The sequence below is a fragment of the Neoakkermansia glycaniphila genome (assembly GCF_001683795.1).
Lineage (GTDB): Bacteria > Verrucomicrobiota > Verrucomicrobiia > Verrucomicrobiales > Akkermansiaceae > Akkermansia > Akkermansia glycaniphila.
On sequence record NZ_LIGX01000017.1, the window covers coordinates 1 to 57,671 of the forward strand.

Here is a 57,671-nt window from a genome sequence, read left to right on the forward strand (position 1 = left end):
GCATCCTCCCTCCCGCCGATGCGCAAACCCTCATCGCGGCCGCCAGCCCGGCGCCCTGCACCCTCGCCGCCACACTCCCCGAAGCCCTCCGGCTCGCCGAACAACGCCTTGCCGAAGGCTACGGCCCCATCCTCATCTGCGGCTCCTTCTTCCTCCTCGGCGAAGCCCGCGCCCACCTCACCGGCGCAGCCTACCGCCCCACCGCCCAATAGAAAGCCCGTGGACGGCGAACCGCCCACGGGTGAAGCAACAACATCCACCGAAAATTGAATCAGGGCGACTTCTTGCCGCGCTTCGCCCCTGCCTTCTGGAGCAGCTCGATCACAGCCGTAATCCTGCGCACCTGATCCTCCCTCGCAGGGAAAAATATCTTAGGATCAAGCGTCGACTTCTGCACCTCGTAGGCATAATCCAGCGGAGTCACCCCCTGCGCATCCACATAATTCACATTCGCCTTATTCCGAATCAACTCCTGCGTCGCACCCACATTGCGGTACTCGATCGCCGCATACAATGCCGTCCTCCTGGCCTCATCCCGATCCTCCTTCTTTCCGGTCGAAACCTCGTCCGGATCGTTCGGCTGATCCACCGGCACCCCGCATTTGATCAACGCAGAGATCGCTTCAGGCGAACCGGAAATCGCAAACCAGTGCAACATCGTCCGCCCTGTCGTACAGCGCATCATCGGATCGGCACCGCGATCCACCAAAAACTTCAGCTTCTTGCTTGCCATTGCAATCCTCTTCTTATCGGAAACCCCCATATCCACAACCGCACCTCGAGGCGCAGAATCTCGTACAGCCTTCCTCTCCGCCTCGGTACCATGCGGAAAATACATCCGGATATTCTTCATATAATTCCGCCAATTGCCGTTAGGATCGGCTCCATGCGCCAGGAGAAAATCACACATCTTGAGATCATTTTGCTCCAAAGCGATTCCGAGGGCGGATTCATACAGCTCTTTCTGCGGAGTCACAGCATTCATATATGCTCCTTCCTGCACCAACCGCACCACCTCCTTCATATCAACCTTGGCATGAGTGCCATCCAGACGACCTCCCCGTCCATAGGATTGACGCAAAAAACGCACCAATTCCAACCCTTTCGCCTGTGCCACCTCGGGAGACACTTGCTTGGCCTGCACCGTCGGCTTCAACTGCACCTTCTTCACCGTCAACGCGCCCAGCCTCTTCCATGCAGGAACATACCCGTTCGCCCCGGCATTGGCATACCAAAGCTTGGCCTTGGTCAGATTTTTGGCGACACCGTCGCCATTGGCATAACACTCGGCCAACTTGAACTGGTCTTCTGCCGTCCGGTCTTTCTCTTGATTTCTTGCGAAAAGAACGCGAAAATCACCTTCAGCAGCAGACACAAAACCTGTCACAGCAAGCAAAACGCACAATACACCTGTCTTCAACAAAGCGATATTCATAGGATTGGAGGGGGAGGGGACAACCGCAGCAGCTTCATCGGCAAAACCGGAATCAACCACGCGAATGCCCATTTACATTGCCTCAACCGATAACAACCGTCAAGGCAAAAATGACAAAACGCAATTATTCGACAGGAACCACCTCACCCCAGCCACCGGACAAAAAATCCGCATCGCCAGCCTCCTCCTCTTCCACTGCCCCCAAATACAAAAGAATCGTACGCGCCCGCTGCTGAATCATCCAGCTCGTCACAGCATCCACCGCCATCCCGGTAGCCGAGCCGGAAAAATATCCGATCGGCTCAACCGCCTCCTGCACAGCCAGCAAATAATCCTCCCAAGCCCTCTGCGACACGGCAAACAACTGATTCAACCGAACGGCATCCTCCTTGGAAAATTGGCTCCCTTCCACAACATCGAACACGCGAAACTGCTGGGCTTCCTCAACCATGCGAACATAAAAATCCATCTTCACACGCCAAAACTCAGACACCAGAGCCGATGCCACCCTCTGCTCCGGCAAACACCCGCCATCCTTCACCACCTTCATGCGACGCATCAACGGATCCGCCTCCTCCCAATAATCGGGCAACACAGGCAACTCTCCGACACACCACGCACTATGCCGCGCCAACTGGTACCAACACTTGGCAAACTGCATCGTCAGCATCCCCTTTCGGGCAACCGTGCGAGCGCGACTCTCCGGAGAATCGGGCCCCAGAAAAAAACGAAACATAGCCAGCTCGGCATCCCGGTAAACCAGCCAGCAACGCTCTACCTCGCCCACACGCCCGCGCATCGCGGCATAAACATCTCGCTCCCATCCCTCCTTACCGCCCGATGCCTCGGACCATTCCAGCTTTCGCTCGAACTCTGCCATCACACCTTCCACCCGATACCTCTCCCAAAACTCCCGCCACTCCTCCGCACACCTCCCGAACTCCTCCACATCACCCTCCTCACGAAACCTTTGAAGACGGCGCTCCATCGCCAACATCTCCTCCCACAGACTTCGGTCGCGCTCCCTTTCCTGAAACTTCGCAACCGGAACAAACTCCGCCTGTCCTTGCCGAACCGCAACGCGGGCATCACCATGCACGCACACGGCAGCCGAACTGCCGATCAAGGCAAGACACACACACGACAGCATAGCTTTCAAAAAACGAACACTCATCATCTTTAGGGAGGGGGGAGTATGGTTGAAACACGGCCAATCCATGCATACTGCATCGAACAAAAACGATGCGCCCTTAATCTAGGATAAACCATCACACACAGCAAGATAAAAAAAGCACACGCGCATTCGGCTTCTTCTTCCTGAAATACGCAACACGCCTCGCGAAAGAAACATCCCTCCCATAACGTATAAAATAGAAACACGTACCGTAAAAACAGGCCAAATGAACCGCTTTCTTATCCTCCTATCGCTCGCCGCGCACATGGCGGCTGCCGAACCGCAAAACGCCACACCCATCACACCAACCGGAATCCCCGCAACTGCGGGAAAAATAGCCCTCCTGCCCTACCCCTCCCACGTCGAATGGCAACCAAACACCTGCACATTTTCCACCCTGCTCTTTGAAACCGGCCAGCTTGCCAGCGGGGAACGCGCGGACGACCTTGCCGCAGAATTCAAAGACATCGCTTCCACCACAGGACTCACCCTCACAACCGCCCGCCCATCGCCTCAAACACTCACGATCGTACTGCGCACGGCTCCGGCATCGAAAATCCCGCAGGAAAGCTACACCCTCACCGTCACACCGGACCACCGAGTCGAAATCTCCTCCTCCGGCTTCGCCGGACACTTCAACGCCCTTCAGACACTTCGGCAACTCATTCTCCCTCATCACGGCGCAGCCGTAATCCCGTGCTGCCGCATCGAAGACTCGCCAGCCTTCGGCCTCCGGGGCTTCATGCTCGATGTAGGCCGCTACTACCTCTCGCCGGACTTCATCAAAACACTCGTTCGCAACCTCTCACGCTACAAAATCAACACCCTGCACCTCCACCTCACGGACGACCCGGCCTGGCGCATCCAAATCGACAAATACCCGCAACTCACCGACGCCAAAAACCACTGGCCCACCCGGCGGCCCGGGCAACACTACACCAGGGACGAACTGCGCGACCTCGTCGACTACTGCGCCCGGCTCAACGTCCAAATCATCCCGGAAATCGACATGCCCGGCCACAGCAAAACCTTCACCAAAGCCATGGGAACCCCCATGCAGAGCGAGCGCGGACTCTCCATCGTCAAAGACATCATCGACGAAACCGCGCCTCTCTTCCCCGCCCCATGGTTCCACATAGGCTCCGACGAAGTACGCGTCACCATGCAGGAATTCATCCCCGAAGCCGTCAAAACCGTCCGGAACCATGGAAAAACCCCAATCGTCTGGTACCCCGGCCATCCGGCGGATTCGGAAACCGTCTCCATGTGCTGGGGTGAAAACGAAGCCGGAGCCGATCTTCCCGCCTCAGGCCGATACATCGACAGCAACGGATTCTACCTCGACTGGATGGACAGCCAGTCCGGCGTCTACCAGATCTGGTTCCAGCAGCCGTGCGGTGTCCCGAAAGGCAACAGCCGGGCTCTCGGCTCCATCATGGCAGTCTGGTGCGACGCAGCCTTGAGCGGCGACAACCGCATCATCGAACAATACCCCTTCTACCCCTGTGCCCTCACCTTTGCCGAACGCATCTGGAAAGGCAGTGATGCCAAACGGCGCGACCTCATGGCCAACCTGCCTCAGAAAGGCACCCCTGAATGGAAAACATTCTCCGACTTCGAAAACCGCCTCATCATCCACCGCGACCGCGCCTTCGCCGGGCAACCCTTCGCCTACGTCAAACAAGCCGACATGGAATGGAGACTCATCGGCCCCTTTGACCACAAAGGCCGCAACGACACCTCCTTCGAACCCGAACAAACCGTCAAGGACGAATACGTACAGGGCAACCGCACTCTGCGATGGAAACAACAGCCCGCCATCGGCGGAGCCATCCACATCCGCCACCTCTACGCCATGTTCAACATGCACAACCACCGCTACCGCCTCGACCACTGGCCCACGCTCATGTCGAAAGACGTCGGCAAAGAACCGGGCACATGCTACGCGCAAACGCACATCTACAGCCCCAAGGCTCAGAACGTCCACCTCATGTTCGGACTCAACGGCATGTGGGGCCACACCGGCGGATACCGCACCTCGCGCGCACCGGAACAGGGAAGCTGGGACTTCAGCGGCGGCGACATCTGGCTCAACGGCCAACGCATCGCCCCGCCCCGCTGGCCCTTCCAAAGCCTGCCGTGGACCGGCTGGGGCAAAGGCCGCATCGAAGAAGCCCCTCTCACACAGGAAGGCTACTTCTTCCGCCCTCCCGTACCCATTCATCTGAAACAGGGCTGGAACACCATCCTCATTCGCAGCGTCTTCGGACACTGGAAAGGCGACAACGGAGAACGCAAATGGATGTACTGCTGCATGCCCGTCCTGTGGGACGGCATCCACTACACCGAAGTACCCGGCCTTCGCTACAGCGCCGCACCTCCTCAACAAACGCAAACTTCATCCGCCCGCTGACAGGCACCCCCCCCCTCCCGGCCGGGAGAGGCATCCGCCTCTCCGTCAACCGCGCTCACGCGATTTCTTCCCGCGCACCCTCGGCTCATGGGCCAGCACTGCATCGGCATCGGCCGTATCCGCCACGGAACCCCTGCTGCAACCGCGCACGCAACGCCCGCACAGCACGCAACGCGACACATCGATACGCCCCCGGTCGATGCAATTCATAGGGCAGCACTTCTCGCACTTGCGGCACTGCAGGCAGGTACCCGGATCGATCACCCTCTTGCGCCACGCAAAACGCGAAGCCAGCCCCAGCAAAGCCCCATACGGGCAAAGCCATCGGCAAAACGGACGGCTCACCACCAGGCAAAATACCAGAAAACAGCCAGAAACCACCCACATCACCGGCGATGCCGCCATACGGAAAAACGCCACAAACGGATCATAACGGCAAACCGGCAAAGACTGCGAATCGAACGCACACCAAAGCACATACAGCAGCACCAGCCACGTACCCATCGAAAAAGCCTTCTCCAACCGGGGACCGACACGCGACCGCACACGCCGCGCATTCCAGCCCGCGGCATCCTGAACCGCTCCCAGCGGACACAACCCGGCGCAGAACACGCGACCCATCACAAAAGCCGCCACCAGCGGCAGCACAAACCACACCACCGCCAGCACACTCAGCAAAACAGCCGGATGGAACAGAGAAACAGCCACATTCCCTACGCTTCCCACAGGGCAAAGACACCCCATACGGAAAAAGCCGAACCAGCCGACCGCCGCGAGCTGCACCGCCCACAGCCACCGTCCGCGCCCTGCTGGCCGCCAAACCAGCCATGCCGACACAAGCAACAGCAGGACAAACAGCGAAACATCCGCCCATGCCATCCAATCAGGCATACCCGACGACTCGGGATACACCGGATAGGCATACTCCCCAATATCCTTGATCACCAACTCCTCAACTGCCATAACTCACATCTCCAGAATCAAACTCTCCAAACCATCGCCTTCCCGCCATCGGCACTCCTGCCCTTGCAGGAACGGGCGATCGAACACTCATTGCACCCGGCACACCGATCATCCCGGACAACCAGATACAACGTATTGTTCCCATGCTCCCGGCACCGCTTCACACAAGCGCCGCAGCCCGTACACAACTCCTCATTCACGGCATACTCGTACCGGTACTCATCCACGCCAAGGGACTCATCGAACACATGCACCGTCCGCCGCTGCAAAGCGCCCGTCTTGCACACCAGATTATTATCCCCCGTATTGACCGGGCTGAACGGATCGTCATCGCGAACCTCATACCCGTAGCAATACTTGCACATGCCGCAATCTTCATACCGATTGCGGCACACCACGGCGGACTTCTCATGCACGCAATGAGTCTCGCAATGGCCGCACGCACTGCAGGCATCATTATCGATCACCCACTTGCCCTCCCGCGTGCGCGACTGCTCCAGCAAACGCCACGTCACCCCTCCCAGCACAGCCGCACCCGCAGCACGGGCCGCCATACCGAGAAACCTCCTCCGCTTCAACTGCTCATCCATAACGAAAACCTCTGGAATAACGGAACCCCGATAAACTCAGCGCCCCGGCTCCCTCCCGGCCGCACCCGGCAAAGCCTCGGGAGCCACAACCCCCTTGCTCATCATATCGGCAGGCACATGTGAACCCTTCATCTCAAGCATGGACTTCGCCAACTTCTCGCGCAAAGGCGCATCCAGCTTTCCGGAAGCCGCAAAAGTAATAAACGGGAAAACGCCAGTCCTGCCTACCGCACGCACATCGCCCGGAGCAGCCACCACCACCATGCACCCGTACTGGGCCGCATAGCTGCTGATCACGGCGGCATCCGCACGCCCTTCCAGCAACTCCACAATCGCGCTCTTGCAGGAATGCTGTTCAGACGGAACCACATCCCCCTCGGCGATCCCGGCCTTGGCCAGAGCCGCCTTCGGAGCAGCATCCTTCTCCACGGCCAAAAGAGGCCCGAACACCACCCGCTTCCCCTTCAAATCCGCCACCGACTTCACCGGACTATCCTTCAACACTACGAACTCGCCCCAAAGCCCCTCCTCCTGCCCGGCAGGCATCTGCAAATCGGCCAACCGCACAAACTCCTTCCCGGCAGCGCGGGAAGCGCCATCCAGCACCGTCGCCTTTGCAACCACCATATCGAAATCCGCCTTCTTCAAGGCATCCGCCAACTCGGCATCCTCCATGAAATAAACCAACTCCAGCTTCACCCCGCAATCCTTCTCCACCTTCGCCTTCCAGCCCTCATATTCACGCTTGGCGGCATCGCCTACGCAACTGCATGCGCAATTCTTCGCCAGCGGATCGCTAACCCCCACCTTCAGCACGCCATCCGCCGCCAGCGACACGCCGACGGCAGCTGCGCACAGAACCGCCTCTCCGCACTTGCGGACAAAACCTTTCACATTCATCGACACAAAACAGGTTAAACGCTCACTTCGACGGCCCCAGCACGATCACACACTTCTTCCCTTCATGCGCGGCATAAATATTCCCCTTGGAATCGACCGCCACATCCAGCTGCCCGCATCCCTTCGCAATATCGTTCACATCCACGCACATCTCCAGCACCTTCTCGTCGCCCGTATAAATCTTCACACGCGGCACATCCTTCTCGGAAGTCACGAAACGGCCCTTACCCAGCGAAGCGATCGACACCGGATTGCAGCAACCCGTAAACTGCTCCGCACTGCGCCCCTCCTTGCCCCAGGTACCGATACGGTTACCGTCGCGGTCGAACACGCTCACACGATGCCCGCCCAGCTCCGCCACCGACACATAACCCTGCTCATCCACGCAGAAATCGAGAATACCGCAGCACGTCGAAAGCCCGCGACGCGCACCCGGCGCACGGCCGATCACATTCACCAGTTTCCCCTCCTTATAACGGCCGATACTCCCGGAACCCGACGTCCCGACAAACACCTCGTCACCGAACGTAGCCAACCCCGTCACCGGAGCCTTCTTCGACTCAAGCTCAAGAGAACCGAGCTTCTTCCCCTGCATATCGTACTGCACCACGGAAGGCGGCTCGGAATACGAAGAATTCGCCACCCACACCGTATCATTCGCGCCGGGCGCCACAGCTCCGGCATTAAACTCGACATTGAACCGGGCAGACTCCTTCCCCTCGCCGTCGAACACCACCACCAGCTTATCGCCGGCGGCAAACACACGATCCTTCGCATCCACACACACGCCGCCGATATGCGACTTGAACGTACCGTCCCCCAGAGAACGCACAAGCGCGTACTTCTCCACATCCGTCGCAGCCTTCGGCACCACATGCCCCTTCACCGGAGCGCCGCTGAACTTCGCATCGGAAGCACGCACCACGGGAGCCGCAGCCTTCGCCTTCGCTACCTCCTGAGCCACAAAATCCCTATCCGCCTGCGACAACGAATCAAGAGACAGATTGAACTCTCGGCCATTGGCCAGACGCACCGTCACAGCCTCGTCCGTTGCAGACACGAAATCCGCCTCAAGCGCACGGCCATCCTTATTCGTCCACGAACGTGCATCAGCCATGGAAGCCCACGCCAGAACAGACACTCCGACCAAAGAAATAAACATCTTCATAAAACAATAATAATCAGGGTTTGGGTTAAAAACAGCCTTGCAAACGGCAAAAGCGTAACTATCAATTAACACGAACAGCCATGACCGGACAAGCAAAAAAAGCGGACAGACGAAAATAGATGATCGAATCTGTGACAACACCACACACCGCTCGCTCACTTCCGCCGCCACGGCACATCGGCATCCAACACCACTGGCACCGAAACCCGGAACGCCTGCTGCTCCTCCCAAACGACACGCGGCCCTTCAGCCCTCTCTGGCATCACGTAATAATAACACTCCGACCACGTACCCGCCTTGGAGGACTCCATCAACTCATAGCCCATCAACAGCGCGGCCTCCCTGCCCGACTCCGCATCGACCAAACGTACATTCCGGACAACCCTTGCTTTGTCGGCAGCCTGATGCGTAAACGTCACCGAAAAAAACGCATCGCCATCCTTCAGCACATAATCGGGAAGAAAACTCGCCGTAAGAAAAAAACCTCCATCCTCGCCTCCCGGCTCGAAACAACTCTGCCAATCTCCGGATGCAACCGGATCACCGATCCAACTCCCCGCCCACGCCTGAAACTCCTCCTCATTCGCGAAAACAAACCTCTCGCACATCGGCAGCCCGCCATTCTTACCCTCCGGAACCGAAAAATCATGCCCCCATTCCGGCATAATCTCACATGAAAGAAAAACCTGAGGCGCCACCCACAGCCGAACCTCACCCTGCAACTTCCCGCTTTTCCACATCCCGGCCGGAGCCGACACCTCACCTTCGATCACAAGCTCGGGCACAGCGACTCCCGAGGCAGGCACCCGCTTCCGAGTCCAATCAGCATACACATTCTCTTCGGAATCAATAACGCTTTTCAACCGATGCCCCAAAAGAACATGACCGCCACGATCGGCAAACGCCTTCTCCGATACGACATAGCCCTCAGCATCCCGGATCAGCCACTCCGGTTGCAATCGGACGATCGACGGACTATTCCAGCACTCGCTTCCTCCATCCCACACGAGGAAAGAAGTCTCCGGCAGCCAAAAACCCTTCGGAGCGCCAATTCTGAACACACCTTTCCATAACCGCGTACCTGCCACCTCTACACTCTCTCGCACCTCACACACCTGTACCGGACAAGAGTGACTAACATATTCAGACAACTCCAACAAACGGGGCTGCATCGACCACACCCCAGCAGACAACAAAAGAAACAGCAGCATATCACCTTCATATATAGCAACACACCGCCCCCGTCAAGCACCAAACAACACATCGGCAGGCACACGGAAATGGTCGGGACGACAGGATTCGAACCTGCGACATCCTGCTCCCAAAGCAGGCGCTCTACCAGGCTGAGCTACATCCCGCAAAAGACCTGATCGGTATAAAAAAATGGTGGCTCGGGACGGGTTCGAACCGCCGACACGCGGATTTTCAATCCGCTGCTCTACCAACTGAGCTACCGAGCCACATCAAACTCCCAATAGCCATGGAAGCTTTGTGCGGGGGGATTCTACATAGGCCCATACGCGAAGGCAAGCCAAAAATGGAAAAAATGCGATTTTTTTACCGTGACGTACTTTGAACTTCGTCCCGAACCCACTCCATGCCATACTGGAAACGCATGAAGTCCACTTTCCTCCTCGCAATCGCCTTCGTGTCGATCCCGCTTCAGGCCATGGCTGAAACGACCCGTCCGGACGACTCCTATTACAGCGACTACGCAGACGACGGCACCATGTACGCACCCTATTCCGGTATCGACAGCTCAATCGATACCAGCTACATGCAGCCGCCCAGCGATCCGAACACATTCTCGGGCAAATCCACGTCGGCGGCCAAACCCTACCTCATCCCCAATAAATTCTATTTCGAATACCTTGGTTCCATGAACCTGAAAGACGGCAACGGACACCTCTCCGTCACCAACGCCGTCATCACCCTGCCCTTCGTCGATCCCACCCAGACGGGCTTCGGAAGCTGGCGCTTCGACGCCAAGGCCGCCGTACGCCTCACATGGCTCAACAGCAAAGGTGACCAAGTACTCGACGAATCGGAACTCTACACCATCCTGGCCAACTTCTCCGCAGCACGCCAGATCGGCGGCTCCGGACAACTCATCATCGGCGTTGCCCCGGAAATCTCGACGGACTTCGACGTATGGACCTTCCGCGACGTCTACATCAGCGGATATGCTGCCTACGCCACCAGAGTCAACGACAGCTTCTCCTTCGCTGCCGGCCTTGCCTACATCCCGCAATATGTCGACCGATTCGTCGTACCCTTCTTCCGCTTCAACTGGCAGGCAACACCCGCATGGGAAGTCTCCCTCTCGGACGCGCGCTTCTCCGTCACCAACACCGCCAGCAGCCGCTTCCACTGGGGGCCGTTCCTGCAATGGGGCGGCAAAACATGGACCGTAAACCGCCACCGCAGCACCCAGCGCCTCCGCTGGACCTCCTACTCCCTCGGCATGGGAAGCAGCATCGACCTGACTCCCAACCACGAAACCAAAGTCCTCCTGACGACGGACCTCGGCTTCACCTTCGGCAATGAAGCCCGCTTCAAAACCAAGGACAACAAGCACACCCTCGAAAAATACAAATACGGCGAAGGCCTCTACCTCCGCGTCGGGATCGACGTGCAATTTTAACATATCGCCGGACAAATGCGACATTGACAAGCGGTCGGGCAACCATCAGACTGCTTGGCATGACTCATCCATTCATACCCGCCTCCTTGGTCGCATGCATTGCTCCCGCTCTCGCGGCCGACGCATGGCTCACCGACATTGATGCAGGAAAAAAACAGGCTGCGGCGGAAAACAAAGCCGTACTCATCGAATTCACCGGCTCGGACTGGTGCCAGCCCTGTATGAAACTGCGCAAAAACGTAACCGGAACCAAAGAATTCGAAACCTACGCCGGCAAAAACTACGTCCTCGTCGAAATCGACTTGGCACGATATAAAAAAGACCGACCAGAGCTTTACAAAAAAAACCGCGAAATCTACAACTCGTACAATCAGAGAAGCGTCCCCTGCATCTTCATCATGGATCCTTCGGGCAACATCACTGCCCGTCTCGGCGGCAGCCCCAACAACGAAGCCATGAAAAACACCCTGGAAACCGCATTCAGACAAAACCGCGAATTCCACACCTCCCTTGCTGCCGCAGAAAAACTGACGGGCAATGCCCGCATCCAAGCTCTGGCCAAACTCTACACCGCCGTCCCCGAAAATAACCGCCACAATTACAAACCCCTGTTCAACCGCCTGCTCGAACTGGACAAAAACGACATCTCGGGCCTTGTCGCCGCAGAACACAGGCAAAAGGAACAAGCCGCCCTCAGCAACAAAATACAGGCCGACCTCATGTCCACCAAGGAACCGGCCGCCCTCATCAAAAAAATCGACGGATACCTCGCTCAGCCGAACATGCCGCCGGAACTCCATGCGCTCCTCTTCGAAAGAAAATTCCATGCGGCCCTTGCACTGGCCCAAACTGAACAGGACATCGACAACGCCCTCTCCATCGCCGACGACATGGCCAAAAGCGACCCCAAACATGCACAAAACATCCTTCGCATGAAAGAAGCTATGCAGAAAGACAAAGCCGGAATACTCCGGAGAATCAAACAGCAAAAACCTCAATAAAAGCCATCTTCCGCTGAATGGCCTGCTCGGATCCATGCCATCCGGGAACCTTCACAACACCGCCAAGGATGAAAAAGCCTTCGCCAAAACAATCGGCCTCATCGCAAAACCAGACACCGGAACTGCCACACCCATCCCCGGTCTGAAAACAGGAAATCGGGCTACCACGGCATTCTCCTGCACCAACGCGTGAGGGTTCGCAACCGCACGCGTTTTTTCGCACCCACAACGAAACCCTCCCCGGAAAGACATACTGTCCATCAAAAACGGCATTTTTACCCACAAAACAATTGACAGATCGTCCGGAATAACACAAATTACTGTTTCTATGACACAATACACAACCCTGATTGCCCTGGCAGCCTGCATCGCTCCGGCCTTTGCGGCCGACGTCTGGCTCACCGACCTCGACGAAGCCAAGAAAAAGGCCACTGCCGAGAACAAAGCCGTTCTTGTCGAATTCTCCGGCTCCGACTGGTGCTCCTACAGCCGGAACCTTCGCAAGAAAATCATGACCAAGCCCGAATTCCTCAAATACGCAGCAGACAAATTCGTACTGGTCAACATCGACTTCCCGCGCAAAACAAAACTCCCTGAGGCACAGGCCAAGAAAAACCAGGCATGGAGCCAAGAGTACAATGTCGACAGCTTCCCGACCGTCATCGTACTGGACTCCGACGGCGCAGCCTACGGCGGATTCTCGGGCGGCCTGCCCGACTTCGCCGCCGTCAAGGCCCCGCTCGACGAAGCCTTCCGGAACATGAAAAACTCCAAGGCGGCCGTCGCCATCGCCAACAAGCTCTCCGGTGACGACAAAATCCTCATTCTTCAGCAAATCTACAACGCCGTACCGGAAGAATACCGCGATTCGCACACCGCCCTCCTGAAAAACATCACCGAGCTCGACAAAAAGGACATCACAGGCCTCGTCTCCAAAACAAACAGGGAAAACGAACTGAAAGCCCTCAAACAGCGCATTCAGAACGAAATCGACCCCGAAAAACCAGCTGCGGAAACCCTGCCGAAAATCGATGCCATCCTCGCCGAACCCAAACTCCCGCAGGAAGGCCGCCTGGCCCTGCTGCAGCTCAAACTTCAGCTCATGCTGCAGGAGGCTTCCAACGAAGAGGAAATCGACCGTGCCCTCGGCGTCATCAACGACATTCTCAAAGTTCGCCCCGAATTGTCAGCGCAGCTTCAGCAACTGAAGAAAAACATTCAGGACAACAAAGACGAACTGCTGGAAAGCAACAAAACCCGCAAAGCCGCCCAGCCGAAGGCCAACTGAACCTTCATCTCTCCTCTTCCCCTGCACCGCATGCACCCTTCGTGCATGCGGTTTTTTCATGAAAAAGAACGGCACCGTTCAACAAACCGCTCTCTACCAAAAGAATGAATGCCCGAAAATAACGTTGACATCATCCGATGCATCGCCCAAGATTCAGGAACTATGACATCATACATCCCTGTACTCGCAATCGCAGCATGCATCACTCCGGCCTTCGCCGCGGAAGGCTGGCTCACCGACCTCGATACCGGTAAAAAACAGGCAGCAGCCGAAAACAAGGCCGTCCTCGTCGAATTCACCGGCTCCGACTGGTGCCCTCCCTGCAAGGCTCTTCGTAAAAACGTCCTCATGACGCCCGCCTTCAACGAATACGCCACCAAAAACTTCGTCCTCGTCGAACTCGACTTCCCCAACTCGAAACCCCAGACCCCGGAAGAAAAACAGAAAAATGACGCATGGGCGAAACAGTACAATATCGACGGCTTCCCGACCATCCTTGTCATGGATCCGCAAGGTAATGCCTACGGTGGATTTGTCGGAGGACGTCCGGATCTCGCCGCTGTCCAGCAGCCGCTCGACGAAGCGCTCCAAACCATGAAAACGGTCAAGGGCAACCTTGCCGCCGCAGAAAAACTGACGGGAGACGACAAAATCCTGGCTCTGGCCAAAGTCTACCAGTCCATTCCGGAAGAATACCGCAGCAGCCATGCCGCCCTGCTGAAGCAAATCATGGACCTTGACAAAAACGACATCTCCGGCATCGTCGCTTCCGAAAAGAAAGCCGCTGCCGACAAAGCTCTGTCCGACAAAATCCAGCAGACATTGGCAGCATGCAAAACCCCGCAGGAAGCCATCGCCGCCACGGAAACATTCCTTGCACAAAAAGACCTGCCCAAGGAAATCCAACTGAACCTCCTTCAGGCCAAACTGAAGGCACTCCTCACGGCATCCAAAAACGACGACGACTTCAACAAAGCACTTGCGTTCCTCGATGAAATCGCCAAAATCGACACCGAACACGCACAGGACATCGCCAAATTCAAGGAAACCCTCTCCAAAAACAAAGACGCCATCATCAAACGCAACACGAGCCAGCCGGGCACACCCCAGCAATAACGGCTTGCACACCCTTAAAACCAGCGCATGCGGGCACTGCCTGCATGCGCTTTTTCACCCCACCCGCCATGCGGATTCCCCTGCCGGCGGCCAAACTCCCCATGCAAACCCGTACTCCGGAACAGCAGAACGCCGCGATCGCCCTCCTCGAAGCACTCTCTACCCTGTCTCCCGAACATTCGGCATGGTACGCCCAATGGAAACCGGACATCCTCAGACACAAAGAACACATGCAGGGACAACAAAACCGGCACGCACCGGGTAGCGGCATATAAAAGCCCCGGCAGCGCAGCAGCTCACGCCCCCATCCGGGCGAAAAACGCCTTGGCAGCCTCGCAATCGCGGCCGATCTGCGCCTTCAGAGCATCGAAACTCTCGAACTTACGTTCACCGCGCAAAAAATGCAGCAGGTCAACCGAGAGACGCTTCCCGTACAAATCCCCTGCATCGCCGAACAAATGGCACTCCAGCAAAAGCGGAGGATGCTCCTCCGCCATCGTCGGCCTCCGGCCCAGATTGGCCACCCCGTCGAACACCCTTCCATCCACCTCAGTACGGATGCAAAACACACCGAACGGAGGCAAGGCCCCATTGCGCACCTTGATATTCGCCGTCGGGAACCCCCATGTGCGCCCAATCTGGCGCCCATGCACCACCTTGCCCTCAATCGCATAGGGATGCCCCAGCAAAAACCTTGCCTGCTCCATATCGCCCTCCGCCAGCACCTCGCGAATCAGTGTACTGCTGATCGGCCGATCTCCGATGCCCGAAGGCACCATCGAGGCGAACGAAACGCCGAACCCCATCCTCTTCCCCTGTTCCCGGAGAAAATCGATATTGCCCGTGCGCCCCGCACCGAACTGCCAATTCTCGCCCACGGAAATACCCGCAATCGGGCACGCCAGCGACAAACGCCTTAAAAACTCCTCGGCCGGAAGAGCTGCAAACTCCGGTGTAAACGGCAACACCAACAGCACATCCGGCTTCAACCGCTCAATCAGCCGCGCCTTCTGCTCAGCATCCGCCACAATCAGCGGCGGAGCCTTATCCGGCCGCAGCACCGCCGCCGGATGCTCCTCGAACGTCAACACCCCGCACAGCGCCTCGGGAAACCTGCGGGCTGCGAGAATCACACTCTCATGACCGCGATGCACGCCGTCGAAAAAACCCATCGCCCAGTAAACGGGTTCCCGGATCTCCCGCAACTCCTCGAACGAATGCAGAATCTTCATCTCAAAGAACGCCTCGCATCGCGGCAATCTGTTCGATCGACAACAGCCCCTTCACCACCTCCTCGCGCGGCGCGGACTTCAAAAACTCCACAGGCATGGCTCCATCCACAGAAAAATGACCCGACCGCACCCGGCGCAAAGCCGTCAAATGCGCACCGCAACCCAACACCTGACCGATATCATGCGCATAAGTACGCACGTAAAAACCCTTCGAACAATGCACCGTAAAATCCACCTCGGGCAGCTCCACGCGGCGCACCTCGTAATCCAGCACCTTCACCGGACGCGGCTCGCGCTCCACCACCTGCCCCTTGCGCGCCAGCTTGTACAGCGGCACGCCATTCTTCTTAATCGCGGAAACCATCGGCGGAACTTGCTCGAACGCTCCCGCGAACCGCGTGAACGCCTCGCGCACCGCCTCCGGCGTCACGCCGTCCGTCGGCCGCGTCGCAACCACATCGCCCTCGGCATCCTGACTATCCGTCTCCACACCGAGCAGCATCGTCGCCTCGTACACCTTATCCTCGCACATCAGCAGATCCTGAAGCTTCGTCGCCTTGCCGACCACCAGCATCAGCAGCCCCGTCGCCATCGGATCCAGCGTACCGCAATGCCCGATCTTTTTCGTATTGAGCGCACGCCGGGCGATCGCCACCACATCGTGCGACGTCATATCCTGCGCCTTGTCGATCAACAACACCCCGCTGATGGAAGAATCCTGTACCTTCATAGAACGGCAGCAGCTTACCCCAAAGCCTTGCGGCACGCAACACGAATCGCCTGCAAGACGCATTCCCTCGCCTCGGCCAACGGCCGGCGAATACGGATACCGGCTGCCAAAGCATGGCCGCCGCCGTGGAACTCCTCGGCAATCTTCGCCACATTCACACGCGCATCCTTCGACCGCATGGACACCCGGATCACCCCCGGCTCCATCTCCTCGAAAATCGCAGCCACCTTCACCCCGCGGATCACGCGGATCGAATCCACCAGATCGGCCACATCGTCCGGCGATGCATTGAGCCGCCCCTTCGTCTCCAAATCGAGAGAAAACCAGCACAAACGACCATCCTCCTCTAGCACCATGCCGTTCAGCACCTCGCGAGTCACCATCAGGCTTTTCCATGAAACCTCCTGATACAACATGCGGTTCATCTCCATCACATTCACACCCTTCGACAACAGATCGCCTGCCATCCGCATCACCTCCGGAGTCGTCTTCTCGTACTGGAACGACCCCGTATCCGTACTGATCGCCGCATACAGCGCATTGGCGATCACCGGAGTAATCGGCACCTCCAGAAGGCGAATCAGCTTGTACAGAATACAGCCCGTCGCCGCCTCGTCCGGCAGCACGCAATTCACCGCGCCGAAGCACTCATTGCTCCCGTGGTGGTCGATATTCACCACCAGCGGAGCATTTGCCAGCGACACGACACTGCGGTCGCCCAAGCGCTTCCATGCCCCGTTGTCCACGGAAATCACCACCTCCGCATCCACCGGGCCCCGCGGAGTACGCCCGATCTCATCGCTCCCCTGCAGAAAGGCATACCTCTCCGGCACAGGATCCTCATTCAGCATACGCACTTGCTTACCCATGGCCTGCAAGGCATGGCCGAGAGCGATCGTCGAACCGATCGCATCGCCGTCCGGCCGGAAATGGGCAATCACCACGAACCGCTCATGCGAACGAATCACATCGGCGACGGAAACCAGAGCTTCGGGAATATCTATCATCATATCAAAAATAAGGAGCCGCGCTTCACCAACGAGAGAAGCACGGCTCCTGAACAGGATCGAATCAACGATGGCCGATTACTTCTTGCCCTTCGTCTCGAGAATCACGGGAGCGTCTCCCGGATTGTCGCCGATATCGGTGAAGTGCGGCATCGGCTTGAGAGGCGGCATCGGCTGGGACTGACAGCAGCAGGAGCTGATGACGGAAGCCGCAGCGAGGGCAAACATGGTGAGAGCGATGGTTTTCATGGGAAAATCTTGCAAAATTGAGTTCGGAAACCATTCAACCAAAAGAACGCCTCCCCGTCAATCACATTTTCCCATCCACATGAAAAAATGGAAAAAAGACATAAAAAAATGCAACGCAAATCGACACTGCTGCGTCTCAAATTCAAAGATACCGCATCTCGGTATCCCACACAAACAACAAACATCCATTATCTGAATATCATGAAAATCGTATCTTCCGTGATCGCCATGGCCTGCATGTGTTCCTTCGGAGCTTTTGCCCAGGACGCCGCCCCGGCCGCTGCCGATGCCAAACCCGCCTGCAAATGCGGTGAAGCCTGCAAATGCGCCAAGGACGGCAAAGACTGCAAGTGCGACAAGAAAGCCGACAAGAAAAAGGGAAAGAAAGGCAAGAAATGCTGCGGTTCCTGCGATAAGGTCGCTCCGGCCGAGCCCGCAGCGCCCGCTGCTCCTGCACCGGCTGCCGAATAAGCAATCCCGGATACCCCATACCATGAACGGCGCGGAGAACATCCGCGCCGTTTTTCGTACCCGGGCAAAGGCCTGTTACTCCACATCCAGCATCATACCGTCGTAGGCCAGCACCACTCCTCCCGGCAGGCGCGCGCTCGTCTCCGCATAATCCACATCGTGCCCCATATGCGTCAGCACTCCCAGCTTCGGCTCCAGCTCGCGCATCAGCTCCAGCGACTCTCCCACTGAAGAATGGGTCGGATGCTCCGCAAACCGCAAACCGTCCAGAACCAACACATCCAGATCGCGCAGCATCTCCTTCGAATCCGGAGGAATCGACTTCACATCGCAGGCATAGCCGATCCTCACGCCACCATGCTCGAACACATAGCCGAACGTCTCGGCATCCGCATGCTCCACGCGGAAAGGCACGGCGGCAACATCCCCCACGCAGAACGGCAGCCCGCCATGCACATGCGGCTCAGGCCGGATATACCCCTTGAACGCCCTCGACTCGTTGAAAGCCCACGGAAACATACGCTCCAGAGACTCCATCGTCTCCGGCCCCGCGTAAAACGGCAGCCTCCACGACACATCGTGCTTCCAGCAAAACGCGCGCAAATCGTCGAACCCCGTCACATGGTCCAAATGAGCATGCGTATACACCACCGCATCCACCGCCGTCAACCCGTACCGAAGGGCCTGCTGCCGCAAATCGGGGCAGGAATCCACCAGCAGCGTCGTCCTCTCCGTACGCAGCAGCACCGATGAACGCAGACGCGCATTGCGGGAATCGCCCGAACGGCATACGGGGCAGGAACAGCCGATCACGGGCACTCCCGTCGACGTACCCGTACCCAGAAAAAGAAGAGACAGCGGAGAAGACATGAATTGCGTTACGCCCGGAATTATGGCATAAACAGGCCAACACGAGAAGCCTCAATGCTGACCTTACTCAAAATCCACAACCTCGCCCTCGTCGACGAACTCCTCTGGGAACCGCACCACGGCTACCTCAGCATCACGGGCGAAACCGGCGCCGGAAAATCCGTCATCATGGGCGGAATCTCCCTCGCCCTCGGCGAAAGGGGTGACAAAAGCATGATCCGCAGCGGCGAAGAACAATGCTCCATCGAAGCCGTCTTCCAACTCGGGGACACGGCGCGCATCGACCGCCAGCTCGAAGAAAGCGGCATCAACACCTGCGAAGACGGCACCCTCGTCATCCGCCGCATCATGACTGCCACAGGCAACCGCCAGTACATCAACGCCTGCCCCGCCACCCTCAAACTCCTCCGGGAAATCGGCATGGGCCTCGTAGACATGCACCACCCGGACGACCACCGCTCCCTCACCTCGCAGGAACGCCAGCTCAGCCTCCTCGATGCCTACGCCGAAAACCACGCAGCCCGCGAAACATACCGCTCGGCATGGCTCGCATGGTCCGAAGCCCGCCGCGCCGTCCGCACCCTCGAAGAAGCCGAACGCACCAACGAACGCGAACTCGACTACCTGCGCCACCAAATCGAGGAAATCGAAGAAGCCGGACTCTCGGAAAACGAAGCAACCGAACTCGAAGCCCGCTGGCAGCGCACCCATAACGCCGCCCGCCTGCACGATACCGCCATCCCCATGGCCCGCCTCCTCGAAGGGGACGACAACTCCCTCATCCCCCAGCTCCGCCAGCTCATACGGCACGCTCGCGACCTCGTCCGCCTCGACCCCTCCGCCGATGCATGGACCTCCCCTCTCGAAGGCATCGCCGCCGAACTCGAAGAATGTACGAACAGCCTCCGCGACTACACCGAACGGCTCGACCTCGACCCCGAAACCATGGCGAACCTCTCCGAACGCATCAACAAACTCGACACCCTCAAACGCAAATACGGCAGCGACTACTCCGCCATCGAAGCCCACCTCCAAACCTGCCGCGCACGGCTCGACGAAATCGACAACCGGGACGAACGCCTCGAAGAACTCCGGCGGCAGGAACAGCTCTGCCGCGAAAAACTCGCCTCTGCCGCAGGCAAACTCACCGCCACCCGCCGCGAAGCGGCTCCGCGCCTCGCCAAAGACATCGTCCGCCACGCCCGCGAACTCGGCTTCAAACAGGCACGGTTCGACATCTCCCTCATCCCTCTGAACGAACCCGGAGTGCACGGCGCGGAAGAAACGGAATTCCTCTTCGGCCCCAACCCGGGCGAACCCCTCAAAGCCCTCCGCCTCATCGCCTCCTCCGGCGAACTGGCGCGCGTCATGCTCGCCCTCAAAAGCGCCCTCGCCCGGCAGGACGACACCCCCCTCCTCATCTTCGATGAAATCGACGCCAACGTCGGCGGAGAAATCGCCCGCGCCGTCGGCCTCAAAATGCGGCAGCTCGGCAGCGACCACCAGGTCATCTCCATCACCCACTTCCCGCAGGTCGCCGCCCTCGCCGCCCACCATTACCTCATCGAGAAAAAAGTCTCCTCCGGCCGCACCGTCTCCAGCCTCCGGGAAGTTGCGGAAGAAGAACGCATCGACGAACTCGTCCGCATGCTCGGCGGCGGCGGAAATACCGCTCGCGCACACGCGCGCGAACTGCTCGCCTGAACAGACCCTCCGCAAAGCGCGTTTCCGGCTTGTGTCTGATAGAGCCTATTTTTCATCAAACACAAGATATGGTATAGTTTTTTGAAAACCTGTGAAAAATGTGGTACCATCACATTTTCCTCTTGCCGTCTTCGACCGGCTCGTGTACAATCTCCACAACGGAATTGACAAATATGAAATTCGCTATTGCCAAACAAGTCCTGCTCGACGGGCTGAACCAGGTCGTGAACGTGGTCGCCAGCCGCCCCTCCATGCCCATCCTGTCCAACGTCCTGATTGAAGCGGACAATGGCGAACTGCGCATGACCGCCACCAACATGGAACTCACCATCGTAGGCAAAGTACCGGCCAACATCGACCGCGCCGGCGCCATCACCCTGCCTGCCAAAAAGCTCCAAAGCATCATCCGCGAAATGCGCGACGGCGAAGTCTCCATCGACGTCGTCAAAACCGTCGCCACCATCAAATGCAACCGGGCCCAATTCAAACTCAACGGCCTTGATGCCGAGGAATTCCCCTCCCTGCCCGAATTCCGCGAAACCCGCGAATTCAAAGTCCCGCAGGCCATGCTCTCCAAAGGCTTCAAATGCACGGAATTCGCCATCTCCTCGGACAACACCCGCTTCGTACTGAACGGCATCTACACCTGCTTCCGTGACGGCAAGCTCACCCTCGTCGCCACCGACGGCCGCCGCCTCGCCCTCTTCGAAAACGAACTCGAATTCCCCGAATCCCAGCAGGTGGACATCATCCTTCCCAGCCGTGCCGTGCAGGAAATTCACCGCCTCCTCGGCGATGCCGGAGACGTCAAAGTCTCCATCACCCACAACCAAGCCGCCTTCGAAATGGGAGACACACTCCTCGTCACCAAAATCATCGACGGCAACTACCCGAACTACCGCCAGGTCATCCCCTCGCACTACAGCGAACGCATCGAACTGCCGACAGAAGAAATCCTCGAAATCGTACGCCGCGTCTCCCTCCTCTCCTCGGAAAAGACCAACACCGTACGCTTCAGCTTCTCCCCGGACAAAATGGAAGTCCTCTCCTCCGCCGCCGAACTCGGCGAAGCCCGCGAAGAAATGCCCATCGACTACAAAGGCAAAGACCTCCTCATCACCTTCAACGCCGACTTCATCATCGCCCCGTTGAAAGCCATCAGCGAAGACACCATCGTTCTGGACCTCATCGACCAGTCCAGCCCCGGCGTCATCCGCGTAGCGGACGAATTCCTCTACGTCCTGATGCCGATGCACAACTGATCGAACGCCGGGAACAACGCCCGGTGCCACCGGCCGGGCAGGGCTTACCACCCTGCCCTTTTCGTATTCTGACTCTCTCTCGCCGACACCGAAATGCGCATCCTCCTGTCATCCTACTCCATGGGAGCCGGACGCGGCAGCGAAGCGGGCGTCGGCTGGAACGTCGCCTCCGGCCTCGCCAGGCGCGGCCACGAAGTAGCCGTCCTCACCACCGAGGAATTCGGAGAAAGCAACAAACAGGCCATCCGGGAGCAACAGCTTGGCATCGAACTCCTCGAATGGTCGTGCGGCCTGCAAAACTTCCACCTGCGCGAATCCTACCACGCGTGGCAGAACCTCATCCGCCCGAAAGTGCGCGAACTCCTCGCCCGGCGGCAGTTCGACATCCTTCACCACGTCACCTTCAACCAGTACCGTGGCATCACCTTCGCCTACGAAGCGGGCCTCCCCTACCTCATCGGCCCCATCGGCGGGGCGGAAACCGTCCCCCTCCCCCTCCTCGGCGAACTGCGAGGCAAACCCCTCCTGAAAGAAATCGCCCGCTACATCGGCGCGGACGCCATCCCCTCCGGCTGGCGCAGATACCGGGGGCAAAACAACGGCATCGTCCTCGCCTCCAACGAGCCCACCGCCCGCCGACTCCGCACATGGGGCCTCATGCCCAACGTCGAAATCTGCCCCACCATCGCCATCCACGCGCATGAAATCGTAGAACAGCCGAAGCGGCTCCCGGACACGCCCCCCTACTTCACCTTCGACGGCGGTGCGCGCCCCGAAAAAGGCGCCTGCCTCCTCTTCCGCGCCCTCTCCCTCCTCTGGCAGCAGGGCCTCCGCATCCCCGTACGCATCGCAGGCGTCAAAGAACCGGACAAACCCGGCCTCCTCGCCGCAGCACGCACTGCGGGACTACCTGATGAAGCCGTCGACCTCATGCCCTTCATCCCCCGGCATGAACTCCTCGGCATCATGCAACAGTCCGCCGCCTTCGTCTCCGCAGGCTTCCGCGACAGCGGCGGCATGGCCATCCTCGAAGCAGTCGCCCTCGGCATCCCCGTCGTCTGCTACGACATCCCCAGCCAGCAATGGCTCCCCGCCGAATTTGCCGACAAAATTCCCGTCCGCTCCGGCCATCTGGAACAGGACATGGCCGCCGCCCTCCTACGTGCCGCCGACTCTCCGGCACGCACCGCCGAATGGCACAAGGAACGCTCTGCCTTCCTGCGCCGCCACATGACCTGGGACATCCGCCTCGACCAAATCGAAACCTATTACACCCGCATCCTGAACCGAACCTCGCAACCATGAAAAAAGTACTCATCGTCGGAGCCGGACTCGCCGGCAGCGTCCTCGCCCGCTCGCTGGCGGAAAAAGGCATCGCATCCCGCGTCATCGACCAGCGCGACCACGTCGCAGGCATGTGCCACTCCTCCCGCGATGAAGAAACGGGCGTCATGGTCCACCGCTTCGGCCCCCACATCTTCCACACCAGCAACGAACGCGTCTGGGAATTCGTCAACCGCTTCGACACCTTCTGCCCCTGGGTCAACCGCGTCAAGGCCACCAACAGCCGCGGCGTCTTCTCCATGCCCATCAACCTGCACACCATCAACCAGCTCTTCGGCAAACAAATGAACCCCGCCGAAGCTCTGGCATACATCCAAACCCTGCAGGACGCCACCATCACCGACCCGCAAAACGCCGAAGAACAACTCCTCCGCTTCGTCGGCCGCGACATCTACGAAACCTTCTTCAAAGGCTACACCACCAAGCAATGGGGCGTCTCCCCTCGCGAACTCTCCGCCAACATCGTCAAACGCATCCCCATCCGCTTCAACTACGACGACAACTACTACTTCTCCAAATACCAGGGCTTCCCCATGGCCGGATACACCGAACTCGTGCGTCGCTTCCTCGACCACGACCTCATCGACCTCCAAACCGGAACCGCCTATGACAAAGCCATGGACGCCGAACACGAACACACCTTCTACTCCGGCCCCCTCGACGAATACTTCGGCTACAGCGAAGGCGATCTCAGCTACCGCACCGTCGACTTCACCTACACCCGGGGCGAAGGCGACCTCCAGGGCAACGGCTGCATGAACTACACAGACGGCGATGTACCCTACACCCGCGCCCACGAACACAAATACTTCTCCCCGTGGGAAACCCACGAAAAAAGCATCCTGCTGCACGAATACAGCCGCGAAGCCAGACGGCAAGACAACCGCTTCTACCCCAAACGCATGCCTGCAGACATGCTCATCCTCGACCGTTACATGCCCCTCGTCGAACAAACCGAACGCACCTCCTTCATCGGCCGCCTCGGCTGCTACCGCTACCTCGACATGCACGACGTCATCCGCATCTCCCTCGAATACGCCGACCACTGGGCGGACTGGAAACAGGGCAAAGAACCCGTCCTCAACAAAATGGCCGTCTCCCCGCTGAACTGACACCCGCATGGATGCCGCACCCGCCAGCTTCTGGAACCTGATCGATGCCGTCTGCATCATCAACCTCGACCACCGCACCGACCGATGGGAAACCATCGGCTCGCGCCTGAAAACCATCGTCCCCGAACAAAAAATACACCGCATCAGCGCCGTATGGGGCAAAAAACTGCCCGGCTACCGGGAACACCGCCTCTTCCACGGAATCACCGAAGAAGAAGCCCTCTTCTGGGCCGGCCGGGCCGGATGCGTCCTCTCGCACCGCAAAGTCCTCGCACTCGTCGGGCAAAACGGCTGGAACAACACCCTCATCCTTGAAGACGACGCCGAACTCCTCGACAACCTCGACGGAACCATCGGCTACCTCCTCGCCCGCACCATCCTGAACACCCCCCGCTGGGACCTCTTCTACCTCGGCTGCACCCCGTACAGCGACCGCGCCGTCCTCATCGATCGCGAAAAAACATCGCAGGACACCGTCAACATCGCCCGCATCGTCGGCCCCCTCTGCACCCACGCCTACCTCGTCAACGACCGCTCAGCCGAAGACTACGTCAACCGCCTGCCGGACGAAAACGGCATCTGGGCATGGCTCGCATGGCACAACAGCCTCGACTCCTGGATCGCCAACGAATACGGCAACCGCACCGCCGCCACCATCCTCGGCTGCTACCCGAACCTCGTCATCCAGGGACAAAGCTACTCCGACATCGAACACATCGACATCACCCACAACCAGGGCGGCCTCGGAGGCACCCCGCATCCCGTCCAATACATCGGCGAAGAACAATTCGTCCGCATGCTTCACACCCCCAAATACCTCCTCAAACGGCAGCTTAAAATCGCCGCCCACTATGCCCTCGGAGCCTACTACCACATGGCCGGATACCGAAAATTCTCCGTCTCCATCGAAAACGCAGGCTACTGGGGAGCCATCAAGGCCGCATGGCAAGTCCTCCGCCAGCGCGGAAAATAAAAAACCGCCGGATACGGAACCCGGCGGCAGAAAGAAACAAACGGGAGAACCCGTCAAAAATTCCACTTCACCTGCACATTGCCCAGCAGCGTATAGCCGCGTTGCGTGCGGTACTGGTTCGACTTATAAATCGCACCGAAGAAATAATCCACATCCTTGTGGCGCACACCCACACCGGCATACACCTCGCCCTGCCACGGAATCTTGCTCACATGCGTATCCACATGGTGGAACACCGTACCGTCAATAAACAGATCGTGAACCACATACTGCCCGTAGAAACCGACAATGCCGTAGTAACTGTTCGCCTCACGATCATAAGTACGGTCAAGGAACGGACTCACACCGTAATTCGCACCGTTGATCGTATAATCGTTCATGCTCGGCGGCAAATTGTAGCCGAACCGGAAAATAAAACCGATACCGGCGCGAACCGACACCGTACCCGCTTCGGCGCGGCCGTACATCAAACCGTCCGTCTGGAACCCGGTCGAACTCCGGCTCTCAAGACTGCGAAGCCTCCGATCCTGCCTCACGGACAACTGCATCGTCACCTCGCTCGGAAGCTGGTAGCCCCAGCCGTCCCATGAATCCATCGTACCCACCTTGTGAATCAGCCATTGGCACTCGCGGGCGATCGAAGGCTTGCCCGTCGTCCCGAGCTGGAACTCGAACGTCGTCGAATTCTCCTCGCCCGTTATAATATAGCCCACGCCTGCCGCCAGATACCCCGCGTAGGGATGCTGGCCGACCAGCGGATAATTCGCATGCTGCTGGGGAGTGAAAATCAGCTGCGTCAGGCTGATCCCGTACTTGCGGTTCTCCGAAATATCGCCCACGTAATCGAGGCGCGTCCCATTCGTATAATCCTTATCGTGGCCGAAAAACACATCGTTCTCCAGCATAATGCGGAAAGAAGACTTATCGATCCCTGTTGCGGCTCCTCCCGTCACGGCGTCCGACATGGGCTTCGCAACGGATGGAAACTGGTCGCCCGCATGGGCTGCAGCAGCGAGCGCAGCCATGCACGTCCCAACAAACAATTGAATGCGCATTGCACAAGAATGCTACCGGAACCCATCCCGTACAAGACGGAAATACGTCATCCCACACCGCCTCCTGCCCGAAAAACGGGACAACCCCAAAACGGAACTTTCCTTGCCACACCGAATCCGCTATCATTCACCGCATGATATCACGGCTCTACTCAGCTACCGTTTACGGAGTCGAAGGCATCGAAATCGAAGTCGAGGTCGACAACCGGGGTGGCGACACCATCCGGCAATACATCGTCGGCCTGCCCGACATCGCCGTCAAGGAAAGCCTCCAGCGCGTCGGCTCCGCCATTGCCAACAGCGGCCTCCCGGAAGCCCCCGGAGCCACCACCGTCAACCTCGCGCCTGCCGACCTCCGCAAACAGGGGCCCGGCTTCGACCTCCCCATCGCCCTCGGCACCGTCCTCGCCGCCATGGGCAACTCCGGCACGCATGCACCGATGCCCGACCCCGGCGACCTCGAAACATGGAGCATCATCGGCGAACTCGCCCTCGACGGCACCGTACGCGCCGTCCGCGGCATCCTGCCTCAGGCCATCGCCGCCCGCGAACAAGGCCGGAAAAACCTCATGGTGCCGTGGGACAATGCCGAAGAAGCCTCCGTCGTCCAGGGCATCGGCATCTACCCCGTCCGCAGCCTCCGCGATGCATGGAACCACCTCATGCACCGCGAAACCATCGCACCCTACCGCAGGCTCGACACCCGGCCACCTGCCGAACACTCCATCGACTTCGACGAAATCAAAGGCCAGCCCTACGCCCGCCGCGCCCTCGAAATCGCCGCCGCCGGAGGCCACAACATCCTCATGAGCGGCAGCCCCGGCTCCGGCAAAACCATGCTCGCCCGCCGCCTGCCCACCATCCTGCCTCCTCTCTCCGAACGCGAAGCCCTCGAAGCCAGCAAAATCCACTCCGTCTGCGGCCTCCTCCCCCGCCACGCCGGACTCCTCACCCAGCGCCCCTTCCGCTCCCCGCACCACACCATCTCCGATGCCGGGCTCATGGGCGGCGGAGCCAACATCAGCCCCGGGGAAATCTCCCTCGCCCACCACGGCGTCCTCTTCCTCGACGAACTCCCCGAATACCGCCGCCAAACGCTCGAAACCCTCCGGCAACCACTCGAAGCAGGCACCGTCACCATCTCCCGTGCCTCCGGCACCATGGACTATCCCTGCCGCTTCATGCTTGTCGCCGCCATGAACCCCTGCCCCTGCGGCTACCAGGGCGATCCGCGCCACGCCTGCAAATGCCCGCATGCCGCCATCGTCCGCTACCGCAACAAAATCTCCGGCCCCCTCCTCGACCGCTTCGACCTCCTCCTTGAAGTACCGCCCGTCGACCCCGCCGCCCTCATCGACAAACCCGCAGGAGAACCCTCCGCCGCCATCCGCGCCCGCGTCATCGCCGCCCGCGAACGGCAGGAACACCGCTACCGGGGAACCGGCATCTCCTGCAATGCCGAACTCCACGGCAAAACCCTCCAGACCAACTGCCGCCTCGATGCACCCTCCCGCCAAACCCTCCTCGATGCCGTCAGCCAGCTCGCCCTCTCCGCCCGCGCCTTCGACCGCATCCTCAAAGTAGCCCGCACCATCGCCGACCTCGCAGGCAGCGACAGCATCGCGCAGGAACACATCTACGAAGCCGTCCAGTACCGCAGCTACGAAACCCAGCTCCGCCAATAGACCCGCCGCACGCACTTCGCGCTTCACAACGCCGCCGCAAAAGCCTACAATCCCCGCCATGCAACCGAGCGAACAGCCCGACAAAGTCAACTGGGCCCCCTTCTGGAAACTCGTCCTCGTCCAATCCCAGAACTCCTTCAATGAAAAAGGAGTCCAATTCATCCTCATCCCGCTCGGCGTCTGGATGGCGGAAAAAGGCATCGGCGGCGGCGACCTCCAGTACATCCTCAGTGCACTCATCCTCATACCCTTCATCCTCTTCTCCCCACTCGCGGGCTGGGTCTCCGACCGCTACTGCAAAACCCTCGTCATCCGCAGCATGGCCGCCCTCCAGATCCTCGTCCTCGGCGGCATGGCCCTCAGCCTCTACCTCGAACACCTCACCCTCGCCCTCTGCTGGTTCTCCGTCTTCACCATCCAGGCCACCTTCTTCAGCCCCTCCAAAAAAGGCCTCGTCAAAGACATCGTCGGCACGCAAAAAATAGGCTTCGCCAGCGGCATCCTTGAAATCACCTCCCTCCTCGCCCTGCTCATCGGCCAAATCGGCGTCTTCGTCTGGTTCCGCAGCATCCTCGACGAAACCGGAGACGGCTGGCACGCCGCCGCCTTCCCCACCTTCGTCTTCTTCCTCTGCACCATCCCCGTCGCCCTCATGACCCTCACCCTGCCGAAATACAAACCGCATCAGGTCGCCTCCTTCAGCAAAAAACTCCTCTACTCCCACTTCGGCCAGCTCGGTATCCTGTGGAAACACAAAACCCTCCGCTACAGCGAACTCGGCGTCGGCTACTTCTGGTTCATCGGCGGCACCGTCCTCCTCATGACCATCCAGATGGCCCAGCAGGCAAGCACCAATGCGAAAGACTTCAGCGGCACGGGCGCCGTCCTCATGGCATGGCTCAGCGGCGGCTCCGTCCTTGGCGGCATCCTCGCCTCCGTCATCTGCAACGGCCGCATCAAAATGTGGGTCGCCACCGTCGGCGGCATCGGCATGACCCTCGGCTGTGCGGGCCTCGCCCTCACCACCTACGACACCCCCCTCTTCTACGCTCTCCTCTTCCTCACGGGCTTCACCGCCTCCGGCTTCCTCGTCCCCCTCAACGCCCGCCTGCAGGACAGTGCCGAAGACAGCCAGCGCGGCGACGTCATCGCCGCCGGAAACCTCATCGACTGCCTCTTCGGCCTCATCGCCGTAGGCTTCCAGCTCCTCATGGCTCAACTCATCGGAGTCCATGAACAATTCATCGTCATGGCGCTCCTCAGCGCCCTCGTCACCGTCGTCATCATCAAAACCAAAAACCAGTAAGCCACCGCCATGAAAAAAATCAAAGCCACAGAAATCACCCAGAACGCCATCTCCCTCATCGGCGCCCAATGGATGCTCGTCACCGCGGGCACGCCGGACGCCTACAACACCATGACCGCCAACTGGGGCGGCATCGGCTTCCTGTGGAACAAACCCGTCGCCTACATCTTCATCCGCCCGAACCGCCACACCTACCAATACATCGAACAGCAGGAAAAACTCACCCTCTCATTCATGGGAGAAACCTATCGGCAGGCCCTCAAAATCTGCGGCACGCAATCCGGCCGCGACATCGACAAAATGAAAGAAGCCGGACTCTCCCCGTGGATCACCGAAAACGGCAACATCGCCATCGCCGATGCCGACCTCGTCATCGAATGCCGCAAACTCTACAGCGACATGATCCGCCCGGAAAACTTCCTCGACAGCGCGCCGATCGACACATGGTACGGCGAAGACGACCCCATGCACCGGCTCTACATCGTCGAAATCACCGGCGTATGGGCCAGAAACTGACCGCCAGGCCACCCGCCATCATGAAAACACTCATTGGCATCCTCCTCGCCGCAGGAATAGTCCTCGGCGGCGAACCGCAAACATACAACAACCCCGCGCCGCATCCCGTCGTCCGGATTGAAAACACCGCGCCTGCAACCGCAGCCCCGAAAAACATCATCCTCATGATCGGGGACGGCATGAGCCTCCAGCACGTCCAGGCCGCATGGCTCGCCAACGGAGGCACACTCAACATCATGCAATGCCCCGTCGTCGGCCTCTCGCGCACCGCCTCCGCCAGCCACACCATCACCGACTCGGCAGCAGGCGGCACCGCCCTGGCCTCCGGAACCAAAGCCATCAACAAACAGCTCGGCCTCGACCCCCAAGGCAACAAACTCGACTCCCTCGCCGACTGGGCCAAACAACGGGGCATGGGCACCGGCATCGTCACCACGAAAACCGTCACCGACGCCACCCCCGCCGCCTTCTACGCGCACAACCCCAACCGCGCCGATGAAGACGCCATCGCCCTCGACCTCGCCACCGGCAACATCGACGTCATCTTCGGCGGAGGAGCCAAACACTTCACCCAGCGCAAAGACGGCCGCAACCTCCTTGAACAAATCTCCAAACAGGGCCGCACCATCAAACTCGCCACACCCGGCCACTACGGCACCCCTGCGGAACGCGGCGACATCCTCCGGCAAACATCCCTCGAAGCCGTCAGCCGCCTCCGGCAGAACCCCAACGGGTACTTCCTCATGATCGAAGGAGCCAAAATCGACCTCGCTTCCCACGCCAACAACCTCCCGGAAACAATCGCGGAAATGCTCGACTTCGACCGCACCGCCGGAGCCATCCTCGCAGAAGCCGCCCAAAACGGCGACACCCTCGTCATCATCACCGCCGACCATGAATGCGGCGGCCTCAGCATCCTCGACGGCGACCCCGCATCGCGCACCGTCACGGCTACCTTCGCCACCGGCAACCACAGCGGCATCGCCGTCCCCGTCTATGCCTTCGGCCCCGGCAGCACAAACTTCACGGGCACGTACGAAAACACCGCCATCCCGGCCAAAATCAAACAGGCAGCAGCCGCCAGCCGATGAACAACACCATCTCCATCCGCACCGCCACCGTTGAGGATGCGGCACACACCCTCGCCATCTACACCCCCTACGTCACGGACACGGACATCACCTTTGACACCGAAATCCCCTCCCTCGACGAATGGATCGGCCGCATGAGGAACACCCTCGCACGCCACCCCTACCTCATCGCCTTCGTCGAAGGCCGGGCCGCCGGATACGCCTACGCCTCACCCTTCCGCCACAAAGCCGCCTACGACTGGAGCGTCGAAACCACCATCTACCTCTCCTCGGAACACCGGGCGCAAGGCATCGGCAGACAACTGCATGACGCCCTCGAACAGCTCCTCCGCGCGCAGGGAGTCACCAACCTCAACGCCTGCATCACCTACCCCAACCCCGCCAGCATCGCCTTCCACCAGCGCATGGGATACGCGCAAAACGCATACTTCACCCGCTGCGGCTACAAACTCGGCCGCTGGCTTGACGTCGTCTGGATGGAAAAACACATCGCGCCGCACACCGTACCGCCGCCCGTCTTCATCCCCTACGCCCAACTGCCTCCCGCCGCCCGCCTGTAACGGCAGACGGACAACCCCGGCGGCCCCGCCTGCCGCGACCAAACAAACGCCACAGAGCCTCACGGCCCTGCGGCGAAAAAAACGGCTCACCCCAACCTTACTTGGCAGCGACGGGCGCCTCCTCATTCAAACGGCGCAGCACCGGAATCGCGCCGCGCTTCACCGCCGCATTGGCCGACTTCACCGCCTCCTGAGAAATATACACCTTATAGGGAGCCTTATTGATCGACAACGTCGTAATACCGTCCGGAGTCTTCTCGTCCAGCAATTTGGCCGCATCGTGCAAATCCTTCACCGGCTTACCGTTGATCGCATCCACCACGCAGAACCTGTAACGATCGTACCCCAGCGTCGCAGGAGTCGGAATCACCAGCGAAAGCACCACCAGCCTGCGGCGGCCTTCCTTCATATAGCGCTCCTTCTCCTGATCGATCTTCAGGAAGGGAATCGGCATCATATTGCCGCCCGCCCTCTGCAGCGCGCTCAAATAGGGCCGCGTACACTCCTGAAACACCAGACCGCCATGAATGATATACTCCGGAGCCGTACCCGACTCCTCATCCGGCAAAAGATCCTTATCGATCGCATCGCGATTCAGCGGCACATCCACCGCCACCGGATGCCCATCACGGCGCAGCCCCATCTTCATCGACTCGCCCACATTGCCTCGGCCGCGGAACACCGCGCTCCAGCTCAGCGGACCCAGCCTCGGATGATTCACCAAACCGCGTGCATCCACGGCAAGACCGTCCACACTCTCGATCACATCGCCCTCCTTGATCCCGGCCTGCTCGGCGGCGGAACCCTTCTGCACCTTCGACACATACACGCCGCCGCCCTTCTCGTCCAGCTTCAGATAACGGCGGAACACGGGATCGATCAAATTCACGGACTGAATGCCATGCACCGCAATACCCGGATAACCCTTCGCCGGCTGAGCGAGGAAACGGGAAATCACCTCCTCATCCAAAGCTGTCAGCAACTGCGAACCGGCCGTATAGCCCGTCGCAATACCCGCCAGGCGGCGATCCACCACCACGGGCATACCGCCCTTGGCGTCGGAAAGATTCTGTGCCATCTTGATATTCACCTGCGGCAGCCCTGCGCCCGAAGCGGCAGCGCTCTCCGCACGGCCCGAATTCACCAGCGCAAGACCGCTGCGCGTATAACTCCACACATCCACTGGCTCATTCAGGGAAAGCGGCTTGCCCAGCGGCAGAGCCACGCGGGAATCCCAGAAATCCTTATCGGACTCGTTCATCAGCGTCAGCAAAGCCAAATTCGCATCATAATCCACCTTCTCCACCTTCGCCGTCACCGAACGCGACGTATCGGGAAGCACCAGCTCGATCAGCGTCGCATCCTTCAGAGAACCCGCCACTGTCAGCACCTTGCCATCGCCCAGATAAACCCCGCAGGACGACGAAGTCGAAGCATCGGACTTATTCCAGGGCATCACCTGATTATACGACTGCTGCGTCACTGAAACGCTCAGCAGAGAATCCAGCGGCGAAGGCATCGGCTTGGGAGCCTCGGCCGGAGCCTTGGGCTCCTCCACGGCAGCTGCGGCCTCCTGCTTTTGGGCATCGCCGCGCCCGGCAGTCCGGGGAGTCGGCTTGCAGGCCACCAGAAAAGAAACGGTCACAAGGGACAACAAAGAAAACTTGTACATAACGAAAGGAAATTAGAGTTTGGGAGCAGAAACGGGAGCCGCCTTGCGCACCGGCGCAACCTTCGCGGCGGGAGGAGCATCCGGCGTACTCCACGAACTATCGAGGCGGGCCGGAGCAGGAATCGCGTAATTCTTCGAAATGCGCGCATTCGCCTTATCCATCATCGACGTCTGGAACACCACGGGGCGCACCGCATCGGCGAACTCGAACACCATGAACTCGGGCAGCTTGCCATCCTTCGGATAAAGCAGCTCATTCAAATGCTTCAGCCCCTTCACCTCCACACCGTTCACCTTCGTCAGCACCGACGTGCCATAACCGGAAATCTTGGAATTCACCTCATCCTCCAGCACATTCGTCATTAGCACCACATCGTCCTTCTTCATCCAGCCGCCTTCCTGCTGGAAATCGACCACCGGCAGAATCACCTGCTTCTCGGAAATCTTATTCGCCTCCACCACATTGAACTGCAGAGGCTGGAACACCAGACCACCGTACGTCACGTAGCGGGGCAGCTTATCGTACTCCTGCATCACCATCGCACCCGTCGGCATCGTCTTCAGCGTCACCGCCAGATCCATCAGCTTGCCGCCGCGCTTCACCTGCATCTTCACACGATCCCCGGCGAACCTGCGCTCGACCAGCTCATTCATCAGAATACGCTCGCCGCCCAGCAGCACCATACCCGAACTATCCACATCGTGGCCGTCCACCTTCAGAATCACATCGCCGATCTCCAGCACGCCGTCCGACGGCCCGCCCTTGATCAAATCGCTCACCAGCACCCCCTTCTCATCGTCCGGAAGCCCCAGCACCTTGCGCTGCGCCGGATTGCCGATAGGCTCCAGCTCCGCGCCCAAATCCACATAACCGTCGTAATGGCCGTCCTGCACATCCTTCAGGAAACGAGCGATCACCGGAGTCGGAATCACATACCCCGTACTATTCGCATTATTCAGCCCCTGGAATGCCACGCCGATCACCTGATCTCCCTTGAACACCGGACCTCCGCTATTGCCGGGATTGATCGCGGCATCCACCTGCAGAGTCAAATGCTGCGCGCTCCTCGGATGGGCATAGGCCGTAAAATCAATACGCGACACGATACCGCGCGTCACCGAAAGACGATTGCCGCCCATCGGATAACCGATCACGCGCACCTCATCCTCAAGCTTCGGCAAATCCTTGCTGAACTCCATCACCGTCATACCCTCGAAAGGCTTCGGATCGGCCACCTCCACCAGCGCCAAATCGGCATCGTGGGCCACGAACTTCACCTCGGCGGGAATCTTGCGGGAATCGCCGTACTGGGACAGATAAATACGGTCCGCATTGCTCACCACATGGGCATTCGTCATGAAAAGCCCCTTGCCCACCAGAAACGCCGTACCCGTACCCGAGCCGAACTGGCCCGAACGCCACGGCGTCCGGTAATCCACCGAACGCTTCGACACCTCCACCTTCACCACGCCCTTATACAAATCGGCCGCGCTGGCAGCCTTATGCTCCGCAGGCTGCACCGGAACGGCAGGAATCACCACGGGAGCCGTCGCAGCAGGCACGGACTCCGTCACCAGGGGAGATGGCTTCACAGGAGCAGGCGGCATGGGCAAAACAGGAGCCACACCCGTAGCAGCCGGGGATGCGGCAATCGGAGCGGGAGCCGGAGCGGAAGAAGGCACAGGTGCGGCAGCCGGAGGCGCGGGAACCACAATCACCACAGGCTTGGCCTGCCCATCGGTCGTCGGAGCCGGAGCCACAGAAACAACCGGAGTGGCAGGCACCGCAGAACGAACAGGCACCGCTACCTGGGCCGGATGGGCAACAACAGGGCGCGCAGGCAGAATCACCACGGGAGCAGCGGCCTGACCGGACTCGGGCGCCTTATCCGCACCGGATCCGGAAACGGCGCTCTCGGCGGAAGCCAGACCGGCCGTCGTGCAACAAACAAAAAGAGCCAAACGATACATGATGCAATCATCATTCCATTGAAACACCGCCCCTGTCAAGCATCGAATCCGCCACAGCCCCGGCTCTATCCAAAAAACGGCCCCATACATCCCTCCCCGCCTCAAAACGGCTGCCGCTCCGGCAGACAAACGGTAAAAGCCCCGCCGAATCTCTTCGGCGGGGCTTCCAACTTACTACCTTTATGAAACTCAGTCGAACCTGATTGCCCCCAAGCTCTCTCCTTCTCAAGGGCGGAATCGACTGATGAAGATACGACACTCCCCAGTGCAATAATGTTCAAAATAATCGCATGGATATATTGAACACCTTCATCCGCAAAAAACAAAAAAACGCATCTCACTGAAAACTAAAATATTAAAAAACAAAAAGAACTTGAAGCCGTTTTGTCATACATCCCGGCAAAGGCAACATACCGTCCATCCATGCACATGCAAATGCGCACACCCCATCACCTCGCCTACTGCACGGCACACATCTTTTACTGAAAGATTGCCAATCAACAATCAGTATTATTGCCGTTTGATCCCTTGACCGCACACCTCTTCTCATGAACAAAACATCACTCTATCTTCATGCCTGCATCGGCCTCCTCGCCATGGGCATCACGGGAACGGCCCTCTCCCAGCAAAACATCATCCCTCGTCCGGCCCAGCTGACCGTAGAAGAAGGCGCTCCCTTCGTTCTGGACCGTTACACGGCCCTCTACTGCGACTCTTCCAACCCCGAATTCGTCAAAGAAACGGAAAAACTCCGCTCCTACCTGAACAAAGGCACCCGGCTCCACCTCTCCAACTACAGGCAGAACAAAAACGCCATCATCATCCGCGAAGACAAATCTCTGGCGGACAAAGGCGAAGAAGCCTACAAAATCACCGCCAAAAACGGCATCATCGAAATCGCCGCCCCCGGCCCGAAAGGCATCTTCTATGCCGGGCAAAGCCTTGCTCAAATGCTCCCCATCGAATTCTTCGTGGCAAACGGCAACAAAAACGGCATCGTCTGGACCCTCGCGGAAAAACCCTTCACCATCACCGACTACCCCCGCTTCTCCTGGCGCGCCATGCACCTGGACGAAGTACGCCACTTCTGGGGCATGGAAACAGTCAAACAGCTCATCGACCAGATGGCCCTGCTGAAAATGAACATCCTGCACTGGCATCTCACCGACGACGCAGGCTGGCGCATCGAAATCAAAAAATACCCGAAACTCACCGAAATCGGCTCCAAACGAGAAGACACCGAAACCGACACATGGAGGAGCGGAAAATCGGACGGCTTCCCGCACCAGGGCTTCTACACACAGGACCAGATCCGGGAAATCGTCAAATACGCGGCGGACCGCAACATCACCATCGTCCCCGAAATTGAAATGCCGGGCCATGCCGCCGCCGCCATCTACTGCTATCCGGAACTGGGCATCAAAATCCCGGACAAAGTATGCACCACCTTCGTAGCCAACTACGCCTTCAACCCGGCATCGGAAAAAACCTACCAGTTCCTCTCCGACGTCCTTGATGAAGTAGCCGACCTCTTCCCGAGCAAAGTCCTCCACATCGGCGGCGACGAAGTCCGCTACAACGACCAATGGAAAGGCGAACCCATCATCGAGGAATACATGAAGAAAAACAACATGAAAACCTTTGCGGACGTACAGCTCGCCTTCTCGAACCGAATGTCGCAGATCGTCGCCCGGAAAGGCCGCCGCATGATGGGCTGGAATGAAATCCTCGGCCACGACATCAACGGAGACGGCGGCGGCACCGCTGCCGCCAAACTGGATAAAAACGCCATCATCCACTTCTGGAAAGGCTCCGCCGAACTGGCGAAACAGGCCATCCGCGGCGGACACGACGTCATCAACTCCACCCACAGCAACACCTATCTGGACTACGGCTACGGAAGCATCAGCCTCCAGAAAGCCTACGACTTCGAACCCGTCTTTGCCGGACTGGAAAAAGAATACGAATCCAAAGTCAAGGGGCTCGGCTGCCAGATGTGGACGGAATGGGTGGCGGACACCGACCGCCTGCACTACCAGCTCTTCCCCCGCCTCATCGCCTTTGCCGAAGTCGGCTGGACGGACAAAAACCGGAAAGACTACGCCGACTTCCAGAAACGGCTCAAAAACTATGCCCACATCATGGATCAGGAAGGCATCCGGTATGCCAAAGACATCGTCGGCAAACTGACCCACGGCGAATTCTTCAACACCCCCAAAGCCGGCACATGGACACCGCAAACGCTCGGCGCGGGACAAGAACTGACTCTGGACCTCACCCCCTTCGTCAAAAATGCTGGAAAATACCAGCTCACCTTCCTCTATGAAAAAGGCCTCCATGCCGCCGGCATCGAATGGGTCGCCCTCCTCGAAAACGGCAGGGAAATCTCCCGCGACACCCACCCAGGCCACAGCGGCGGAGACCAGAAAGACATCCAGTACAAACTCGACGTCCCCACCCCGAAACCCGGAGCCGCCTACACGCTGAAAGCGAAAATATCCGGCAAAGGAGGCAACGACAGCACGGGCATCATCTATGTAACGGCTCCCTGAACCCGTTGCGGCCGGAGCGCCCCCCCTCCGGCCGCTCCGATACACTCTCGGCACATACAAAACGCGGCGGACATGCGGGCGCTTCACCCCATGCATCCGCCGCGTTTTCCGTCCCGGCGGAAAACGGCCGGAACAGCATGAACCGCTCACACGCAGCCACATTCGACTTCCTGCACCAGTCCTCCATTCCCTTCGGGCGCCTCCCCTCCTCATGCCCGCCCGGAAACCGCGCAATCACGTCTGCCGGATACTTTTCTCTTGAGCGAATCCTTCAACGTGCTAAAATCGCCCGGAGGATACACATGCCCAAATACCGTACCATCCTTCTCATCCTGCTTGCCTCCATACTCTGGACTGCGATGCCGACTCCGGCCATCGCCGCATCGGATTGGCCGGAAACATCGATCGACGGCGTATCCTACATCAAGGTCGAACGCCTCCGCGCCTTCTACAAATTCAAAAACCTCCAGGGAGACCGCGGCTACTACACCATCGGCAGCGCCCTCTCCGGCAAAGGCAACCGCTTCCTCAAAATGAAGGCCGACAGCCAGACCTTCTACATCAACAACGTCCACTTCGAACTCTCCCACCCCGTCAAACGCAACGCACAGGGCGAATACCTCATCTCCAAACTCGACATCGTCAAAGTCATCGACCCCGTCCTGCGGCCCCAATACATCAAAAACGCCGAAAACGTCCAAACCGTCATCATCGACCCCGGCCACGGCGGCCACGATGCCGGAGCCACCAACAGCGCCGCGCACGAAGCCGACCTCAACCTCAAAGTCGCCAAAAAACTCAAAGCCCTCCTCACCCGTGCAGGCTTCAAAGTCGTCATGACCCGCGAGGCGGACATCTTCCTCACCCTGCAGGAACGCGTCAACATCGCCAACAAATACGAAAACGCCATCTTCGTCAGCATCCACCACAACTCCAGCCGGGGCTCCAGCAAAGGCATCGAAACCTTCACCCTCGCCCCCAAAGGCACCACATCCCCCTACGCCCGAACCCTACGCTACCAGGACCTCGCCGGCAACTCGCAGGACAGCACCAACATCGCCCTCGCCACCGCCGTACACAGCGCAGCCATCCTCCGCACCGGAGCCGAAGACCGCGGCATCAAACGGGCCAGATTCTCCGTCCTCTGCTCGCCGAAACACCCGGCCATCCTCTTCGAAGGCGGCTTCATGAGCAACCCCGAAGAAGCCCGCCTCCTCAACACCGACGAATACCAGCAAAAACTGGCCGAATGCATCTGCGTAGGCATCAAAAACTATAAAGCCGCCATGGGAGCCAAACCCGGCTCCGTACCGGCCCAGTCCGCAAGCGGAACACGCAGCGGCAGCACCTCCTCCCGCCGCATCGGCACATCCACGCGCGGCCAGACCATCCGCGGCGGCACATCCGCCTCCCGTACCCGCCCATGAAAACTCGATGGCTGGAGGGCCTCAGCGACTACGCCGCCACCCTCGACCTGCAGCAACAACTGGTTGACACCCGCATCAACCGTCCCGGCACCCCCGACGAACTCCTGCTGCTCGAACACAGCCCCGTCTACACCATCGGCCGCATCCGCGACCACAGCAGCCTGCACGAACCCGGCCGCCTGCCCCACCCCGTCTTTGAAATCAACCGTGGCGGCCAGGCCACCTACCACGGCCCCGGCCAGCTCGTCGCCTACCCCATCGTCGACCTCAACCGCCTCGGCAGGGACATCCACCGCTACATCACCCTCCTCGAAAACGCCCTCATCGCCGCCTGCGAAGAACACGGCGTACAGGCCGCACGCCGCGAAGGACTCACCGGAATATGGATCGGCCCGCGCAAACTGGCATCCATCGGCGTAGGCATCAAAAAATGGATCGCCATGCACGGCATCGCCATCAACATCGAACCCCGCAGCCTCCCCCCCTTTCAGGCCATCACCCCCTGCGGCATCGAAGGAGTCCGCATGACCTGCCTCCATCATGAAGGAGCCTCCTGCACCCTCCGCCAATACGGCGACACCTTCGCCACCTGCCTCCAAAAGGCTATGGAATCCCGATAACCGGAAAGCCGTGGAGTCATACCCTCGCTCCAAAACACAAGCACTCAAAGCCTTCAGCTTTTCTCACCATGAAAAAATTGACAATCAGCCTATCCGTCGTACTTCTTGTCGCAGGACTCATATTAAGCCCCTTGGCATGGATTCTGAAAGATGGGCTGGGTCCTGAATCCGTGGAAAGCGAACACATGCAATCACTCCATAAATGGTTTTTCACTTTCTATTGGGGGCCACTCGTCATAGCGGGTCTCACTCTACTGTATCTTGGAAAATCATCGACTGCAAAACACCCACACAATGGCATTGGTTCCGATCTGAAGAAACAGAGAGAAAACCGGCACCCGTAACAAGCAATCCCACCTCCATACTCCTCACAAGATCTTCGCAGGTTTCACGAAAAGAGGAAAGCCATTTAAAATCTGAAACCGGCAATACGGTTTTACAATAAACCGTATAACGGGAGTTGTTGCACTCTTGTGATTCTTCCCCTTCATTATCGACTTGCCCCACAGCATGCCTCTGCTACATTGAAAACAGGCATATCAGAAATTTGTGATGAAAGCGAAATACTACCTTTTCATATTGAGCATGTGCATACTTCTTGGATACGGCATCTTTTATGTGTGGGTTCATCATCTCTACGATCATCAAACGCTGTCAGCATGGCATTCCTTATCCCATCAGAACGCCCCGGAAATTCTACTGACTCTGCACAATAAAAAAGACGATGTTGAAATCGAATGCAGGAAAGTCACTCAAACAAGAGAAAGAATCACATATACCTACAATAAGCATATCCGATTATCCTATATTGCCACATTCACTGGCCTTGGCGAGACCTGCACGGAATGTACCATTCAAAAGGAAATAAACATAGCAGGACTATCATTGAGGATCGGAGACCCTGAAGCAATTGATTTTGGAGTAATATGCGAATGATCTCGTCTTGTTATATCCATACAATGCCAACCGCATGAAAAAAGTCAACCGCAACTCATGGATCGCATAACAAGCAACTCTATTCATCCCATAAAAAGACATCATCGGCGAACCACGGCTTCCCCCGCCTTCCATAACAAACCCACACCATCCCAATCTGCCATGTACTTCAACCCATCCATACTCTTGGCCATCACGGCAGGAATCCTCATCACGCTTCCTGCTTGCACCCCGGAAACCGCACAGTCTCCAACGCATAAAAAATCAAGGCGTTGCGAGGCATCCGCATATTTGACCTTCAATACGAGCTGGCTCGAAACGGCGACGTGGAAAGACGTCTTTTGTAAAATATATGCCAACCTCGCAAAATCATACATTCCTGCGTATGCCTGTATGGATTTCCAAATCGGAAGCGATACCGTGTTCTCTGCTCATTGGCCGCTTCCAACACTGGGTCTGCATGAATCAGGCGATTCTTATGTCGACCTGTACTTGGAAAACCGGGAAATTATCGTCCTGACGCATACCCAGCTTCAAGGCTCGGAAACGGAACTGCAGCCTCTTGCCCGCGAACGTTTCCTCCTTGATTCCGAAGAAAACATGAAATCCCTGCATGCCATGTATCTCTCCGATAATCCCTGGATTTGCATCATTCCCGACCTGCAGGGAAATGCGTATCAAACCTTGCAAAATTTGAAAGACTTGCAAATGCACATCCCCTATAGCAAGCGTCTCATGCTTCATCCCATTCCTTTGGCCTTCTTTTACAACTACGAAAAGGAAGAAAGGGCAAGAAGCCCTAAGGAATTCAAACGTATGGCGCAGAGTGAGGCAATAACTGCCAGAATTTTCAAGAATGAAACGATGGAAAGCATTTTACGTCAATACCATGAAGAAAAAGATGCTATCGACAACGCACCTCTGACAATCCAAACTGTCCTTTTCTCCGAATAATGATGAGCGGCAAACGCAAAAAGCCCATAGCTTGAAAATTCATTGCAACAAAATGATGATCATAAAATTACTCACCATCCTCATCCTTGCTCTATCGAGTATATGGTTGAATACGGCTCATGCATCGCTTCCGCCACCAAGAGCGGAATTATGTTGTATCGCCCATAAAAACTATCTTTTCTATGTGCAAGGGCCTGCCGTTATTGTCGATAATAAAGTAGGTTCAATACAACTTTAGAGGGCATTTTCTAAAAATTGAAAGCAAAAAATGATAGATATTGGAGTGACGATGATTGAATCTGAATTCACATTCTTTGAGATGTAGGAGAAAGGAGCTTCCTTTAAATCCTTTGCGTTTCATCATACTGATCTTGGTAATCCCCCAGAAGTTTTCAATACCATTGACATGTACTTCGTTCCTTGCAAATTCGTTACGCCCATGCTCAACGGTTTCATGGTGCAGATATCTGTTCTTTTTCAACGGAATGTAAGATCGAAAACCATCCGTGTAAATCGTTGAAGAGCATGTGACGACAGCTTTAATGACTTTCAGAATCGTCTTGGAATCAACTTGTTTAATCACTCTTGTATAGACACTTTCTCGCCTTCTATCATAGATGCCAAAGACGATGGTTTTGCCTTTGGATCCTCGTCCACGCACTCCACGAACCCGTCTTGCTCCGAAGTAGCTTTGATCGCATTCGAATATACTCTCATGACAATGATCTTCCTGTTCACAAATCTTAAAAAGGCGAAGTCTGACGGCTTTGAGTATTTTACGCAAAGAGTTTGTACTTATACCGGTCAACAAAGCAATTGTGGAAGCTTCCATATCTATCGAAAAGTATCGAATAATGTCTCGAAATTGACGCTCTGAAATATGCGAACGAAAAACGTACTTGTTTTTCATTCACCAATAGTAGCTTATATGTCATATGCCCACTCTAAAGTTGTATTGAACCTATAAAATAATAATCTTTTGACTCAGAAACATGGCAGAAAACCATCGATCAGCATCCAACCTATTTTATGGATTTTCGATACGCCCCATCTATTCATAATGCACGTATAGAGTATCATTATTAAAAAATACCCATTTACAGATATCACAAGCACGAACAAAACATATCCATTGAAAAATTCATAACGGCATGAGAAAATGTCGCATCAACCGATGCACTTAATTGAGTAGAAGAGTCATGAAGAAAATATTCGCTAACGAAGAATTAGAGTATCATCTCGCGAACCTAAATATCGATTTATTACCGCTCATCGCGCGTTGCTCAATTTGGGCGCCTAAAGAATTGCATGAATCATGTTTAACAAAAAATGGTTGTGCCGCTAAATCTCCCATGATTCGTAGAAAAAGATCCAACGAAAAAAGGGGATCGACAGATATCGGCGGATTTAGACTTGATGATAATACTTATCCCAATTCTCAAATGAAACAATGCTTAAAGCGATATTATGGGCTTGACGCAGAAGGCTATGAAACATGCCATATATGGAATGGCACATGTTATGACGCTAGATATCACACAGCCTATGCTAACTTAGTATTATTACCCAGAGCCATTGCTTCTCTTAGCGATCATAACCTTCTCATCCAGCAAACCCTTCGTTATCGATCTTTCGAACTATATCAGTGGAAACCGGATGAAGAAAAAATACCACTAAAACCCAATGGATATCCTAAGGAATGGAGAGATTTGCCAACAATATTTTCTAAATCAGCCAATAAATATACTCCATCTCTTAACAATCACTCTTGTGATATATCTATCGGTCTACTTGCACGCGAGCATCTCACACAATTTTTCAACAAACAGAGAACGCCTATTCACCTACTAAATAGTCTATTAAAACCAGGGTCCTTAGCTCAACAGTTTTCCGGGCACAGTCGAACCCTTCCGGTACTTTCTGAAATACGCTCTCCTAAAGAACGTTTTTACGCAAACCCTCTTGAAATCAATGGAAAATATTATTATTTAACGAACGACTGGTATGAACATCAGAGGAACGCACTAATAAAATGGTTACGTAAATTGGGCTACGATATTTAAGCATAAACTACAGCAAGCCACAATTTAACATAAAATAATAAATCATTCAATTACTTTATTATCAATCGATTCTTTCTCAGTCACATCGTACCATATCGCATCTACTATCCGCCTCTATCTTGTTTTTAACGAAAAAGGGCGTTCCCTCACAGGAACGCCCTTGAAAATTCAGTTGGCAAACCGTTTTACGGATTCACCGCTGCGATTGCCTTGACCGTCAGCTTCACCGGTTTCTCTCCGGGAACGAACGGGAGCTTGATCACATCGCCTACGGCGTGGCCGGTCAGTTTCTGGCCGAGCTTGGAGGTATAGGGAATCACGCGGTTGTCGGGATCGGAATCCCATGCACCGAGAATGGTGAACACGGCTTCCTGACCTTCGGGATCGACGACAGTCACATAGGTGCCCATGCCGGAGCGGCTGGTATCCACATCCTTGAAATCGGTCGGATGAGCCTGTGCCAGATTGCGGGCCAGTTCTTCCGAACGGCGCATCAGCACCTGCCGGGTGGCCTTGGCATCCTGATAGCCGCCGTTTTCGCGCAAGTCGCCTTCGGCGCGGGTCACGGTCAGATCCTGCTTGTTCTTCGGGATACGCACATTGACCAGCTCGTCGTATTCGGCTTTGCGCTGGTTGTAGCTCTCGATGGACACGTAGAGCTGCTGCTTTTCCTGCACCTTGGTGCGGGAGAGAACGATCTCCTGAAGGCCGTGGTGCACCCTCATCATATTCGCCAGCAGAAGATTGCGGTCGAGGTCATGAAGGGAAGCGGAATCGTAAATGGCCTTGGCGAACGGGCGGGCTTCGGATTCCGTCACATTGCGGATCAGGTCGGGAGCCAGCTGCTTGTCTTCCACCAGCAGGTTGCGCAGGCGAAGGCCCTTGTTCGGGCCGCCGTCGGAGGCGTCGCGCTCGATGGCGTTCATGATGGCGGAACCGAGAGCCAGCGTGAACACGGGCTTGGCCGCACCCTTGCGCTCGCGGCAGATCCAGACCAGCACATCGGCCGGAAGGCTCTGGCGGGAGATGCCGTTGCGGATGTCCTGATAGAGCTGTTCGCCTTCACCCTTCACAATGATGAATTTGGCGACTTCCCCGATAGCCTTCGATCCGCCGAACAGGAAAATGTTCGTCGCGTAGGAGAGCCATTGGCCATTGTGCGCTTCGGGAAGGGCTTCGTAAATTTTCTTCTGGCGGGCGGCAGGCACATCCCCGATGAAAGCCACGATCTCTTCGGAAGAGATGCCGGCCAGCACGGAATCGAGCGTCGTCATATCGGGGATGGCGGCCATCAGCTTGCGGATGCCTTCATCTTCCTGATCGGCGGCGGGAACGCCGTCCTTGCCCTTGTCCGCAGACTTCAGCAAGGCATCGATCAATTCGTCGCGCACGATGATCAGTTCCAGAATCTGCTGCTTGACATTCACGCCTCCTTCTTCGATGTCCTTTTCCAGAGCAGCGACAAGTTCGAGGACGACATCGTGGTCGTCTTTCAGCGTTTCGGGCTTTGCGGCATCCAGCAGGCGCACGCATGTGCGCAGATCGCGGGCCTTCTTGTAGTCTTCCAGCAGGGCGGCGGCCGGAGACATGGTTTCGCCGCGCAGGGCGATCAGTTCGCCGCGGCGCGTCGGGAGAATGAACTCGGATTTGTCGCGCATGGCCTTGCGGGCCTTTTCCCACCAGCTTTTCCAGTCGCCTTCCGGAACGACGCGGCCCTTCAGATTCTTTTCGACATCTTCGGGAGCGATGGGCTGGGGCTCGTCTTCCCCGTCCTTGCCGGAGAAATTGCCATTGAGCACGAGGCGCACCAGCGTCAGCGGATCGGTTTTCGCCGAAGCCCAGATACCCTTGGGATCTTCAAAGCAGGCAATCAGATAATGCCCCTGCGGCAGCGGAGTCAGCAAATTGAAGGCGAACTTCAATTCCATTTGATGATCCGGCTTCGATTCGAAATTGATCACAATCGAATTCTCGGGCAGGTTCCATTCCTTGACCTTTCCGACTCCCCACGACTTGTGAACTACATAATTACCCGGTGAAAACTTATCCAGCCGGGCGGCAAACGCCTCTGGGATTTTCTTTTTCGCAACAAGTTTTTCGAGATCGGCATGCATACGTGCCCTCAAGATAACATATCCCTCCTTGAAATCAACCACCAATTATGGGACGGCCTGAAAAATTAGAATCCGCACGGCAAATGGCTTCAGTGCCAACGACCGCATCTCACAAGCCTTCCCTCGCAGCCTCCGGCAAATCAACGGCATCAATAAAATGAAAAAACTATATTTGCCCGAACATTTACTATTGACAGACGAAAACAAGCATCTAAAATCGACTTTAATTTCCCTATCATCATAAATCATGTTCTCCACCCTTACCAAATACATCGCGACTGCCGCCCTGATGATCGGCTCCGCCTCCGCTGCGGATGAAGCATTCCAGCACAAAGCCACATGGGGCAATCACGGCACAAGCACCGCGCTCTACTCGCCCACCTTCGAAACCGGGCAAGACCTCTTCACGCTGAGTGTCACCAAACTGACGAAGACGACATACACCAACCCGGCAACAACCGATCTGTCGCTCTTTACGACAGGCACTTTCTGTCAAGGATTCTTCTCTCCGAACGTCAACGTACAAAATGCCGGATCATGGGCGGCCACACTTGATCTCACCACCACAAAAGACATTACACTGAGCTCAATCGGCCTCAACATCAAGGCATTCGGCGCAAACGGACTGATGCAGGCAAATACCAGAACCGCGCAGATGAACTTCAGCTTAAAGAGCGCCGAAGGCATCACTCTCGCCACCGGCAACGCAGGGTCCAACGGATTTACGATCCCGGCAAATACAGCAGCCGGAATCAATATCACCATGAATACCGGCCTCACCGAAGCCCTGCAGGCCGGCAATTACAAGCTGGAGCTGACCTGCGAGAGAACCACCGAAACTGCCGGCGCGTTTTTCGGACTCCAAAGCATCACTCTTAACGGCGACATCGTCCCAGAACCGGCATCCGCAGGATTACTCGCCGCCGGCAGTCTTCTCGCACTCCTGCGCCGCAGAAGAGCCGCTTGAAACCCCTCCTCTTTTTCTTTTTTGAAACCTCTTTTCGTCTGGCACGAAAAGAGGTTTTCCGCTGCTCCCGCAGGCTTCTGCAAAGTGCGCTATTTCGACTTGACCCCGCCCCATAAATCCATTAAAATTCCGTTGCCAGAGATAACCGCTGGCAGGTAGACAAATGGAACCGATTTACGAAGGAAAAGCCAAGAAGCTTTACACAACGGATGATGCCAACGTACTCCGCATGGAATACAAAGACGACGCCACCGCATTCAACGCCCTCAAGAAAGCCAAGTTCGAGAACAAGGGCAAGATGAATAAGGCCATCACCCTCCTCATCTACAAGATGCTCGAAGCCAAGGGCGTAAAGACCCACCTCGTCGCCGATGTCGATGAAATCAATCTCCTCGTCAAGCGCGTAGACATCCTGATGGTCGAAGTCATCGTCCGCAACGTCGCAGCCGGTTCCTTCTGCAAACGCACCGGAGTGCCCGAAGGCACCGTGTTCGAAAAGCCTATCGTCGAATTCTCCTACAAGAGCGACGAACTCGGCGACCCGCTCATCAACGACGACTACGCCCGCGAAATGAAGATCGCCACCCCCGAAGAGTGCGAATACCTCCGCAAGCAGGCCCTCATCGTCGATGCCACCCTCACCGAATTCTTCAAGAAGGCAGGCCTCCGCCTCATCGACTTCAAAATCGAATTCGGCCGCCTCACGGAAGACCCCACCCAGATCGTCCTCGCCGACGAAATCTCGCCCGACACCTGCCGCCTCTGGGACATCGAAACCGGCAAGAAGATGGACAAGGACCGCTTCCGCCAGGACCTCGGCGACGTGATGGAAGGCTATGCCGAAGTCCTCGCCCGCCTTCAGAAGGAACAAGCCTGACCCATACCTCTACACACCACCACACACGGAGCAACATCATGACCCTGAACCTCGAAGTACTCAGCCGTTTCCAGGATGCGGCCGACGCCAACCACCTCCTTTACACCCCCATTCCGGACGCGCTGAAATCCAACCACAGCCGCGTATACACCGTCGAATGCGAAGGAGACATCGAGGCCGCACGGGCCTACATGCTCCGCGTGCTGGTGGACCCCATCTCCCAGGCAGTCGTCGAAGACGGCACCCCCGCGCTGGAAGGCGCCCTCTTCACCATCGACTACGGCATGAAACCCGGCTCCCTCGACCTCGAAAAGGAAGCCATCCTCACCAACTACCGCGGACAGAAGAACCTCCCCTTCACCATCACGTCCCTGAAAATCACCCAGCGCATCTACATCTTCGGCGAAGGAGACCGCGACAAGCTCGCCGCCCGCTTCACCAAGGACATCTGCAACCCGGCCATCCACTACTGGACAGTCGCCTGAGCCTCCGAAACGAAACCAATCCTCCACCGCACCGAACGCATGTCCGCCACCTATCGCCACATCCCCGTCCGCGACCTCAGCAGCGACCAGCTTCTTGAGCTCAGCAAAACCATGAAACTCTCCCTGTCCCGCGAGGACATGGAAGTCGTCCAGCAAATCTTCCGCGGCATGGACCGCGAACCTACGGACGTCGAGCTCGAAGTCATCGCGCAAACCTGGTCCGAACACTGCAAGCACCGCATCTTCTCCGCAGACGTCCACCACGTCGCAGACGGCAAGGAAGAAAACATCTCCAGCCTCTTCAAAACCTACATCAAGAATCCGTCCGAAGAAATCATGGACCGCAAGCCCGGCTTCGTCCTGAGCGCCTTCGTGGACAACGCCGGATTCATCACCCTCGACGACGATCTCGCCATCTGCCTCAAGGCCGAAACGCACAACCACCCCTCCGCCATCGAACCCTACGCTGGATCGAACACCGGCCTCGGCGGCGTCATCCGCGACATCCTCGGCGCAGGCAAGGGAGCCAAACCCATCGCCAACCTCGACGTCTTCTGCTTCGGCGCACCCGACACTCCTCCCGAAGCCATCAAGGCGCAGGACGTCATCCACCCGCTCGGCATCATGCGCGGCGTCGTCCACGGCGTCCGCGACTACGGCAACCGCATGGGCATCCCCACCGTCAACGGAGCCATCCAGTTCGACCCCACCTACATCTACAACCCCCTCGTCTTCTGCGGCACCGCAGGCGTCATCCCCCGCGAGGACATCGACAAGGAAATGCGCCCCGGCCTCAAAATCATCGCCATCGGCGGACGCACCGGCAAAGACGGCCTCAAAGGCGCCACCTTCTCCTCCGCTGCTCTCGGCGAAAGCTCCCATGAGGAAGACCACACCGCCGTCCAGATCGGCAACCCCATCGAAGAAAAGAAAACACTCGACTTCATCCTCGAAGCCCGCGAACGCGGCCTCATCGTCTTCCTGACGGACTGCGGCGCAGGCGGCTTCTCCTCTGCAGCGGGCGAAATGCTCAGCGTCACCGGCGGTGAACTCTTCCTCGAACGCGCCCCTCTCAAAGAACCCGGCCTCATCTCCTGGCAAATCTTCCTCTCCGAATCCCAGGAACGCATGGTCCTCGCCGTCGAAGAAAAAGACCTTCCCGAACTCCAGACCCTCGCCGACACCTTCCAGACCGAACTCACCGTTCTCGGCCACTCGGATGACACCGGCGTCCTGCGCGTCTGGCACAACGGCGAACTCGTCTGCTCGCTCGACAACAGCAAACTGCACGACGCACCCATCAAAAAACTCGAATCCGTCTTCACCTCCGGCCTCGCCAAAACGGGCCTCGACCTCCCGGCGGACACCCTCGCCGAAGACCTCAAGGCTGTCATGGCCGACTTCGCCATCGTCTCCCGCGAACCCATCATCCGCGAATACGACCACGAAGTTCAGGGCAACACCCTCCTCAAACCCCTCGCCGGGGCCTCGGCGGACGCTCCGCAGGACGGCTCCGTGATCGACATCGACGGCTCCGACAAAGCCATGGCCATGGCCTGCGCCATCCTTCCCGAATGGGGCAAAACGGACCCCTACGCCATGGGCACCGGCACCGTGGACGAATGCGTCCGCCAGCTCATCCTCGTCGGCGCGAACCCGGATAAAATCGGCCTCCTCGACAACTTCTGCATGGGCAACCCGGAAGCTCCGCAGGAACTCGGCCGCATCGTCGAATGCGTCAAAGGCATCGCCCGCGCCGCACTCGACTTCAACGCCCCGTACATCTCCGGCAAAGACTCCTTCTACAACTACTTCGAGACGGAAGACGGCCCGATCAACATCCCCGTCACCTTCCTCTGCTCCGGCATCGGCGTCGTCGACGACAAAACGCACGTCAAAGGCTCCTCCCTCCGCCGCAACGACAGCCTCCTCTACCTCATCGGCAACACCGAAGACGAAATGGGCGGCTCCGTTTACAGCCGCATCAAAGGCATCAAGGATGCCAAAGTGCCGCAAACCGACTGCGTGAAAAACTTCGCCCTCTACAAAGCCTACTACGAAGCCCTTTGCGCGGGCCTCGTCCTCAGTGCGCACGACATCTCCGAAGGCGGCCTTGCCGTCGCCGCAGCGGAAATGGCCTACTCGGGCAAGGGAGGCATCGAACTCGACCTCTCCGCCATCCCCACCGCAGGAGGCTGGAAAAGCCCCGCTGTCCCCCTCTTCAGCGAAAGCACGGGCCGCATCCTCTGCGAAGTCGATCCCGACCTTGCAGCCGAATTCGAAACCACCATGGCCGGATACCCCTGCGCCCGCATCGGCAAAGCCACCGAGGCGCACAGCATCGTCGCTGCGGACAACGGCAAAACCGTCCTCACCAGCAGCGTTGCCGAACTCAAGGCTCTCTGGAAAAACGGCCTCACCCCGTACTATTGATCCTCCGGCAGCCGAACCGCAACCGACCATACCAAACCACCACCACACATGGCACACGCACTCCTTCTCAAATACCCCGGCACCAACTGCGACGTCGAAACCGAACGCGCGCTCCGCACCGCCGGATTCTCCACGCAGGTACAACCCATCGCCACTGCACGCCCCGAACACGTCTCCAAAGCGCAGCTCGTCGTCTTCGCCGGCGGCTTCAGCTACGGCGATTACGTCATGAGCGGCCGCCTTGCCCAGCTCGAAACCGAGCGATTCCTCGGCGACGCCATCCATAAGCACCACCAGAACGGCGGCTTCCTCCTCGGTATCTGCAACGGCTTCCAAATCCTCACCAAACTCGGCATCCTGCCCAAAGCCTCCCTCATCTGGAACAAAAGCGAACGCTTCGAATGCATGTGGGACAAACTCGTCAAAGTCTCTCCCTCGCCGTACACCACCTTCCTTCCGGCCGAATTCGAACTTCCTTCCGCCCATGCCGAAGGCCGCCTTGTCATGGAACCCGGTGACGCCCAAAAATACATGGACTCCGGCCTCGTCTCCCTCCAGTACGGCGACAACCACAACGGCTCCGAACTCCGCATCGCCGGACTACAGGATGCCACGGGCCGCGCCATGGGCCTCATGCCCCATCCCGAACGCTTCCTCAAACCGCAGCACCACTACGACCCGGACTGGTCCGGCGACAGCGACTGGGGCTGGGGCTACTACCTCTTCAAATCCGCCTTCGAGGCCTTGAAGTAAACCGCAGCAACGAACCCTGCACGAGCCTGTGACCGACACCGCATTCATCGGAGCCACCTCGCCACTCGGCAAGATCTGGACTTCAAAACGCTACTTCGACTACCTCGTCGACCAGAACGAAATCCACCTCCTGCAGGGCCACGCCTATGCCGTCCTCGTCATCATCGACCCCGTCTTCTGGACGGGGCCGTACGCCGAAGGGCAGGACGACAACGCCAAAGACGGCTACGCCTTCCACTTCAAACGCCAGTTGAGCGACATCAAGGCGGAGCGGATCATCTACATCACCAGCGCGGACATCATCCCTGAAGACGGCGACGAACTCTCCCCGCTGCGCGACCCGGCAGGCAACCCCGGCATCAACCGCCAGCGCGACCTCTACAACTTCATCAACAAGCAATTCGGCCGCGTACTGAACGTCTTCATCCCCGAACTGGCCATCTCCGACCCGGCCTTCGGCGTCCTCGGGCTCCTCACGCCGCCTGCCGACAAAAAAGCCTCCCTGCCCGTCGCCCTGCTGGAACAGCACCAGCTCTACCCCATCGACCGCCTTGTCGATGATGTGGAAAGGGCCATCCCTCTCGGCATCGAAAACGTCATCCTGGCCACCCCTCCGGTCACCACATGCGAACTCGTCGAACAGCTCTACCCCGAACTGGCCGACAACCTGCCCGACGCCCGCACCAGCGACCCTCGCGGCAGCACCCGCACCAGCATCCACTCCTTCCACTGGCACGACCCGAAAGACGGCTACATCACCACCAAAGAAGACCTGCTGAACACCCTCGGCGCCATGCTCGACCATTGATCCGCCCTAGGTAAACCATTTCCTCTTCACCGCTTTCCTCAGGGAAAGCGGTTTTTCTTATCCATCGGCCGCAGCAGCAAAACCTACCCCTTCGGCAGGAAAAACGACCGCTGCTTCTCCGAAACGGGCAACCCCGCAAGCTCCATCGCCTGCAGCATATCCTCCCAAAGCTTGCGCCTCTCTCCCATATCCGACGTCCTCAGCAAATAGCTCGGGTGATGAGTCACCACCACCGGAATATCCCCATGGAACAGAGGCAGCCCCCGGAAAGCAGACAAAGGCAGATCGCTCTCGGCACGCAACAGCCCCCGGGCGGCAATCACGCCCAGAGCCACAATCGCACGGGGTCGCACCAGCTCAATTTCCACATCCAGCACGGAAGCGCCCAGCGCCATCTCCTTCTCGTTCGGAGGGCGATTATTCGTCGTCTGGCGCGGCAGAGCCGGGCGGAACTTCACCAGCTCCGTCAAATAAATGGAATCTCGTGCCAGCCCCATGGCCGCCAGAATACCGTCCAGCTTCTTCCCCGCCTCTCCGGCAAACGGCATCTTCGCCTGCTCATCGAAATAATTCGGAGCATCCCCCACAAACATCAGGGAAGCCCGCACATCGCCCTGCCCGAACACGGGAATCTCACGCAGCGAACCGAGATTCAGCATCGGAGTCCACCGGGGCAACAGCCTCCGGAAAAGCATCCACCTCTCCTCGTCCGTACTGCCTCCGGGTCGGAAACGCGGCACCGCATGGGCCGTCGGATCATCCAGCTCGGCATTCCCGGCCTCCTCCTGCTCCACCTCCTCAAGCACGCGCAACAGACTCGAAGCCACGGCCGCCTGCTCTCCGGATGGTTCTGCGGCATTGCCGGCAACCTCCACCTGAGCCGAAGGCGGAAGCCCCATCTTCAAACGCTTCGCCTCCACCATCCAGCGGCGCAGCACCAGCCGGGCCTCCTCATCCACCGGAAGCATTGCCGTCCCCTGCTCCTGCAGTGCGCGGAGGCGGTCAATCACAAGCTGGCGGGCATCGGCAATCACGCGCAAACCATAGCACACCTCCCGAAAACAATCAACCACCCACTTCACCTTTCCTAGGCGAGGCGACCTCTTCTCCACGGCACCCCTCCGCCGCACGGCCCTTCATCGTCTTCCCGTTGAACGGCGCGACAAAAGCATCCTCCTGCACGCCTTCCGACGACAACCCTGACCGGAAATCGTCCAGCGTCTCCTGCAAACTCTCATCCGCCAGCTGCCACGTACCGAAATGGCACGCCATCCCGCGAACGGCGCCCAAAGCCTTGAATGCCTTCACCGCCTGCTGCGGAGTCAAATGCGCCTTTGCAATGAAATCCAGAGGCTTGTAGGCGCCGATCGACAAAATCGCCAGATCCGGCTCTCCCAGCCTCTCGCGGATCTCGGCAAAAAACGAAGTCCATGCCGAATCCCCGGCAAAATACACCTTCACTCCGTCATGCGAACGAATAAAGAACCCGCCCCACAACGAACGGTTCTTCCGCTCCTCCGAACGGTAGCGGCCGCTGTAATGCTTCGCCGGAGTCAGTGTCACGGCCACCGACCCCGCCGCCGTCTCCACAGCCGTCTCCTGCCACCAGTCGATCTCCCGCACACGCGCCCGTCCGCAGTGGTATTCAAGCAGGGATTTCATCCCCAGAGGCACGATAAACAGCGGATTATCCCTCTTCACCAGCCGCTGCAGAGTCTCCACATCGAAATGATCGTAATGATCGTGCGACAGCAAAACCGCATCCACCCTCGGCAAATCCTCCCACGCAATACCCGCAGGGCGGCACCTCTTCGGCCCCGACCACTGCACCGGACTCACCCGGTCGGACCACACAGGATCCGTCAGCACATTCAGCCCGCGCAAGCGCAGCAGCACCGTCGAATGATTCACCATCGTCGCCTCCCAGCCTCCGGGCGCCACCTCTCCTGCCAGCTCCGGTACATCCGCGTTCGCGGCGACTACCGAATAAAACCCCGGATCGCGGAAACAAAACCATTCCAGGGCGCGTAAAAACGACCCCTGCTCCACCTCGTCGGCCACATGGAAATGCCTGCCGTCGAAATGATCCGTCACCGGACCGCGCCACTCTCCGGAGCGGCAAAGCGTCTGCGCCACCAGCAAATTCGCGCCATACGTAGCTACCGCCATCCCCCCCGCCACGCATACGCTCCACCTCACCCAACGCCGTCTCCAAACCGTTCGCAACCATCGCATGAGCCGGATTGTACCAAAAGCCGGAAGATAGAAAAGCCGAAAGAACGCCCCGCGGCCGGAACACAGTTCCCTGTTGCCACAGCGCAACATATGCGTAAAACAGGCACGCGTCATGCACGCATCCTGCTCCGGAGACGGAGCCCCACAATCCCATGTATCACGCTATCCTACTCGAAACTAACCATGAAAAAAGGGCAGAACATCATCGGCGCCCAAGTCAGAAAACGGCGCAACCAATTGCACCTATCGCAGAACAGATTTGCCACCTCCTGCCAACTCAACGGTTGGCAGCTCTCGCGGGAAACGCTTTCCAAAATCGAAGCGGGCCTGCGATGCGTCACTGATGCGGAAACGCTCTTCCTGTCGCAAATGCTCTCCTGCCCCGTCAACTACCTGATGGAAGGCGCCCAGCACGACAACATCCTGCAGGCCATGCGCCACAGCCGAGACACCGGAGACGGAACGGCAGAACACCTCGAACATGACGCCTGACTGCGGCCATCCGCAATCAGGCGCAAAACAACCGCTGGGCCGCCACTCTTACTCGCCGAGGCGCAGAACGATCTTCCCGTTGCGGAACTCTTCCTGGGCCTTCGCGGCGGCCTCGTTCACATTCTCGATACGGTACACGGAATCGACCGCCTGCTTCAGGCGGCCGCTCGCCATCCAGATGGAAAGCTGCCCGTAGGCGAACTCGATATCTGCCCGCGTCGCATTCTTCAGCCACTGCGTCACCCACAGCCCCTTGAGCTGCACTCCCTTGAAAATCAGGAAACCGTTCGGCACCTTGATACTCTGCTTGCTCATCGCGCCGAACGTCGTCATCGTCCCGCCCGGAGCCAGCATATCCATCAGGCGCAACGCGCTATCGCCGCCCACCGCATTCGAAGCCAGCACGGGGCGCACGCCGCCCGTCGACTCCAAAGCCTTCTTCACCATATCCTCTTCCCCATCCTCCAGCACGATATCCGCACCCAGCGCCGTCAACTCCTCGCGCAGGCCCTCCGCCCGGCGCACGAGATTGATCGTCTTCACCCCCATAATCTTCGCAATCTGAATAATACAGCGGCCCACCCCGGAATTGGCGGCATTCTGCACCACCCAGTCTCCGGGCTTCAGCTCCACATACCCCGTCAGCATCCGCAGAGCAGTCAGAGGATTCACCTTCAGCATCGAAGCCTGCGTCGGATCCACCTTCTCCTCCAGCTTCAGGAAATTGTCTGCAGAAGCCGTTAGGAACTTCGCCCACGACCCCACGCCGCGCAGCAGAATCACCTGATCGCCCGGCTCGAAACCGGGAGCGGCGGACACTTCCACGATACCGCAGCCTTCCAGCCCGGCAGGGGAATCGGGCAGCACGGGCTTGATACCGTACACACCCTGAATGAAATTGATATCCGCAGGATTGATAGGCGCGGCGAGCATACGCACCAGAAGCTCGCCCTCCTCGGGCTCGCGCACGGGAGCGGACTTCACCTCAAGCACCTGTTCAGGCGCACCGCACGTCGAAAAACTGGCAAAATGGTTCTCTCTCATATCCCGTCTATTCCGCACAAAAAAACGGTACGCGTCAAGTCTGCGATGCGTTCCCCAAGTAAAAAAATACAACAATTTTACCCGAAGCAAGCGGTTTTGCTTGACCTCCGGCCGAAATGTAGTAGACTCTTGCTCCGCTTAACTCAAAACGCAACAAATCTTATGTCCAGAATTTGCCTTATTCGCGGTTCTCAGCCGCGCGCCGGTCGCCGAATCCACCGTTCCGGTCTTGCCAAGAAGAAGGGCGGTATCGGCCGTCACGTCACCAAAACCGTCAACCGCACCGTTTACCCCAACCTTCAGGAAAAACGCATCTGGGTTCCCGAGCTGGGCGGCTTCGTCAAAATGAAGCTCTCCTGCAAGGCGCTTCGCACCATCAGCAAAAATGGTGCCTACAATACGCTGAAGGCCGCCGGCCTGCTTTAATTTTCGGAATTTTGAACGGAACGATACCCGGATGTGTCTTACACCATGTGGGTATCTTCCGCCAAGACCGGTAAACGAACGCGGAAGGGTGGCTCAAACAAGCCTCAAAAAAGAACAATAAGCAACTATCACTTTTCCTAAGCACATGACTTCACAAACCAAAATCGCGCTTCGTATCAACGATGAAAATCCGAACCACCACCTGTGGAACAACCGCGGGGTCTGGTGGTGCCACGTGACCGTCCACAAGCCGGACGCCACTGCGGAACGCCTCCGCTTCTCCCTCAAAACGAGGGACATCGAAAAGGCCCGCACGCGCCGCGACCGAATCTTCGCAGACATTCAGAAGCATTTCGGCATCGCCGCATAAGGCACGGAGATATCCATCATCACAACCCTTCCCCACCAAAAGGCCGTCCTCCCAAGGACGGCCTTTTCTCATCCCGCACCGCCTCCGGAAAATATGAACTCCCTGCCGCAATCCACACTTGCTACGCGCAACGGAACACGATAGACTCATTCCAGATATGGCAAACGACTCCTCCTCCGCAGAAGCCGAAAAGAACGCGGCAAACAGGCAGCGCGCTCTGGACGCAGCCCTGCTCCAAATCCAGAAAGACTTTGGCGAAACAGCCATTATGCGCCTCGGCGACAAAACCTCCATGGCCGTCGAAGTCATCCCCACCGGCAACCTTCTCATCGACCGCGCCCTCGGCACGGGCGGTTTCCCCCGAGGCCGCGTCGTCGAAGTATTCGGCCCCGAATCCTCCGGCAAAACCACCCTCACCCTCACCGCCATCGCGCAGGCACAGAAGGCAGGCGGCCTCGCCGCCTTTATCGACGTGGAACACGCGCTCGACCCCAAATACGCCGCCAAGCTCGGCGTCAACCTCGACGACCTCCTCGTCTCCCAGCCGAACTCCGGTGAAGAAGCCCTGCAGATCTGCGAAGCTCTCGTCCGCTCGAACGCCATCGACGTCATC

54 protein-coding genes and 2 tRNA genes (1 of these 56 running past the window's edge) are annotated in these 57,671 nt (G+C 57.9%); 34 read left to right on the forward strand and 22 right to left on the reverse strand.

The window, feature by feature from the left end; translation table 11 throughout:
* Window positions 1–212, forward strand: a 212-nt coding sequence (locus AC781_RS13955) for a hypothetical protein (RefSeq protein ID WP_176712492.1), incomplete at its 5' end; no start/stop codon positions are given.
* Window positions 213–271: 59 nt separating this feature from the next.
* Here AC781_RS13955 and AC781_RS04125 read toward each other — a convergent pair.
* Both AC781_RS04125 and AC781_RS04130 read right to left on the reverse strand, forming a co-directional pair.
* A complete protein-coding gene (locus tag AC781_RS04125; RefSeq protein WP_218107252.1) occupies window positions 272–1,294 on the reverse strand; it encodes an ankyrin repeat domain-containing protein in 1,023 nt (340 codons plus the stop codon).
* A gap of 265 nt (window positions 1,295–1,559) precedes the next feature.
* The gene (locus AC781_RS04130) at window positions 1,560–2,573 is read right to left on the reverse strand and encodes a hypothetical protein (RefSeq protein ID WP_141675742.1); all 1,014 of its coding nucleotides are present in this window, start codon (window positions 2,571–2,573) and stop codon (window positions 1,560–1,562) included.
* A gap of 262 nt (window positions 2,574–2,835) precedes the next feature.
* Here AC781_RS04130 and AC781_RS04135 point away from each other — a divergent pair, with 262 nt between their 5' ends.
* Window positions 2,836–5,022, forward strand: a complete 2,187-nt coding sequence (locus AC781_RS04135; protein ID WP_071133306.1) for a family 20 glycosylhydrolase — start codon at window positions 2,836–2,838, stop codon at window positions 5,020–5,022.
* A gap of 45 nt (window positions 5,023–5,067) precedes the next feature.
* Here AC781_RS04135 and AC781_RS04140 read toward each other — a convergent pair whose 3' ends face one another.
* The 7 genes from AC781_RS04140 to AC781_RS04170 form a co-directional block, all read right to left on the reverse strand.
* Window positions 5,068–5,985 carry a 4Fe-4S binding protein gene (locus AC781_RS04140; protein ID WP_067773952.1) on the reverse strand — a complete coding sequence of 306 codons (918 nt, stop codon included), beginning with the start codon at window positions 5,983–5,985 and terminating at the stop codon, window positions 5,068–5,070.
* A gap of 17 nt (window positions 5,986–6,002) precedes the next feature.
* Window positions 6,003–6,575 (reverse strand): 4Fe-4S binding protein, encoded by a 573-nt coding sequence (locus AC781_RS04145; RefSeq protein ID WP_067773955.1) that lies wholly within the window; start codon window positions 6,573–6,575, stop codon window positions 6,003–6,005.
* Window positions 6,576–6,611: 36 nt separating this feature from the next.
* Window positions 6,612–7,475, reverse strand: a complete 864-nt coding sequence (locus AC781_RS04150) for a PhnD/SsuA/transferrin family substrate-binding protein (RefSeq protein ID WP_067773958.1) — start codon at window positions 7,473–7,475, stop codon at window positions 6,612–6,614.
* A gap of 22 nt (window positions 7,476–7,497) precedes the next feature.
* On the reverse strand, window positions 7,498–8,643 hold the full coding sequence (locus AC781_RS04155) for an NHL repeat-containing protein (protein WP_067773962.1): 1,146 nt from the start codon (window positions 8,641–8,643) through the stop codon (window positions 7,498–7,500).
* Between the two features lie 155 nt (window positions 8,644–8,798).
* Window positions 8,799–9,704, reverse strand: a complete 906-nt coding sequence (locus AC781_RS04160; RefSeq protein ID WP_141675743.1) for a hypothetical protein — start codon at window positions 9,702–9,704, stop codon at window positions 8,799–8,801.
* 220 nt (window positions 9,705–9,924) lie between these two features.
* Window positions 9,925–10,001: transfer RNA gene (locus AC781_RS04165), tRNA-Pro, on the reverse strand.
* A 26-nt stretch (window positions 10,002–10,027) separates the two neighbouring features.
* A tRNA-Phe gene (locus tag AC781_RS04170) sits at window positions 10,028–10,103 on the reverse strand.
* Between the two features lie 155 nt (window positions 10,104–10,258).
* Between AC781_RS04170 and AC781_RS04175 the strand changes: the two genes are divergently transcribed.
* From AC781_RS04175 to AC781_RS04195, 5 genes are all read left to right on the forward strand, one after another.
* The gene (locus AC781_RS04175; RefSeq protein ID WP_071133307.1) at window positions 10,259–11,287 is read left to right on the forward strand and encodes a DUF6268 family outer membrane beta-barrel protein; all 1,029 of its coding nucleotides are present in this window, start codon (window positions 10,259–10,261) and stop codon (window positions 11,285–11,287) included.
* 59 nt (window positions 11,288–11,346) lie between these two features.
* Window positions 11,347–12,288, forward strand: coding sequence for a thioredoxin family protein (locus AC781_RS04180; RefSeq protein ID WP_067773971.1), 942 nt, complete (start codon window positions 11,347–11,349; stop codon window positions 12,286–12,288).
* Between the two features lie 328 nt (window positions 12,289–12,616).
* Window positions 12,617–13,576: a thioredoxin family protein gene (locus tag AC781_RS04185; RefSeq protein WP_067773974.1), complete on the forward strand. Its 960-nt coding sequence runs from the start codon at window positions 12,617–12,619 to the stop codon at window positions 13,574–13,576.
* Between the two features lie 162 nt (window positions 13,577–13,738).
* Window positions 13,739–14,692 carry a thioredoxin family protein gene (locus AC781_RS04190; RefSeq protein WP_067773977.1) on the forward strand — a complete coding sequence of 318 codons (954 nt, stop codon included), beginning with the start codon at window positions 13,739–13,741 and terminating at the stop codon, window positions 14,690–14,692.
* Window positions 14,693–14,760: 68 nt separating this feature from the next.
* The gene (locus AC781_RS04195; RefSeq protein ID WP_067773980.1) at window positions 14,761–14,967 is read left to right on the forward strand and encodes a hypothetical protein; all 207 of its coding nucleotides are present in this window, start codon (window positions 14,761–14,763) and stop codon (window positions 14,965–14,967) included.
* 21 nt (window positions 14,968–14,988) lie between these two features.
* Here AC781_RS04195 and ribF read toward each other — a convergent pair whose 3' ends face one another.
* From ribF to AC781_RS13965, 4 genes are all read right to left on the reverse strand, one after another.
* The gene (ribF, locus tag AC781_RS04200; protein ID WP_067773983.1) at window positions 14,989–15,924 is read right to left on the reverse strand and encodes a riboflavin biosynthesis protein RibF; all 936 of its coding nucleotides are present in this window, start codon (window positions 15,922–15,924) and stop codon (window positions 14,989–14,991) included.
* Window position 15,925: 1 nt separating this feature from the next.
* Window positions 15,926–16,654, reverse strand: a complete 729-nt coding sequence (truB, locus tag AC781_RS04205; protein ID WP_067773986.1) for a tRNA pseudouridine(55) synthase TruB — start codon at window positions 16,652–16,654, stop codon at window positions 15,926–15,928.
* Window positions 16,655–16,668: 14 nt separating this feature from the next.
* Window positions 16,669–17,664, reverse strand: coding sequence for a DHH family phosphoesterase (locus tag AC781_RS04210; protein ID WP_067773989.1), 996 nt, complete (start codon window positions 17,662–17,664; stop codon window positions 16,669–16,671).
* 75 nt (window positions 17,665–17,739) lie between these two features.
* The gene (locus AC781_RS13965) at window positions 17,740–17,910 is read right to left on the reverse strand and encodes a hypothetical protein (RefSeq protein ID WP_156850329.1); all 171 of its coding nucleotides are present in this window, start codon (window positions 17,908–17,910) and stop codon (window positions 17,740–17,742) included.
* Between the two features lie 201 nt (window positions 17,911–18,111).
* On the opposite strand from AC781_RS13965, the gene AC781_RS04215 reads away from it, so the two are divergent.
* Window positions 18,112–18,381, forward strand: coding sequence for a hypothetical protein (locus AC781_RS04215; RefSeq protein ID WP_141675744.1), 270 nt, complete (start codon window positions 18,112–18,114; stop codon window positions 18,379–18,381).
* Between the two features lie 75 nt (window positions 18,382–18,456).
* On the opposite strand, the gene AC781_RS04220 is transcribed toward AC781_RS04215, so the two are convergent.
* On the reverse strand, window positions 18,457–19,251 hold the full coding sequence (locus AC781_RS04220) for an MBL fold metallo-hydrolase (RefSeq protein ID WP_083076548.1): 795 nt from the start codon (window positions 19,249–19,251) through the stop codon (window positions 18,457–18,459).
* A gap of 54 nt (window positions 19,252–19,305) precedes the next feature.
* Here AC781_RS04220 and recN point away from each other — a divergent pair, with 54 nt between their 5' ends.
* The 5 genes from recN (at window position 19,306) to AC781_RS04245 (ending at window position 25,646) form a co-directional block, all read left to right on the forward strand.
* A complete protein-coding gene (gene recN / locus AC781_RS04225; RefSeq protein WP_067773999.1) occupies window positions 19,306–20,955 on the forward strand; it encodes a DNA repair protein RecN in 1,650 nt (549 codons plus the stop codon).
* Window positions 20,956–21,128: 173 nt separating this feature from the next.
* The gene (gene dnaN / locus AC781_RS04230) at window positions 21,129–22,217 is read left to right on the forward strand and encodes a DNA polymerase III subunit beta (protein ID WP_067774002.1); all 1,089 of its coding nucleotides are present in this window, start codon (window positions 21,129–21,131) and stop codon (window positions 22,215–22,217) included.
* Window positions 22,218–22,310: 93 nt separating this feature from the next.
* On the forward strand, window positions 22,311–23,522 hold the full coding sequence (locus tag AC781_RS04235) for a glycosyltransferase family 4 protein (RefSeq protein WP_067774005.1): 1,212 nt from the start codon (window positions 22,311–22,313) through the stop codon (window positions 23,520–23,522).
* Entirely contained in the window at window positions 23,519–24,673 is a 1,155-nt protein-coding gene (locus AC781_RS04240; RefSeq protein ID WP_067774008.1) for a UDP-galactopyranose/dTDP-fucopyranose mutase family protein, read from the forward strand. Before AC781_RS04235 ends, AC781_RS04240 begins: the two co-directional genes overlap by 4 nt.
* A gap of 7 nt (window positions 24,674–24,680) precedes the next feature.
* Window positions 24,681–25,646 carry a glycosyltransferase family 25 protein gene (locus tag AC781_RS04245; protein WP_067774011.1) on the forward strand — a complete coding sequence of 322 codons (966 nt, stop codon included), beginning with the start codon at window positions 24,681–24,683 and terminating at the stop codon, window positions 25,644–25,646.
* 53 nt (window positions 25,647–25,699) lie between these two features.
* Here the strand turns inward: AC781_RS04245 and AC781_RS04250 are convergent, their stop codons facing one another.
* Window positions 25,700–26,671 carry a lipid A deacylase LpxR family protein gene (locus AC781_RS04250; protein ID WP_067774014.1) on the reverse strand — a complete coding sequence of 324 codons (972 nt, stop codon included), beginning with the start codon at window positions 26,669–26,671 and terminating at the stop codon, window positions 25,700–25,702.
* A gap of 164 nt (window positions 26,672–26,835) precedes the next feature.
* Between AC781_RS04250 and AC781_RS04255 the strand changes: the two genes are divergently transcribed.
* Genes AC781_RS04255 through AC781_RS04275 form a run of 5 tightly spaced genes read left to right on the forward strand, consistent with a single transcriptional unit; the run spans window position 26,836 to window position 31,859 of the window.
* Window positions 26,836–28,386, forward strand: coding sequence for a YifB family Mg chelatase-like AAA ATPase (locus tag AC781_RS04255; protein WP_067774017.1), 1,551 nt, complete (start codon window positions 26,836–26,838; stop codon window positions 28,384–28,386).
* Window positions 28,387–28,444: 58 nt separating this feature from the next.
* Window positions 28,445–29,692 (forward strand): MFS transporter, encoded by a 1,248-nt coding sequence (locus tag AC781_RS04260; protein ID WP_067774020.1) that lies wholly within the window; start codon window positions 28,445–28,447, stop codon window positions 29,690–29,692.
* 9 nt (window positions 29,693–29,701) lie between these two features.
* Window positions 29,702–30,208 carry a flavin reductase family protein gene (locus AC781_RS04265; protein WP_067774024.1) on the forward strand — a complete coding sequence of 169 codons (507 nt, stop codon included), beginning with the start codon at window positions 29,702–29,704 and terminating at the stop codon, window positions 30,206–30,208.
* A 20-nt stretch (window positions 30,209–30,228) separates the two neighbouring features.
* The gene (locus AC781_RS04270; RefSeq protein ID WP_067774187.1) at window positions 30,229–31,299 is read left to right on the forward strand and encodes an alkaline phosphatase; all 1,071 of its coding nucleotides are present in this window, start codon (window positions 30,229–30,231) and stop codon (window positions 31,297–31,299) included.
* Complete coding sequence (locus AC781_RS04275) at window positions 31,296–31,859, forward strand: GNAT family N-acetyltransferase (protein ID WP_067774027.1); 564 nt, start codon at window positions 31,296–31,298, stop codon at window positions 31,857–31,859. The genes AC781_RS04270 and AC781_RS04275 overlap by 4 nt, the downstream gene beginning before the upstream one ends.
* A gap of 97 nt (window positions 31,860–31,956) precedes the next feature.
* Here AC781_RS04275 and AC781_RS04280 read toward each other — a convergent pair whose 3' ends face one another.
* Together AC781_RS04280 and AC781_RS04285 are read right to left on the reverse strand one after the other, a co-directional pair.
* Complete coding sequence (locus tag AC781_RS04280; protein ID WP_067774030.1) at window positions 31,957–33,531, reverse strand: PDZ domain-containing protein; 1,575 nt, start codon at window positions 33,529–33,531, stop codon at window positions 31,957–31,959.
* A gap of 12 nt (window positions 33,532–33,543) precedes the next feature.
* The gene (locus AC781_RS04285) at window positions 33,544–35,493 is read right to left on the reverse strand and encodes a S1C family serine protease (protein ID WP_246777960.1); all 1,950 of its coding nucleotides are present in this window, start codon (window positions 35,491–35,493) and stop codon (window positions 33,544–33,546) included.
* Between the two features lie 557 nt (window positions 35,494–36,050).
* Here AC781_RS04285 and AC781_RS04295 point away from each other — a divergent pair.
* The 5 genes from AC781_RS04295 (at window position 36,051) to AC781_RS04315 (ending at window position 41,991) form a co-directional block, all read left to right on the forward strand.
* Entirely contained in the window at window positions 36,051–38,054 is a 2,004-nt protein-coding gene (locus tag AC781_RS04295; RefSeq protein WP_067774040.1) for a beta-N-acetylhexosaminidase, read from the forward strand.
* Between the two features lie 137 nt (window positions 38,055–38,191).
* Window positions 38,192–39,481, forward strand: a complete 1,290-nt coding sequence (locus tag AC781_RS04300) for an N-acetylmuramoyl-L-alanine amidase family protein (protein WP_141675745.1) — start codon at window positions 38,192–38,194, stop codon at window positions 39,479–39,481.
* Window positions 39,478–40,101, forward strand: coding sequence for a lipoyl(octanoyl) transferase LipB (gene lipB / locus AC781_RS04305; RefSeq protein ID WP_067774046.1), 624 nt, complete (start codon window positions 39,478–39,480; stop codon window positions 40,099–40,101). Before AC781_RS04300 ends, lipB begins: the two co-directional genes overlap by 4 nt.
* 552 nt (window positions 40,102–40,653) lie before the next feature.
* Window positions 40,654–41,037: a hypothetical protein gene (locus AC781_RS04310; protein WP_067774049.1), complete on the forward strand. Its 384-nt coding sequence runs from the start codon at window positions 40,654–40,656 to the stop codon at window positions 41,035–41,037.
* A 162-nt stretch (window positions 41,038–41,199) separates the two neighbouring features.
* A complete protein-coding gene (locus AC781_RS04315) occupies window positions 41,200–41,991 on the forward strand; it encodes a hypothetical protein (RefSeq protein WP_067774052.1) in 792 nt (263 codons plus the stop codon).
* Window positions 41,992–42,214: 223 nt separating this feature from the next.
* Here the strand turns inward: AC781_RS04315 and AC781_RS13260 are convergent, their stop codons facing one another.
* Window positions 42,215–42,901: an IS1595 family transposase gene (locus AC781_RS13260; RefSeq protein ID WP_083076553.1), complete on the reverse strand. Its 687-nt coding sequence runs from the start codon at window positions 42,899–42,901 to the stop codon at window positions 42,215–42,217.
* A 289-nt stretch (window positions 42,902–43,190) separates the two neighbouring features.
* Here AC781_RS13260 and AC781_RS13650 point away from each other — a divergent pair, with 289 nt between their 5' ends.
* Window positions 43,191–44,054, forward strand: a complete 864-nt coding sequence (locus tag AC781_RS13650) for a hypothetical protein (protein ID WP_141675746.1) — start codon at window positions 43,191–43,193, stop codon at window positions 44,052–44,054.
* 185 nt (window positions 44,055–44,239) lie between these two features.
* On the opposite strand, the gene AC781_RS04320 is transcribed toward AC781_RS13650, so the two are convergent.
* Window positions 44,240–46,168, reverse strand: coding sequence for a GreA/GreB family elongation factor (locus AC781_RS04320; protein ID WP_067774055.1), 1,929 nt, complete (start codon window positions 46,166–46,168; stop codon window positions 44,240–44,242).
* Window positions 46,169–46,415: 247 nt separating this feature from the next.
* On the opposite strand from AC781_RS04320, the gene AC781_RS04325 reads away from it, so the two are divergent.
* The 6 genes from AC781_RS04325 (at window position 46,416) to AC781_RS04350 (ending at window position 52,491) form a co-directional block, all read left to right on the forward strand.
* The gene (locus AC781_RS04325; RefSeq protein ID WP_067774058.1) at window positions 46,416–47,135 is read left to right on the forward strand and encodes a PEP-CTERM sorting domain-containing protein; all 720 of its coding nucleotides are present in this window, start codon (window positions 46,416–46,418) and stop codon (window positions 47,133–47,135) included.
* Window positions 47,136–47,298: 163 nt separating this feature from the next.
* Window positions 47,299–48,012, forward strand: coding sequence for a phosphoribosylaminoimidazolesuccinocarboxamide synthase (purC, locus tag AC781_RS04330; protein WP_067774061.1), 714 nt, complete (start codon window positions 47,299–47,301; stop codon window positions 48,010–48,012).
* Between the two features lie 38 nt (window positions 48,013–48,050).
* Window positions 48,051–48,497 carry a hypothetical protein gene (locus tag AC781_RS04335; protein WP_067774064.1) on the forward strand — a complete coding sequence of 149 codons (447 nt, stop codon included), beginning with the start codon at window positions 48,051–48,053 and terminating at the stop codon, window positions 48,495–48,497.
* Window positions 48,498–48,536: 39 nt separating this feature from the next.
* Window positions 48,537–50,930, forward strand: a complete 2,394-nt coding sequence (gene purL, locus AC781_RS04340; RefSeq protein ID WP_067774067.1) for a phosphoribosylformylglycinamidine synthase subunit PurL — start codon at window positions 48,537–48,539, stop codon at window positions 50,928–50,930.
* A gap of 48 nt (window positions 50,931–50,978) precedes the next feature.
* Window positions 50,979–51,683: a phosphoribosylformylglycinamidine synthase subunit PurQ gene (locus AC781_RS04345; RefSeq protein ID WP_067774070.1), complete on the forward strand. Its 705-nt coding sequence runs from the start codon at window positions 50,979–50,981 to the stop codon at window positions 51,681–51,683.
* Between the two features lie 28 nt (window positions 51,684–51,711).
* Window positions 51,712–52,491 carry a hypothetical protein gene (locus AC781_RS04350; protein ID WP_067774073.1) on the forward strand — a complete coding sequence of 260 codons (780 nt, stop codon included), beginning with the start codon at window positions 51,712–51,714 and terminating at the stop codon, window positions 52,489–52,491.
* A gap of 83 nt (window positions 52,492–52,574) precedes the next feature.
* Here the strand turns inward: AC781_RS04350 and AC781_RS04355 are convergent, their stop codons facing one another.
* Both AC781_RS04355 and AC781_RS04360 read right to left on the reverse strand, forming a co-directional pair.
* Window positions 52,575–53,573, reverse strand: a complete 999-nt coding sequence (locus tag AC781_RS04355; RefSeq protein ID WP_141675747.1) for a uracil-DNA glycosylase — start codon at window positions 53,571–53,573, stop codon at window positions 52,575–52,577.
* Window positions 53,557–54,726 (reverse strand): MBL fold metallo-hydrolase, encoded by a 1,170-nt coding sequence (locus AC781_RS04360; protein WP_172801771.1) that lies wholly within the window; start codon window positions 54,724–54,726, stop codon window positions 53,557–53,559. The genes AC781_RS04355 and AC781_RS04360 overlap by 17 nt, the downstream gene beginning before the upstream one ends.
* 183 nt (window positions 54,727–54,909) lie before the next feature.
* On the opposite strand from AC781_RS04360, the gene AC781_RS04365 reads away from it, so the two are divergent.
* A complete protein-coding gene (locus AC781_RS04365; protein ID WP_067774079.1) occupies window positions 54,910–55,218 on the forward strand; it encodes a helix-turn-helix domain-containing protein in 309 nt (102 codons plus the stop codon).
* Window positions 55,219–55,266: 48 nt separating this feature from the next.
* Here the strand turns inward: AC781_RS04365 and AC781_RS04370 are convergent, their stop codons facing one another.
* Window positions 55,267–56,262 carry an MDR family NADPH-dependent oxidoreductase gene (locus AC781_RS04370; RefSeq protein ID WP_067774082.1) on the reverse strand — a complete coding sequence of 332 codons (996 nt, stop codon included), beginning with the start codon at window positions 56,260–56,262 and terminating at the stop codon, window positions 55,267–55,269.
* Between the two features lie 162 nt (window positions 56,263–56,424).
* On the opposite strand from AC781_RS04370, the gene rpmB reads away from it, so the two are divergent.
* The 3 genes from rpmB to recA form a co-directional block, all read left to right on the forward strand.
* Window positions 56,425–56,688 (forward strand): 50S ribosomal protein L28, encoded by a 264-nt coding sequence (gene rpmB / locus AC781_RS04375; RefSeq protein ID WP_067774084.1) that lies wholly within the window; start codon window positions 56,425–56,427, stop codon window positions 56,686–56,688.
* A 145-nt stretch (window positions 56,689–56,833) separates the two neighbouring features.
* Window positions 56,834–57,058 carry a hypothetical protein gene (locus tag AC781_RS04380; protein ID WP_067774087.1) on the forward strand — a complete coding sequence of 75 codons (225 nt, stop codon included), beginning with the start codon at window positions 56,834–56,836 and terminating at the stop codon, window positions 57,056–57,058.
* A 157-nt stretch (window positions 57,059–57,215) separates the two neighbouring features.
* Window positions 57,216–57,671 carry the start of a recombinase RecA gene (gene recA / locus AC781_RS04385; protein WP_067774090.1) on the forward strand. The gene runs 588 nt beyond the window's last position, so only the first 456 of its 1,044 coding nucleotides appear in the window; its start codon is at window positions 57,216–57,218; its stop codon lies beyond the right edge, outside the window.

Excerpts from the sequence above, each read along its gene's own strand:
- AC781_RS04370 (WP_067774082.1), bottom strand. The coding sequence starts at position 56,262 with ATGAGAGAGAACCATTTTGCCAGTTTTTCGACGTGCGGTGCGCCTGAA.
- AC781_RS04310 (WP_067774049.1), top strand. The coding sequence starts at position 40,654 with ATGAAAGCGAAATACTACCTTTTCATATTGAGCATGTGCATACTTCTT.
- AC781_RS04320 (WP_067774055.1), bottom strand. The coding sequence starts at position 46,168 with ATGCATGCCGATCTCGAAAAACTTGTTGCGAAAAAGAAAATCCCAGAG.
- AC781_RS13965 (WP_156850329.1), bottom strand. The coding sequence starts at position 17,910 with ATGAAAACCATCGCTCTCACCATGTTTGCCCTCGCTGCGGCTTCCGTC.
- dnaN (WP_067774002.1), top strand. The coding sequence starts at position 21,129 with ATGAAATTCGCTATTGCCAAACAAGTCCTGCTCGACGGGCTGAACCAG.
- AC781_RS04380 (WP_067774087.1), top strand. The coding sequence starts at position 56,834 with ATGACTTCACAAACCAAAATCGCGCTTCGTATCAACGATGAAAATCCG.
- AC781_RS04140 (WP_067773952.1), bottom strand. The coding sequence starts at position 5,985 with ATGGCAGTTGAGGAGTTGGTGATCAAGGATATTGGGGAGTATGCCTAT.
- AC781_RS04245 (WP_067774011.1), top strand. The coding sequence starts at position 24,681 with ATGGATGCCGCACCCGCCAGCTTCTGGAACCTGATCGATGCCGTCTGC.
- AC781_RS04265 (WP_067774024.1), top strand. The coding sequence starts at position 29,702 with ATGAAAAAAATCAAAGCCACAGAAATCACCCAGAACGCCATCTCCCTC.
- AC781_RS04255 (WP_067774017.1), top strand. The coding sequence starts at position 26,836 with ATGATATCACGGCTCTACTCAGCTACCGTTTACGGAGTCGAAGGCATC.
- AC781_RS04275 (WP_067774027.1), top strand. The coding sequence starts at position 31,296 with ATGAACAACACCATCTCCATCCGCACCGCCACCGTTGAGGATGCGGCA.
- AC781_RS04280 (WP_067774030.1), bottom strand. The coding sequence starts at position 33,531 with ATGTACAAGTTTTCTTTGTTGTCCCTTGTGACCGTTTCTTTTCTGGTG.
- AC781_RS04155 (WP_067773962.1), bottom strand. The coding sequence starts at position 8,643 with ATGAAGATGTTTATTTCTTTGGTCGGAGTGTCTGTTCTGGCGTGGGCT.
- AC781_RS04300 (WP_141675745.1), top strand. The coding sequence starts at position 38,192 with ATGAACCGCTCACACGCAGCCACATTCGACTTCCTGCACCAGTCCTCC.
- AC781_RS04150 (WP_067773958.1), bottom strand. The coding sequence starts at position 7,475 with ATGAATGTGAAAGGTTTTGTCCGCAAGTGCGGAGAGGCGGTTCTGTGC.
- rpmB (WP_067774084.1), top strand. The coding sequence starts at position 56,425 with ATGTCCAGAATTTGCCTTATTCGCGGTTCTCAGCCGCGCGCCGGTCGC.
- AC781_RS04195 (WP_067773980.1), top strand. The coding sequence starts at position 14,761 with ATGCGGATTCCCCTGCCGGCGGCCAAACTCCCCATGCAAACCCGTACT.
- AC781_RS04210 (WP_067773989.1), bottom strand. The coding sequence starts at position 17,664 with ATGATGATAGATATTCCCGAAGCTCTGGTTTCCGTCGCCGATGTGATT.
- AC781_RS13260 (WP_083076553.1), bottom strand. The coding sequence starts at position 42,901 with ATGAAAAACAAGTACGTTTTTCGTTCGCATATTTCAGAGCGTCAATTT.
- AC781_RS04240 (WP_067774008.1), top strand. The coding sequence starts at position 23,519 with ATGAAAAAAGTACTCATCGTCGGAGCCGGACTCGCCGGCAGCGTCCTC.
- purC (WP_067774061.1), top strand. The coding sequence starts at position 47,299 with ATGGAACCGATTTACGAAGGAAAAGCCAAGAAGCTTTACACAACGGAT.
- AC781_RS04315 (WP_067774052.1), top strand. The coding sequence starts at position 41,200 with ATGTACTTCAACCCATCCATACTCTTGGCCATCACGGCAGGAATCCTC.
- recN (WP_067773999.1), top strand. The coding sequence starts at position 19,306 with ATGCTGACCTTACTCAAAATCCACAACCTCGCCCTCGTCGACGAACTC.
- AC781_RS04215 (WP_141675744.1), top strand. The coding sequence starts at position 18,112 with ATGAAAATCGTATCTTCCGTGATCGCCATGGCCTGCATGTGTTCCTTC.
- AC781_RS04260 (WP_067774020.1), top strand. The coding sequence starts at position 28,445 with ATGCAACCGAGCGAACAGCCCGACAAAGTCAACTGGGCCCCCTTCTGG.
- AC781_RS04145 (WP_067773955.1), bottom strand. The coding sequence starts at position 6,575 with ATGGATGAGCAGTTGAAGCGGAGGAGGTTTCTCGGTATGGCGGCCCGT.
- AC781_RS04235 (WP_067774005.1), top strand. The coding sequence starts at position 22,311 with ATGCGCATCCTCCTGTCATCCTACTCCATGGGAGCCGGACGCGGCAGC.
- AC781_RS04360 (WP_172801771.1), bottom strand. The coding sequence starts at position 54,726 with ATGCGATGGTTGCGAACGGTTTGGAGACGGCGTTGGGTGAGGTGGAGC.
- AC781_RS04365 (WP_067774079.1), top strand. The coding sequence starts at position 54,910 with ATGAAAAAAGGGCAGAACATCATCGGCGCCCAAGTCAGAAAACGGCGC.
- lipB (WP_067774046.1), top strand. The coding sequence starts at position 39,478 with ATGAAAACTCGATGGCTGGAGGGCCTCAGCGACTACGCCGCCACCCTC.
- ribF (WP_067773983.1), bottom strand. The coding sequence starts at position 15,924 with ATGAAGATTCTGCATTCGTTCGAGGAGTTGCGGGAGATCCGGGAACCC.
- AC781_RS04345 (WP_067774070.1), top strand. The coding sequence starts at position 50,979 with ATGGCACACGCACTCCTTCTCAAATACCCCGGCACCAACTGCGACGTC.
- AC781_RS04135 (WP_071133306.1), top strand. The coding sequence starts at position 2,836 with ATGAACCGCTTTCTTATCCTCCTATCGCTCGCCGCGCACATGGCGGCT.
- AC781_RS13650 (WP_141675746.1), top strand. The coding sequence starts at position 43,191 with ATGAAGAAAATATTCGCTAACGAAGAATTAGAGTATCATCTCGCGAAC.
- AC781_RS04295 (WP_067774040.1), top strand. The coding sequence starts at position 36,051 with ATGAACAAAACATCACTCTATCTTCATGCCTGCATCGGCCTCCTCGCC.
- AC781_RS04185 (WP_067773974.1), top strand. The coding sequence starts at position 12,617 with ATGACACAATACACAACCCTGATTGCCCTGGCAGCCTGCATCGCTCCG.
- AC781_RS04190 (WP_067773977.1), top strand. The coding sequence starts at position 13,739 with ATGACATCATACATCCCTGTACTCGCAATCGCAGCATGCATCACTCCG.
- purL (WP_067774067.1), top strand. The coding sequence starts at position 48,537 with ATGTCCGCCACCTATCGCCACATCCCCGTCCGCGACCTCAGCAGCGAC.
- AC781_RS04335 (WP_067774064.1), top strand. The coding sequence starts at position 48,051 with ATGACCCTGAACCTCGAAGTACTCAGCCGTTTCCAGGATGCGGCCGAC.
- AC781_RS04270 (WP_067774187.1), top strand. The coding sequence starts at position 30,229 with ATGAAAACACTCATTGGCATCCTCCTCGCCGCAGGAATAGTCCTCGGC.
- AC781_RS04180 (WP_067773971.1), top strand. The coding sequence starts at position 11,347 with ATGACTCATCCATTCATACCCGCCTCCTTGGTCGCATGCATTGCTCCC.
- AC781_RS04220 (WP_083076548.1), bottom strand. The coding sequence starts at position 19,251 with ATGTCTTCTCCGCTGTCTCTTCTTTTTCTGGGTACGGGTACGTCGACG.
- AC781_RS04175 (WP_071133307.1), top strand. The coding sequence starts at position 10,259 with ATGAAGTCCACTTTCCTCCTCGCAATCGCCTTCGTGTCGATCCCGCTT.
- truB (WP_067773986.1), bottom strand. The coding sequence starts at position 16,654 with ATGAAGGTACAGGATTCTTCCATCAGCGGGGTGTTGTTGATCGACAAG.
- AC781_RS04250 (WP_067774014.1), bottom strand. The coding sequence starts at position 26,671 with ATGGCTGCGCTCGCTGCTGCAGCCCATGCGGGCGACCAGTTTCCATCC.
- AC781_RS04325 (WP_067774058.1), top strand. The coding sequence starts at position 46,416 with ATGTTCTCCACCCTTACCAAATACATCGCGACTGCCGCCCTGATGATC.